The organism is Photobacterium sp. DNB22_13_2 (assembly GCF_052873915.1).
The window spans coordinates 1-57,671 of record NZ_JBNNXU010000013.1 but is presented as its reverse complement, the minus strand read 5'-3'; the positions used below and the strand labels follow the sequence as shown (position 1 = coordinate 57,671).

General features: G+C 50.4%; 47 protein-coding genes, 1 tRNA gene, 1 rRNA gene and 1 riboswitch (1 of these 50 running past the window's edge). Of the genes, 17 read left to right on the top strand and 32 right to left on the bottom strand.

Annotated elements, in window-relative coordinates:
- The 11 genes from ACVA58_RS18050 to mgtE all read left to right on the top strand — a co-directional run.
- Positions 1-675 carry the 3' portion of a KpsF/GutQ family sugar-phosphate isomerase gene (locus ACVA58_RS18050; RefSeq protein ID WP_446511763.1) on the top strand. It extends 297 nt beyond the left edge of the window, so only the last 675 of its 972 coding nucleotides appear in the window; its start codon lies beyond the left edge, outside the window; its stop codon occupies positions 673-675.
- Positions 675-1,226: a 3-deoxy-manno-octulosonate-8-phosphatase KdsC gene (kdsC, locus tag ACVA58_RS18045; protein WP_446511762.1), complete on the top strand. Its 552-nt coding sequence runs from the start codon at positions 675-677 to the stop codon at positions 1,224-1,226. Before ACVA58_RS18050 ends, kdsC begins: the two co-directional genes overlap by 1 nt.
- Positions 1,223-1,780, top strand: a complete 558-nt coding sequence (gene lptC / locus ACVA58_RS18040; protein WP_446511761.1) for an LPS export ABC transporter periplasmic protein LptC — start codon at positions 1,223-1,225, stop codon at positions 1,778-1,780. The genes kdsC and lptC overlap by 4 nt, the downstream gene beginning before the upstream one ends.
- Positions 1,767-2,270 carry a lipopolysaccharide transport periplasmic protein LptA gene (gene lptA, locus ACVA58_RS18035; protein WP_446511760.1) on the top strand — a complete coding sequence of 168 codons (504 nt, stop codon included), beginning with the start codon at positions 1,767-1,769 and terminating at the stop codon, positions 2,268-2,270. Before lptC ends, lptA begins: the two co-directional genes overlap by 14 nt.
- 7 nt (positions 2,271-2,277) lie before the next feature.
- Positions 2,278-3,003 (top strand): LPS export ABC transporter ATP-binding protein, encoded by a 726-nt coding sequence (gene lptB / locus ACVA58_RS18030; protein WP_446511759.1) that lies wholly within the window; start codon positions 2,278-2,280, stop codon positions 3,001-3,003.
- Positions 3,004-3,113: 110 nt separating this feature from the next.
- Complete coding sequence (locus tag ACVA58_RS18025) at positions 3,114-4,604, top strand: RNA polymerase factor sigma-54 (protein WP_446511758.1); 1,491 nt, start codon at positions 3,114-3,116, stop codon at positions 4,602-4,604.
- Positions 4,605-4,630: 26 nt separating this feature from the next.
- A complete protein-coding gene (hpf, locus tag ACVA58_RS18020) occupies positions 4,631-4,918 on the top strand; it encodes a ribosome hibernation promoting factor (protein WP_255040766.1) in 288 nt (95 codons plus the stop codon).
- Between the two features lie 3 nt (positions 4,919-4,921).
- The gene (gene ptsN / locus ACVA58_RS18015; protein ID WP_446511757.1) at positions 4,922-5,371 is read left to right on the top strand and encodes a PTS IIA-like nitrogen regulatory protein PtsN; all 450 of its coding nucleotides are present in this window, start codon (positions 4,922-4,924) and stop codon (positions 5,369-5,371) included.
- A 40-nt stretch (positions 5,372-5,411) separates the two neighbouring features.
- Entirely contained in the window at positions 5,412-6,263 is an 852-nt protein-coding gene (rapZ, locus tag ACVA58_RS18010; protein ID WP_446511756.1) for an RNase adapter RapZ, read from the top strand.
- Positions 6,263-6,538: an HPr family phosphocarrier protein gene (locus ACVA58_RS18005; RefSeq protein WP_446511755.1), complete on the top strand. Its 276-nt coding sequence runs from the start codon at positions 6,263-6,265 to the stop codon at positions 6,536-6,538. The genes rapZ and ACVA58_RS18005 overlap by 1 nt, the downstream gene beginning before the upstream one ends.
- Before the next feature lie 234 nt (positions 6,539-6,772).
- Positions 6,773-8,131: a magnesium transporter gene (mgtE, locus tag ACVA58_RS18000; RefSeq protein WP_446511834.1), complete on the top strand. Its 1,359-nt coding sequence runs from the start codon at positions 6,773-6,775 to the stop codon at positions 8,129-8,131.
- 74 nt (positions 8,132-8,205) lie between these two features.
- Here mgtE and pmbA read toward each other — a convergent pair whose 3' ends face one another.
- Positions 8,206-9,549, bottom strand: coding sequence for a metalloprotease PmbA (pmbA, locus tag ACVA58_RS17995; RefSeq protein ID WP_446511754.1), 1,344 nt, complete (start codon positions 9,547-9,549; stop codon positions 8,206-8,208).
- Between the two features lie 170 nt (positions 9,550-9,719).
- On the opposite strand from pmbA, the gene yjgA reads away from it, so the two are divergent.
- Entirely contained in the window at positions 9,720-10,244 is a 525-nt protein-coding gene (yjgA, locus tag ACVA58_RS17990; protein ID WP_446511753.1) for a ribosome biogenesis factor YjgA, read from the top strand.
- Between the two features lie 63 nt (positions 10,245-10,307).
- Here yjgA and tldD read toward each other — a convergent pair whose 3' ends face one another.
- The 25 genes from tldD to csrD form a co-directional block, all read right to left on the bottom strand.
- Positions 10,308-11,756 carry a metalloprotease TldD gene (gene tldD / locus ACVA58_RS17985; RefSeq protein WP_446511752.1) on the bottom strand — a complete coding sequence of 483 codons (1,449 nt, stop codon included), beginning with the start codon at positions 11,754-11,756 and terminating at the stop codon, positions 10,308-10,310.
- A gap of 43 nt (positions 11,757-11,799) precedes the next feature.
- Positions 11,800-12,624, bottom strand: coding sequence for a carbon-nitrogen hydrolase family protein (locus ACVA58_RS17980; RefSeq protein ID WP_446511751.1), 825 nt, complete (start codon positions 12,622-12,624; stop codon positions 11,800-11,802).
- Positions 12,625-12,690: 66 nt separating this feature from the next.
- Positions 12,691-16,575: a YhdP family protein gene (locus tag ACVA58_RS17975; protein WP_446511750.1), complete on the bottom strand. Its 3,885-nt coding sequence runs from the start codon at positions 16,573-16,575 to the stop codon at positions 12,691-12,693.
- A gap of 14 nt (positions 16,576-16,589) precedes the next feature.
- Positions 16,590-18,059 (bottom strand): ribonuclease G, encoded by a 1,470-nt coding sequence (gene rng / locus ACVA58_RS17970; protein ID WP_446511749.1) that lies wholly within the window; start codon positions 18,057-18,059, stop codon positions 16,590-16,592.
- An 8-nt stretch (positions 18,060-18,067) separates the two neighbouring features.
- Positions 18,068-18,646: a Maf family protein gene (locus tag ACVA58_RS17965; RefSeq protein ID WP_446511748.1), complete on the bottom strand. Its 579-nt coding sequence runs from the start codon at positions 18,644-18,646 to the stop codon at positions 18,068-18,070.
- A 107-nt stretch (positions 18,647-18,753) separates the two neighbouring features.
- Entirely contained in the window at positions 18,754-19,242 is a 489-nt protein-coding gene (gene mreD, locus ACVA58_RS17960; protein WP_428655259.1) for a rod shape-determining protein MreD, read from the bottom strand.
- Entirely contained in the window at positions 19,232-20,092 is an 861-nt protein-coding gene (gene mreC / locus ACVA58_RS17955; RefSeq protein ID WP_428655256.1) for a rod shape-determining protein MreC, read from the bottom strand. Before mreC ends, mreD begins: the two co-directional genes overlap by 11 nt.
- Positions 20,093-20,132: 40 nt before the next feature.
- Positions 20,133-21,176: a rod shape-determining protein gene (locus ACVA58_RS17950; protein ID WP_107350074.1), complete on the bottom strand. Its 1,044-nt coding sequence runs from the start codon at positions 21,174-21,176 to the stop codon at positions 20,133-20,135.
- 115 nt (positions 21,177-21,291) lie between these two features.
- Entirely contained in the window at positions 21,292-25,608 is a 4,317-nt protein-coding gene (locus tag ACVA58_RS17945) for a DUF6701 domain-containing protein (protein ID WP_446511747.1), read from the bottom strand.
- On the bottom strand, positions 25,605-26,042 hold the full coding sequence (locus tag ACVA58_RS17940; RefSeq protein WP_446511746.1) for an MshP protein: 438 nt from the start codon (positions 26,040-26,042) through the stop codon (positions 25,605-25,607). Before ACVA58_RS17940 ends, ACVA58_RS17945 begins: the two co-directional genes overlap by 4 nt.
- Positions 26,032-26,784, bottom strand: coding sequence for a PilW family protein (locus tag ACVA58_RS17935; RefSeq protein ID WP_446511745.1), 753 nt, complete (start codon positions 26,782-26,784; stop codon positions 26,032-26,034). Before ACVA58_RS17935 ends, ACVA58_RS17940 begins: the two co-directional genes overlap by 11 nt.
- Positions 26,784-27,509 (bottom strand): type IV pilus modification PilV family protein, encoded by a 726-nt coding sequence (locus ACVA58_RS17930; RefSeq protein WP_446511744.1) that lies wholly within the window; start codon positions 27,507-27,509, stop codon positions 26,784-26,786. The genes ACVA58_RS17935 and ACVA58_RS17930 overlap by 1 nt, the downstream gene beginning before the upstream one ends.
- The gene (locus tag ACVA58_RS17925; protein ID WP_446511743.1) at positions 27,493-28,026 is read right to left on the bottom strand and encodes a prepilin-type N-terminal cleavage/methylation domain-containing protein; all 534 of its coding nucleotides are present in this window, start codon (positions 28,024-28,026) and stop codon (positions 27,493-27,495) included. The genes ACVA58_RS17930 and ACVA58_RS17925 overlap by 17 nt, the downstream gene beginning before the upstream one ends.
- Before the next feature lie 99 nt (positions 28,027-28,125).
- Complete coding sequence (locus tag ACVA58_RS17920) at positions 28,126-28,650, bottom strand: type II secretion system protein (RefSeq protein WP_446511742.1); 525 nt, start codon at positions 28,648-28,650, stop codon at positions 28,126-28,128.
- An 18-nt stretch (positions 28,651-28,668) separates the two neighbouring features.
- Positions 28,669-29,253: a prepilin-type N-terminal cleavage/methylation domain-containing protein gene (locus ACVA58_RS17915; RefSeq protein WP_446511741.1), complete on the bottom strand. Its 585-nt coding sequence runs from the start codon at positions 29,251-29,253 to the stop codon at positions 28,669-28,671.
- A gap of 39 nt (positions 29,254-29,292) precedes the next feature.
- On the bottom strand, positions 29,293-29,781 hold the full coding sequence (locus ACVA58_RS17910) for a hypothetical protein (RefSeq protein WP_446511740.1): 489 nt from the start codon (positions 29,779-29,781) through the stop codon (positions 29,293-29,295).
- Entirely contained in the window at positions 29,762-30,982 is a 1,221-nt protein-coding gene (locus ACVA58_RS17905) for a type II secretion system F family protein (protein WP_446511739.1), read from the bottom strand. Before ACVA58_RS17905 ends, ACVA58_RS17910 begins: the two co-directional genes overlap by 20 nt.
- Before the next feature lie 19 nt (positions 30,983-31,001).
- The gene (locus ACVA58_RS17900; RefSeq protein WP_446511738.1) at positions 31,002-32,717 is read right to left on the bottom strand and encodes a GspE/PulE family protein; all 1,716 of its coding nucleotides are present in this window, start codon (positions 32,715-32,717) and stop codon (positions 31,002-31,004) included.
- A gap of 2 nt (positions 32,718-32,719) precedes the next feature.
- Entirely contained in the window at positions 32,720-33,892 is a 1,173-nt protein-coding gene (locus ACVA58_RS17895) for a tetratricopeptide repeat protein (protein WP_446511737.1), read from the bottom strand.
- A 3-nt stretch (positions 33,893-33,895) separates the two neighbouring features.
- Positions 33,896-34,738, bottom strand: a complete 843-nt coding sequence (locus tag ACVA58_RS17890) for an ExeA family protein (protein WP_446511736.1) — start codon at positions 34,736-34,738, stop codon at positions 33,896-33,898.
- Between the two features lie 3 nt (positions 34,739-34,741).
- Complete coding sequence (mshL, locus tag ACVA58_RS17885) at positions 34,742-36,412, bottom strand: pilus (MSHA type) biogenesis protein MshL (protein WP_446511735.1); 1,671 nt, start codon at positions 36,410-36,412, stop codon at positions 34,742-34,744.
- Between the two features lie 16 nt (positions 36,413-36,428).
- The gene (locus ACVA58_RS17880; protein WP_446511734.1) at positions 36,429-36,752 is read right to left on the bottom strand and encodes an MSHA biogenesis protein MshK; all 324 of its coding nucleotides are present in this window, start codon (positions 36,750-36,752) and stop codon (positions 36,429-36,431) included.
- Positions 36,745-37,380 carry a type II secretion system protein GspM gene (gspM, locus tag ACVA58_RS17875; RefSeq protein ID WP_446511733.1) on the bottom strand — a complete coding sequence of 212 codons (636 nt, stop codon included), beginning with the start codon at positions 37,378-37,380 and terminating at the stop codon, positions 36,745-36,747. Before gspM ends, ACVA58_RS17880 begins: the two co-directional genes overlap by 8 nt.
- Complete coding sequence (locus ACVA58_RS17870; RefSeq protein WP_446511732.1) at positions 37,377-38,870, bottom strand: PilN domain-containing protein; 1,494 nt, start codon at positions 38,868-38,870, stop codon at positions 37,377-37,379. The genes gspM and ACVA58_RS17870 overlap by 4 nt, the downstream gene beginning before the upstream one ends.
- Positions 38,871-39,050: 180 nt before the next feature.
- Positions 39,051-40,970 carry an RNase E specificity factor CsrD gene (gene csrD, locus ACVA58_RS17865; RefSeq protein WP_446511731.1) on the bottom strand — a complete coding sequence of 640 codons (1,920 nt, stop codon included), beginning with the start codon at positions 40,968-40,970 and terminating at the stop codon, positions 39,051-39,053.
- 253 nt (positions 40,971-41,223) lie between these two features.
- On the opposite strand from csrD, the gene ACVA58_RS17860 reads away from it, so the two are divergent.
- A complete protein-coding gene (locus tag ACVA58_RS17860) occupies positions 41,224-42,111 on the top strand; it encodes a LysR family transcriptional regulator (protein ID WP_446511730.1) in 888 nt (295 codons plus the stop codon).
- 95 nt (positions 42,112-42,206) lie between these two features.
- Here the strand turns inward: ACVA58_RS17860 and ACVA58_RS17855 are convergent, their stop codons facing one another.
- Entirely contained in the window at positions 42,207-42,767 is a 561-nt protein-coding gene (locus tag ACVA58_RS17855; RefSeq protein WP_446511729.1) for a single-stranded DNA-binding protein, read from the bottom strand.
- A 268-nt stretch (positions 42,768-43,035) separates the two neighbouring features.
- On the opposite strand from ACVA58_RS17855, the gene uvrA reads away from it, so the two are divergent.
- The gene (gene uvrA / locus ACVA58_RS17850) at positions 43,036-45,864 is read left to right on the top strand and encodes an excinuclease ABC subunit UvrA (protein WP_446511728.1); all 2,829 of its coding nucleotides are present in this window, start codon (positions 43,036-43,038) and stop codon (positions 45,862-45,864) included.
- 103 nt (positions 45,865-45,967) lie between these two features.
- Positions 45,968-47,713, top strand: a complete 1,746-nt coding sequence (locus tag ACVA58_RS17845) for a PglL family O-oligosaccharyltransferase (protein ID WP_446511727.1) — start codon at positions 45,968-45,970, stop codon at positions 47,711-47,713.
- Between the two features lie 80 nt (positions 47,714-47,793).
- On the opposite strand, the gene ACVA58_RS17840 is transcribed toward ACVA58_RS17845, so the two are convergent.
- On the bottom strand, positions 47,794-48,912 hold the full coding sequence (locus ACVA58_RS17840) for a pyridoxal-phosphate-dependent aminotransferase family protein (RefSeq protein WP_446511726.1): 1,119 nt from the start codon (positions 48,910-48,912) through the stop codon (positions 47,794-47,796).
- 254 nt (positions 48,913-49,166) lie between these two features.
- A riboswitch (Lysine riboswitch) is annotated at positions 49,167-49,353 on the top strand.
- A gap of 108 nt (positions 49,354-49,461) precedes the next feature.
- Between ACVA58_RS17840 and lysC the strand changes: the two genes are divergently transcribed.
- Complete coding sequence (gene lysC / locus ACVA58_RS17835; RefSeq protein WP_446511725.1) at positions 49,462-50,844, top strand: lysine-sensitive aspartokinase 3; 1,383 nt, start codon at positions 49,462-49,464, stop codon at positions 50,842-50,844.
- Positions 50,845-50,940: 96 nt separating this feature from the next.
- On the opposite strand, the gene metH is transcribed toward lysC, so the two are convergent.
- Positions 50,941-54,618 carry a methionine synthase gene (metH, locus tag ACVA58_RS17830; RefSeq protein WP_446511724.1) on the bottom strand — a complete coding sequence of 1,226 codons (3,678 nt, stop codon included), beginning with the start codon at positions 54,616-54,618 and terminating at the stop codon, positions 50,941-50,943.
- A gap of 197 nt (positions 54,619-54,815) precedes the next feature.
- Here metH and ACVA58_RS17825 point away from each other — a divergent pair, with 197 nt between their 5' ends.
- Entirely contained in the window at positions 54,816-56,099 is a 1,284-nt protein-coding gene (locus ACVA58_RS17825) for a cation:proton antiporter (protein WP_446511723.1), read from the top strand.
- Positions 56,100-56,174: 75 nt separating this feature from the next.
- Here ACVA58_RS17825 and metA read toward each other — a convergent pair whose 3' ends face one another.
- The 3 genes from metA to ACVA58_RS17810 all read right to left on the bottom strand — a co-directional run bounded on the left by metA (position 56,175) and on the right by ACVA58_RS17810 (position 57,558).
- Positions 56,175-57,116 carry a homoserine O-succinyltransferase MetA gene (metA, locus tag ACVA58_RS17820; protein WP_446511722.1) on the bottom strand — a complete coding sequence of 314 codons (942 nt, stop codon included), beginning with the start codon at positions 57,114-57,116 and terminating at the stop codon, positions 56,175-56,177.
- A 242-nt stretch (positions 57,117-57,358) separates the two neighbouring features.
- A 5S ribosomal RNA gene (gene rrf / locus ACVA58_RS17815) occupies positions 57,359-57,474 on the bottom strand.
- An 8-nt stretch (positions 57,475-57,482) separates the two neighbouring features.
- Positions 57,483-57,558, bottom strand: a tRNA-Thr gene (locus ACVA58_RS17810).
- Positions 57,559-57,671 lie beyond the last annotated feature (113 nt).

Sequence of the window (57,671 nt, the reverse complement as noted above, 5' to 3'; positions counted from 1 at the left end):
AACTCAGGAGAAGCATCTGAAATCCTGACCCTGCTACCAGTGATCAAACGCTTGGGCATTCCTCTTATCAGCATGACCGGCAAGCCGGAATCAAGCATGGCGAAGCTATCGCAGATCCACTTGCAGATCACCGTCAACAAAGAAGCCTGCCCGCTCAACTTGGCACCGACGTCCAGCACCACAGCAACGTTGGCGATGGGTGATGCCCTAGCCATTGCCTTGATGGAAGCCCGTGGTTTTACGGCTGACGACTTTGCCTTATCCCACCCGGGTGGCGCATTGGGCCGAAAATTACTGCTACGTATCAGCGATATCATGCACACCGGCGAACGCCTACCTGCAGTCAGTGAACAGGCGTTGATCAAAGATGCTTTGCTTGAAGTCTCTCGCAAAGGCTTGGGAATGACAGCTATCATTGATAAAGACCAGCAACTGCTTGGCATCTTTACCGATGGTGATCTTCGTCGTCTGCTGGATAACCGTGTTGATATCCACAACACGGCTATCGGCGAGGTAATGACCCGCAACCCAGCGACAATCCGCGCTGACGTGCTGGCTGCCGAAGGCCTGAAATTGATGGAAGACCGCAAAATAAGTGGCATTCTAGTAACCGATAACGGTGTATTGGTCGGCGCGCTAAACATGCATGATCTATTGAAAGCGGGAGTGATGTAATGCAAATCGAGACCCTATACGGCCCAGTCAGCCAAGCTGTTTTTTCCCATGCCCGCACTATCCAGCTACTGATCTGCGATGTCGACGGTGTCTTTTCTGACGGGCGCATTTATATGGGCAATGACGGAGAAGAGCTGAAGACCTTCCATACCCGTGACGGCTATGGCATTAAATCCTTGATGGGTGCCGGTATTGAGGTGGCCATTATCACTGGCCGCAAATCGGCAATCGTCGAGAACAGGATGTCGGCATTGGGTATCAAGCATGTCTACCAAGGGCAGGACAATAAATTGGCTGCCTACGAAGACATCATTGCCAACCTTGGCATTGCACCGGAACACACCGCCTATATCGGCGATGACCTGATTGATTGGCCCGTCATGGAAAAAATCGGTCTTTCCGTCTGTGTTGCCGACGGCCACCCTCTATTAGCTCAACGTGCAGACTTTGTCACCCGTATCCAAGGTGGATTCGGTGCCGTACGTGAAGTGTGTGATCTGATCCTTGAAGCCCGCGGGGAATTGGACAAACATAAAGGCTTAAGTATATGACCTTACAACGGCTACTCTATGCACTGCTGATTGTCATCTGTGCATGGACAGGCTATTACCTGCTTGAGAAGCACTGGGCAGAGGACATCCAAGTCGCCCCGGATGCAGAGAAGCCGATTTTCACTGGCGAGTCTGTTGTCAATACGTCCTACAATGAATCAGGGCTGCGTAGTTACCAGATTGATGCCGATTACCTCGAACATTTTAGCCAGAGCGGCAATACTGACTTTGTCGAGCCAGTCTTGTGGGTCTATAAAGACGGCAGTGAAACTGAATGGCGGATCAGCTCCAATGAAGCACGGTTAGACAAAAAGCATATCTTGCAAATGACAGGCAATGTTCGTATTTTCAATTTGTTGCCAGACTCAGCCGTTCGCGTCATCCAAACCGACACCCTGCGATTGGATTTAATCAGCAAGGACTTCGACACCCCGGATCATGTCATTATTACCGGTGATGCCTTCCAAAATGAAGGAACAGGCATGAAAGGCAACATGGACCGTAACATCGCCACCTTATTAAATAATGTAAAAGGTAGATATGAAGCGCTATAAATTAATGACCCTGCTCTGCCTGTGCCTGAGCACAACCAGCTGGGCACTGAGTAATGACACCGAGCAGCCTATCTATATCGACTCAGACAACCAAGAGTTGGATATTCAGAAGAATATCGTGACCTTCACCGGCAATGTCATCCTGCGCCAAGGCAGTATCGATATCCGTGCCGACAAAGTAGTTGTCACCCGCCCCGGTGGCCAGGAAGGCAAAGAAACCATAGATGCTTTCGGCAACCCGGCAACCTTTCACCAGCTGATGGATGACGGCAAGCCAATTGATGGCTCAGCCAAGAAAATGCGCTACGAAACCGCCACCGAGTTCCTCAAAATGACAGAGGAAGCGATTCTGATCCAGGAAGGCAGCGAGATTAAAGGTAACGTGATCAGCTACCGCATCGACCAGCAAAAATTGGTGGCCGAAAGCGGTAAGAAACAGCGCGTCACCACGATCCTACAGCCAAACCAGTTGAACAACGACAAGAAGTAACCACGCTATGGCAACCTTAAAAGCACAACACCTAGCCAAAAGCTACAGCGGCCGAAAAGTGGTTTCTGATGTCAGCCTCGAGGTCGAATCAGGCAAGATTGTCGGACTGCTTGGCCCCAACGGTGCAGGCAAGACCACTTCTTTCTACATGATTGTCGGCCTGGTAGCCCGTGACGAAGGTACCATCACCATCGACGATACCGACATAAGCCTACAGCCGATGCATAACCGCTCGCGAATGGGGATTGGCTACCTGCCTCAGGAAGCCTCGATCTTCCGCAAGTTGTCGGTCCACGATAACCTGATGGCCGTACTGCAAACCCGCAAAGAACTGTCAAAACTTGAGCGTCAGGAAAAACTGGAAGAATTGTTGGATGAATTCAACATACAGCACATTCGTAATAGCTTAGGTATGGCACTATCAGGGGGTGAACGGCGCCGGGTGGAAATTGCGCGAGCATTGGCCGCTAACCCGAAATTCATCCTTCTCGATGAGCCTTTTGCTGGCGTTGACCCTATATCTGTGATCGATATCAAGAAAATCATTGAGCATTTACGCGATCGTGGCCTTGGCGTACTGATCACCGATCATAATGTAAGGGAAACCTTGGATGTCTGCGAGCAAGCCTACATTGTTAGCCAAGGGCAACTGATTGCCCACGGTACGCCATCAGAAGTACTCAATGATGAACATGTAAAACGAGTCTATCTGGGCGACCAGTTCCGTCTATAGTTAATTTATAAAGGCTTATTTGAAGCCATGATGGATGCAGAGGGTTCAATTACCATTTTGGGTACTAGGCAGTAAAAACCAGCGATAAATATAAAGGTACATACAATAATATGAAAACCTCGCTCCAGCTTAAAATTGGTCAACAATTGGCAATGACGCCGCAACTGCAACAGGCCATTCGCTTGTTGCAGCTATCAACTCTGGATTTACAGCAGGAAATCCAAGAAGCATTGGATGCAAACCCGTTACTTGAGCTGGAAGAAGGGACCCAAGAATCGACCAACGACGAAAACGACGGTAATTCGACCACTGCCGAAACCACTGATAGTAGCAGCGATGACGGTCTGTCTGAGGTCGCTGATGCTGACTCTTTTGACACCTCCGATGTCATTGAGCAGCAAGAGATGCCAGAAGATCTCCCGGTCGATACCACATGGGACGATGTCTACAGTTCCAGCACCGGCAATACCGGCATCGCCTTCGATGACGACATGCCGGTATACCAAGGCGAAACGACCGAAAGCCTGCAGGACTACCTGATGTGGCAGGTTGAGCTAACCCCATTTAGCGAAACTGACCGCACTATCGCAACCTCCATCATTGATGCCATCGACGAAAAAGGCTACCTCACCTGCTCGGCCGAAGATATTCTCGACAGCCAGGGCGATGATGATGTCGAACTCGATGAAGTGGAAGCCGTCCTCAAGCGTATTCAGCAATTTGACCCGCTTGGCGTGGCCTCCCGCAACCTGCAGGAATGCCTATTGCTTCAACTGGCAACCTTCCAGCCGGATACCCCTTGGCTCACCGAGGCCCGAATGTTGCTAACCGATTACATCGACCTGCTGGCTAACCGTGACTACCGCCAGCTAATGCGTGACACCAAGCTCAAGGAGCCAGAGCTCAAGCAAGTGATGCAGTTGATCCATGGTTTGGAACCACGTCCAGGCAACCGCGTTGTAACCTCAGATACTGAATATGTCGTCCCTGATGTGTCGGTATTCAAAGATCACGGCAAATGGGTGGTCACCATCAACCCAGACAGCGTGCCACGGATCAAAGTCAATGAACAGTATGCAGCTCTGAGCAAAAGTACCCGTAACTCAGCTGACAGCCAGTTTATCCGCACCCATTTGCAAGATGCCAAATGGCTGATCAAAAGCCTAGAAAGCCGCAACGAAACCTTATTGAAAGTCGCCCGCTGCATTGTCGAGCACCAACAGGACTTCTTCGAATATGGCGAGGAAGCCATGAAGCCAATGGTACTCAACGATATCGCACTGGCGGTCGATATGCATGAATCCACCATATCCCGAGTGACGACGCAGAAATACATGCACACGCCGCGTGGGATCTTTGAATTGAAATACTTCTTCTCTAGTCACGTCAGCACCGACAACGGGGGCGAGTGTTCATCCACAGCCATCCGGGCCTTGGTGAAAAAGCTGGTAGCCGCCGAAAATCAGGCCAAACCGCTTAGTGACAGCAAGATAGCGACATTACTGGCGGAACAGGGGATCATGGTAGCAAGACGGACTATTGCTAAATACCGTGAATCGCTGGGTATTCCGCCGTCCAATCAGCGAAAACGTCTGCTCTAACAGACGCCACAAGAAGGAAGATGTCTATGCAAATCAATCTAACTGGCCACCATGTAGAAATTACTCCATCCATGCGTGAGTACGTGGAGACGAAGTTCAATAAGCTAGAGCGGTTTTTCGATAAAATCAATAATGTCCATGTCATCCTGAACGTTGAAAAACTCCAACAAGTTGCTGAAGCAACGCTACACATTAACTCAGGAGAAATCCACGCAAAAGCGGATTCGGAAAATATGTATGCAGCTATTGATGCATTAACTGATAAACTGGTTCGTCAACTTAACAAACACAAAGATAAGCTCAACAGCCACTGAATCATGCAACTGAGTAATGTATTGAGCCTGGACTGCACGAAAAGTGCAGTCCCCTGCTCCAGCAAAAAGCGAGCCTTGGAAATCATCAGCGAAGTTGCTGCCAAGCACCTAGACCAAAACCCCCAGCCGCTGTTCGAGTGTATGCTCAACCGTGAAAAGATGGGCAGTACAGGTATCGGCAACGGTATCGCGATTCCTCATGGCCGGATCAGCAGCAGCGATCAAGCCATTGCCGTGCTCATCCAGTGCCAGGATCCTATCCAATTCGACGCTATCGACAATCAACCTGTGGATCTGCTTTTTGCCTTGCTTGTTCCTGATGAGCAGTGCCAACTGCATCTCAAGACCTTGTCCAGCATGGCTGAAAAGCTGAGTAACAAGCAGGTTTGTAAGCAGCTTCGTACCGCAAAAAGTGACGAAGAGCTTTATCAGATACTCACCTGTGACGCATAATGACTCCCACACTCTCCATGAATGTTAAGGATTGCCAGCCATGATGTTAATGGTCGTGAGCGGACGCTCGGGCTCAGGAAAATCTATCGCCCTGCGGGTGTTGGAAGATCTGGGCTACTACTGTGTTGATAACCTCCCGGTTAACCTTCTTCCTCAGTTCATTGAGACCCAGCAAGGCAACCAGCAAAACATCGCCGTCAGTATTGATGTGCGTAACATGCCGGAAGATCCCGAAGAAATCAGCCATACCTTGGACACCCTCGGTGATGACGTCGATGTCAATGTGATTTACCTTGATGCCGATGACAAGACGCTGGTCAAACGCTACAGCGAAACCCGTCGCCTGCACCCGCTATCTCGCCATAATATGACCCTTGAACAGGCCATTTTGTCGGAAAGCACCCAGCTTTCGAGCCTCAAGGCACGAGCCGATCTGGTGATAGATACCACCACAAAATCGATTCATGACTTAAGTGAAACGGTCCGCGCACGGGTACTTGGCCGCGAATCGCGCGAGCTGATCATGGTATTCGAATCTTTCGGCTTCAAGCACGGCCTACCCAACGACGCCGACTATGTGTTTGATGTCCGCTTTCTACCTAATCCGCACTGGATCCCGGAGCTCAAGCCATTGACCGGCTTGGATCAGGAAGTCAAAGACTACCTCTCTGGCCATGCCGAAGTCAGCCAGCTTATCTACCAGGTGCGAAACTTCATTGAAACTTGGTTACCAATGCTGGAAAAAAACAACCGCAGCTACATCACCGTAGCTATCGGTTGTACCGGAGGCCAGCATCGCTCGGTCTATATTACCCAGCAACTGGCGGAGTATTTCCGTTACGAAGGCCACCAAGTTCAGGTTAGGCACCGAACGCTGGAAAAAAGTAAATAATGACCGTTTTCTCACGTGAACTGTTTATCAAAAACCGCCTGGGCCTCCATGCCCGGGCTGCTATTAAACTGGTTGAGTTGGCACAGAGCTTCGAATCCAGCATCACCATTAGCAATGGCGAAAAGAGTGCCACCGCCGACAGCGTAATGGGACTATTGATGCTCGAGTCGGCCAAGGGGCAGCAGGTACTCGTCTGCGCCGAAGGCGACGATGCAGAACAAGCGATTATCGCGGTCAGCACTTTGATCGAAGCCGGCTTTGACGAAGAAAATTAACCGTATCAAACCTCTGTATGCGCTAACAGCCGGCATACTCTCCGGCTACTCCTTACCAGCCAGTAAACCTTTACTGCAATAATTCATCAATTCCTCTCACATCTGGTGAGACACACCCCGATGATTGCGTTAAAATTCAATTTATTGCGCTGTTATACCATCTAGTCATCCGCCATTTGCAAGACGGGTGTGCTGAGGTATTTCGCATCAGAGTCATTTGGGGTACTGCAAACAATGGCCGATGTCATCGATCAAGATCAAACTCATCAAACGCTGCAAGAAGTCAACCAGGCGCTTGAAAACGGCATGTTTGTCCATGTCCGCCGTATGCTCCAGGATATGGAGCCGGAAGATATAGCCCACCTGCTAGAGGCCTCCCCGCCCAAAGAGCGTCAGGTTCTATGGCAGTTAACCGATCCCGAAGAGCAGGGCGAGATCCTTGACGAGCTATCAGAAGACGTCAAAGACGGCATTGTCGCTCAGATGGCACCAGATAAACTGGCTGCTGTTACCGAAGGGATGGAAACAGATGATGTCGCCTATGTTCTGCGTAGCCTGCCTGACAGCAAGTACCAGGAAGTACTGGCCCAGATGGATGCCACCGACCGACACCGGGTAGAAAAGGCGCTTGCCTACCCGGAAGAAACTGCCGGTGGGATCATGAGCACCGATTTCATTACTATCCGCGGCGATGTCACCGCCGATGTCGTACTTCGCTACCTGCGCATGAAAAGCGAGCTACCGGAAGCGACCGATGCCCTGTATGTTGTCGACCAGAACGAGAAACTGATCGGCCATTTGTCACTTGCCACCCTGATCACCACCCAGCCGGACATCGAAATCCATGATGTGATGGACGACGCCGACGAGGCGATCCCGGTCGATATGGATGATGGTGAAGTCGCCAACCTGTTCGAGCGTCGTAACTGGTTATCAGCCCCGGTTGTTGATACCGACGACCAGCTCGTCGGCCGTATCACCATTGATGATGTGGTCGATATTATCCGTGAAGATGCTGAGCACTCAATGATGAGTATGGCGGGTATGGATGATGACGAAGATACTTTCGCCCCGGTGGTAAAGTCGGCCAAACGACGCAGTATCTGGCTGGGTGTCAACGTACTGGCCGCGCTGGCCGCTGCATCGGTCTCAAACCTGTTCGAAGAAACCCTTGAGCAAATGGCTGCTATTGCCATCTTAATGACTATCGTGCCTTCTATGGGCGGTGTTGCCGGTAACCAAACCGTTGCACTGGTGATCCGCGGCTTGGCCGTCGGCCACATCGGGGAGTCCAACACCCGCTGGCTATTGAGTAAAGAAGCCCGAGTCGGCCTACTCAACGGTATTCTATGGGCTGCGATTATTGGTGGCGTGGTAGTGTTCTGGAAAGGAAACCTGCTACTGGGCGCGATTATCGCTGGCGCGATGCTGACCAACCTACTAGTCGCCGGTGTTGCCGGGGTCTGTATTCCAATTATGCTCAAGAAAATGAACATTGACCCGGCATTGGCTGGCGGAATGGCCCTGACCACCATCACCGATATCATCGGTCTATCCGTCTTCCTCGGCTTGGCAACCCTATTCCTTGTCTAACCCCTTTGCATAAGCCGTTAAGCCCGGATACCGGACAATAAAAAGCGAGAGTGAAATCACTCTCGCTTTTTTAATTACTCACCCGCAATCTTCATGCTATCAAGTAGCATCGAACCGGTTTGGATCTGACTACGGGTTTCGGTATCTGTACCAATTGCCACGATATTTTGCATCATATCTTTAAGGTTACCGGCAATGGTGATTTCACTGACCGGGTATTGGATTTCACCATTTTCAACCCAGAAACCAGCCGCACCGCGGGAATAATCACCGGTCACTATGTTTACGCCCTGGCCCATCAGTTCAGTCACCAGCAAGCCACGATCCATCTTCTTGAGCATCTGCTCGAAGCTCTCACCGGTCGAGTTCACCAACCAGTTGTGGATACCACCAGCATGCCCGGTAGGCTGACGGCCAAGTTTGCGGGCAGCATAGCTAGTCATCAAGTACGATTGCAGACGGCCATCCTGGATGATCTCTAGATCTTTGGTTGCCAAGCCTTCGCTATCAAACGGCGTACTGGCCATACCGCGCAGGATATGAGGGCGCTCGCTGATGTTGAGCCACTCAGGGAAGATCTGCTCACCCAGCTTATCAAGCAGGAAGGTTGATTTACGATACAGGTTAGAACCGCTGATCCCCATCACCAAGTGACCAAACATACCGGTAGCAATATCGGCAGCAAACATCACAGGCGCTTCACGGGTTGACAGTTTCTGTGGGTCAACACGGCCAGCAGTTCGTTCAGCAGCATGGCGGCCAACCGTTTCCGGCGTCCACAGCTCACTCGCATGACGTGCCGTGGTGTAGCTGTAGTCACGCTCCATCTCGCCGTTCTTGCCTTCGGCAATCACACAGCAACTGGTACTATGACGGCTTGAAGCATAGCTAGCCAGCATACCGTGGCTATTACCATAGACGCGGATCCCGTAATGACTGTCATAACTAGCACCGTCACTCTGCTTGATACGAGGATCAAACTCCAGTGCCGCCTGCTCAGCACGTGCCGCAATCTCTGCAGCATGATCTGGCTCAGGCTCATCTGGGTGGAACAAATCCAAATCAGGGATATCTTTAACCATAAGCTCGGCAGGGCCTGGGCCGGCAAACGGGTCTTCTGATGTGTAAAGGGCAATATCCAGCGCAGCCGCAACTGTCTGGGCAATAGCCTTCTCACTCAAATCCGACGTTGAAGCGCTACCTTTACGCTGGCCACGGTAGACCGTGATACCCAGAGCACCATCGCTATTGAACTCAACATTCTCGACTTCGCACATCCGGGTCGATACGCTGATCCCTGTGGTTTTATTAATCGCAACTTCCGCTGCATCGGCTTGTTGGCCGGCAACTTCAAGTGCTTTTGCCACTGCGGCCTCTAATTCCACACGCTGCTGGGCAACCTGTTCTCTCACGTCCATACTTATCGTCTCAAAAATGGCCATTCCGTTCAGGCCCGCTTGGCAGCGTGAAGGATAAGCCAATGAATTTGGTATTACTCTTAGGATAACACTGCATAGGTGGAATTTGCGCCCCAAATCGTGATTAAACTGGTAAAATAAAAACCAAATGCAATCGTCATGAGCCTGTTATGAGCCGTAAAAACCAAAAAGCCCCATGGGAACCGGAAGAAGAAATCATCTGGGTAAGTAAATCCGAGATGAAACGCGACATGGATGCCCTCCAAAAGCTAGGTGAACAGCTGGTTGAGCTTAAACCTAATGCACTAGCCAAAGTGCCTCTTGATGAAGAGCTGCTTGAAGCCGTTAAAGATGCACAGCGCTTTAATAAAGAAGCGCGTCGCCGTCAGCTGCAGCGTATCGGTAAGTTGATGCGCCAAGTGGAAGTTGAGCCTATCCAAGCGGCATTGGACAAGCTGAACAACAAGCACAACCAAGCGACAGCCGAACTAAAGAAGCTTGAGCAAAAGCGCGAAAGGCTAATTGAAAACGGTGATAGCATGATCAATGCCATCATGGTTGATCACCCAGACGCTGATCGCCAGCGCCTGCGCCAGCTTGTTCGCCAAGCCAACAAAGAAAAGGCCCAGAACAAGCCAGCTAAAGCGTACCGCGAAATTTTCCAGTACCTCAAAGAGCTGTACCTAACTGACTAAGCAACCGCTTTGTTGTTTGTTGATGCGCCGATACAAAAAAGCCAGCTTTCGCTGGCTTTTCTTTTACTGGGTTCCGCCCACCGTCATAGACTCTATCTTCAGGGTTGGCTGACCCACCCCAACAGGTACACTCTGGCCGGCTTTGCCACAAACACCGACACCGCGGTCAATATTCAAATCGTTACCAACCATAGAAACCTGCTGCATCGCTTCGATACCACTACCGATTAGGGTCGCACCCTTAATTGGACGGGTGATCTTACCGTTTTCAATCAAGTAGGCTTCCGACGCCGAGAACACAAACTTGCCCGACGTGATATCGACTTGGCCACCACCGAAGTTCGGCGCATAAACGCCTTTCTTAACGCTGGCAATGATCTCTTCCGGTGTATGTTCACCCGGTAACATATAGGTATTGGTCATACGCGGCATTGGTAGATGCGCATAAGACTCACGACGACCATTACCCGTCGGGGCCACACCCATCAAGCGAGCGTTGAGTTTATCTTGCATGTAGCCCTTAAGCTTGCCCCCCTCAACCAGCATATTATACTGGCCCGGCGTTCCCTCATCATCGATATTGAGCGAGCCTCGAAGATCAGTCAGGGTACCATCATCAACTATGGTGCACAGGCTAGATGTCACTTGCTGACCCATCTGCCCCGAGAACATCGACGAACCTTTACGGTTGAAGTCACCTTCCAGACCATGGCCTACCGCTTCATGAAGCAGTACACCCGGCCAACCCGAGCCAAGTACCACCGGCATAGTGCCAGCAGGAGCCTCATCGGCATCGATATTGATCAGCGCCTGGCGGATTGCCTCATCGGCATAGTTCAGGGCAACGGTTTTACCATTGCCTTCATCGGTTTGGAAGTACTCATAGCCATAACGGCCACCGCCACCGGCACTGCCGTGCTCACGCTTGTCGCCTTTCTCAATCAACACACTAACGGAAAGGCGGACCAACGGACGAATATCTGCCGCATAGGTACCGTCCAACGCGGCAACCAACACTTGCTCATACACACCGTTGATACTGACAGAGACCTCTTTGACTAGAGGCTCCTTGGTACGAATATAACGGTCGATTTCCTCAAGCAGGGCAATTTTCTGGTGCTTGTCGAAGCTATCCAGAGGGTTAACCGGTGCATAGATTTCTTGTACCGAGACAGGAGCAAACGCCTTAACCTGACCGTTGCCACCACTACGGGTAATACCACGGGCCGCCTTGGCACTTTGTTGCAAGGCTAGCTGGTTGATTTGATCAGAATAAGCAAAGCCGGTCTTTTCCCCCGACACCGCTCTGACACCAACACCACGGTCAATGTTAAACGAGCCGTCTTTAATAATGCTGTCTTCAAGCACCAAAGACTCATGCCAGCATGACTGGAAGTAAATATCGGCATAATCGACATTGCGTGCCGCTACCAGTCCCAGTACTTGGTTTAGTTCTTCACGTCCCAACCCTGACTGGGCCAGCATTGTGTTTTCTACAGTTTCCAGCGTCATTTAATTTGCTCTTATATTCATTGCCAGCCGGCCCCTCTGCCGGTCAGCCCTCACGTTGTTGAACACTGAATCTTGCGTGTTCAACAAGCGGCATGTTCGTTCGGATCGCCTTACTCAAATCAAGATCGACATCGGCTATCATCACCCCCGTCCCCTGTTGCTGACAGGCAACCACCTGCCCCCAAGGATCAACAATCATCGAGTGACCCCAGGTCTCCCGATGCTCATTATGCTCCCCCCACTGGGCAGCAGCGACTATCCAACATTGGGTTTCAACGGCACGGGCGCGAAGCAATAATTCCCAGTGGGCCTTACCGGTCACTTTGGTAAATGCAGCAGGGACGACAATAATATCCGCCCCTTGCTCACGCAGAGCAGCATAGAGTTGTGGGAACCTAACATCATAACAGATAGATAAACCAATGTTGCCAAACGGCGTGGTGATCACCTTGGTTTCACGCCCTGCACGGAAGGTGTCGGACTCACGATAGCTTTGATGGGCATCGTTAATTTCCACATCAAACATATGTAGCTTGTCGTAATATCCTTGAAGCTGCCCCTGATCATCAAACAGCAAGGCTGTGGAAGTGATGGTACTATCGAGCTGACGAATAGGCATCGAACCAATCAGTACCCAGATCCCTAACTGCTTGGCCAGTGCGGCTACTTCAGCCTGCAGCGGCCCTTCACCGAGATACTCAGCATGGGCTCTGTAATCCTCGCTAGAACCGAACACCAGACAATTTTCCGGTGTCACAACCAGTTTTGCCCCCTGCAACTGCAGGCCTTTGAGTTTCATCTTCAGGTGCTTAAGATTGGTCTGCGGATCAGCCCCTGAAGTCATTTGTACAATACCGAATTTCGCCATCTGCATTCTCCCTTTCCTGCCGCCAGTCGGCCACCTACAAAGATGGCCGCACTGCGGGTATTGTTATTATTTTGCTTCCTTGTCCTTGCCTTCCAGCATTTCAGATACATTATACTCGCCAGTAAAGCGCGACTGCTCTGTGACTACCGGTGAGTCAATCGGCCCTTTCACCATGTAGTTCACTTGGGTAAATACATCCAAAACGGGCGAAAGTGCCGTTGAAATAGCAAAGACATAAATTGCCGTTTGAGGTGCTACCGCAAACGCGGTCAGAACTGGAATTCCGGATGTAAAATCAGGGATAAACCTTACCTTCGCATCCACTGTCTCATTGACAAGATTAGCACTTCCGCGGATAAACATGTCACCCGCAAGAGCCTGCATCTTAATATTGTCCGTCTCGAACCGGCCATTTTCAATGCGGCCGCTACCACGGATGTAGTTAAATGCCAGCCCTTCGTCAAAAATCCCTGAGAAATCAAGCTGCATACGACGGATCAGCGAATCAATACTGAATAGGCCCAGCAAACGACCTGCACCACCAATATCGCTAATAACCCCCTGCCCGGTTTCCGATTTCAGCTCACCGGTCAACGTCTCTCGGTGCATCGACCACGGCGCTCCCTGCCACTGTATTGAGGCATAAGTGCTAAATTTAGCGCCCTGGATCCCACCAGAAATACCAAAACGTCCCATCAGATCTGAACTGTTCTGGCCATCAATATCAAAGGCGATTTGAGTTTCACTGCGGTCACCTTCAAGACTCCAGTGACCATCAAGGTTGAGCGATGTAGCACCGGAATCCACGGTAAAGTTGATCAACTCCAACATATTGCCTTCCCGGCGCAACTTACCGGATACCTCACCAAGACGATAGCCCTGTAGCCAGGCATCACGCAACACCAAGTCAACCTCCGGCATATTGGCCATTATGCTGCGATCAAAATCGGTCGCCGCTGGAATATCACGCTGGGGCTTGTACTTTTCCCTTGTCGGGTTTTCATTAACCTGCGGTAAGTTCAAGTGGAAGGTGTCGATAGCCAAATCGATCGGCTGCCCCTCTGGCCAGCGCGCTTGTCCTTTCGCCTCGCGGCTATCAAACTTAAATTGCCATGTTTTGGCTAGCTTATTCGCCGACAGATCAACCCGATTCCAATCCAGTGAGGCCAGTTTTAACTGGCGAACCTTGGCTGCAATACGGGAGGGGGTGGGAATATCCGGTTTCACCGATGCGCTGCCGGAAACAGATTCAGCTTCAACTTTGTCGTGGACGGCCGAGATCAAGTCAACCCAACGGTCGCCATCAACCTTATCCGCCACAATATCCAAGCCGTGCTCATTGTGCTCTAGCGGGCGCAGAGAGGTAGATCCAACCGCCATCTGGCTGGCATCAATTTTGAGCTTATCACCAGTAAGATTAATCTTGGCTTGGTAGAGCACGTCCGGCAGCGTTGCCTTTCCGACCAATGCCTGTCCGTTGCCTGTAACATCAAGCTTAAACGCATTAGGGCTACCTGATTTCAGTGCCAGCGGGTAAGGTAATGAACTAACAGCATCAGCCAAGGCTGCTTCAATCCCGACCTGATATTCAAAACCGGTATCGTTGAGATCAACCCCAACGCGACCTTGCCAGCGACTTCGCCCCTTCACCTTAGCCAACAACGGGTCCTGAACCTGCTGCTGCAAGGTTTCTATCTGCCAGTCACCATCAAGGGCGACATCGACCCGGTAGCCATCCGCTACGCTGTTGCCGGTAAAGCCCACAGTGAGCGGTTGTGACAACAGGTTAGCCGTGATCTTCTCGGCCGAGACCTTGTCATCATCAAAGTTAATGGTTCCTGCTGCCCCCTCAAGAGTGAGCGGCGGCGCTTCAAGTTGTACTTGGTTATCCGTCAGCTCGGCACTGCCCCAAGCCCTGACATCGGTGCCGTCAAACGGAATATCGAGTTTGAACTGTGAGGTAACCGGCCCACCGACCTGCACTGTCGTCAGCGCTGCTCCCACCGAGTCCACCAGCGGAGTCGCCAACATGTAATCGCGCACCTGCTCGCCTTCAGCAGCCACATTTACGTTAAGTTTCAAGTGACCATCACTGCTTAGTTCAGCGTCACCCGTCACCCGAGAAGCCGTTGCTCCCATGGTTTTGGCATGCGTCGCATCGAGGTACATAAAATCATTTTCAAACAGTAGATCGAGCTGGAGATCGGTCAACTCAGGCCAGGCGGTATCAAAGCTGAAAATACCTTTTCGCAGCGGGACATAGGCCTGGAATACACCATCATGGTTACCATAAGGGAAATCAGAAAGCTCGCCATACCACAGCAGCTGGGCTGACTTAGCCTGACCACCACGGAGAGCCGCCGACAGGTAATCGGTCAAGCTGCGGCCCAGCGCCAAAGTCGGCAGGTAACGCCAGGTTTCACCAGCATTATTCAGGCTTGCTTCACCGTAGAATGACAACCAGGACGGGGCATCCGTCGGGAAATCCAACCTAAATTGCCCATCAACCTTAAGATGTGGGGTGGCAACATCTATCTTATCGCTCCATAAGCGCCAACCGTCATCACCGACCTGCCAGTAGGCAGTCACACCTGCCGCATCAATTTTCAGCGGCGCCTGGAAGACTTCGCCATAGGGTAGCTCATCATCTTGAAGATTAAGCACCGCACGACCGCCGTGGGTATTCCCGGCAACCACGGCATCCAATTTATGGATCCCCGGCAACAGCTCCCATTGCTTCAGCCCCAACTGGTTAACATGGAAAGAAAAATCAGGCGCATTCCCTTCACTTGCCGCAGCCCGAATATCGCGGATCTGTCCCGATGGCTGCAACGTCGACAACACATCGACCAGCGCGCTGTCATCCGGTAAAAAAGTGATAAAAGGCTTCAGGTGTGCCAGAGATACGTTACTGGCTGCGAGTTTCCAATCATTAGGAAGCCAACTTGCCGCGATATCAAAGGCTGGCCATGGCGCTTTATCGGTCTCCAGTACCATCTGGTCGCTGTCGATCCGCCATCCTGTATCGCCATCTTCATTTTCCAGAGGCAGAAGCTTTACCAACCCCTGTTTAACTCTGAACTGGTGTTTATCTTCGCCCAACTGCCAGCGCAGGAAGCTATCATCGAGCTTGACCAGACTCTGTTGCAAGGCACCGTTAGATAAACTCAGCCAAACTTCGGCATTGAGATTGCTGCCGGTGATGTTGGCATCAGTGAGGTGCTGTTTGTTAAGCCACGGCGTTACTGAGAGGTTTCGCGCCTGCAAGTAGATGTCGCCAGACATTTTGGACCACGAGCGCTTGTCGGAAAGATTAGCAATCACTTGCATTTGACTGAAGTGTGTATCAGCGATGCTGACTATCCCTTCCGCCCGGCGTTGGCGGTTATGAGTATCCCACTTCAATTCCTGAATATCGACCGTCAGCTTCTCACCGGCCGGTGACATCAGGGTAATATCTGAATTACGAACAGAAAACTGGCCCAACTGGACAAATAGCAGCTCTTCTAACCGCTCAATGGTAGCCATCTGGCTTCGCTCTGAGTCGGCGGTATTATCGCTGTCGTTACCCGAGAAGCGGGTGAGATCCAAGCTCAACTCATCAATCCGGAGATTTTGAAATATAGGGCGAAGCCTGAACAGCGAGCCCAACATATCGAGCTGCATCGAGACATCACCGACCTTGACCACCGATTCAGGCGCTCCCGGCAGGTTGACCTTGACCCCTTGGAGCACCAATGACGGACCTAGGTTGCGCCAATGGCCTTCAACCAACTCAATGTCGAGATCCATATCAGCTTGCTCGGAGACCCATTGGCGGATCGGCTCACGGTATTCATTGAGCTGAGGAAGATAAAAACGCAGACCGCTGATCGCAACAGCGGCCAGTACTAACACTGTTAGTACCAGCCACATTAATCCACGTGCCAGTCGAACTGGAACTGTTGTCACGCTATTGCCCCGCTTTACATCATCACGACATCAAACTGTTCTTGTATATACAGCGGCTCAGCTTTAACTTTCACCTGCTTACCGATGAAAACTTCTAGCTCGGCAAGCGCATGGTACTCATCACCCGCCAGTACTTCAGCCACAGCCGGAGACACATATACAACAAACCTATCCGCATCGTAGGCACGGTTGACACGAGTAATTTCACGCAGAATTTCATAGCAGACACTTTCGACAGTTTTCACTGTTCCACGCCCTTCACAGGTCGGGCAGGTGTCGCACAGTACATGCTCGATACTCTCGCGAGTCCGCTTACGTGTCATTTCAACCAGGCCCAACTGGGTAAAACCATTAATGTTGGTCTTAACCCTATCGTAGGACAATGCCTGCTCCAACGCCACCAACACCCGGCGACGGTGATCATCGTGAGCCATATCGATAAAGTCGATAATGATGATCCCGCCAAGGTTGCGCAATCGCAACTGGCGAGCAATGGCCTTGGTCGCCTCGATATTGGTATTGAAGATAGTCTCTTCAAGATTGCGGCGGCCAACAAAAGCACCGGTGTTGATATCGACAGTCGTCATCGCCTCGGTTTGATCGATGATCAGATAACCGCCCGACTTCAGCTCGACCTTGCGATCGAGCGAGCGCTGGATTTCATTTTCGGTATCGAACAAATCAAAAATTGGTTGCTCACCGGCATAGTATTCCATCTTTTCGCTCAGCTCAGGCACGAACTCATCGGTAAATTCCTTGAGTTTTTCGAAGCCCAAACGGGAGTCGACCTGAATTCCATCGAGCTCGGTACCAACAAAATCGCGCAAGATGCGCTGTGCCAGTCCCAACTCACCGTATAGCATGGATTTTGGCTTGTATTTCGCACGACGTTCAAGGACTTTACGCCACAGGTGCTTGAGGAAGGCGGCATCTTGCGCCATCTCTTCGTCAGTCGCTCCTTCGGCAGCGGTACGGATAATGAAGCCGCCCAGATCATCGCAGTACTCATTGACCACCGCTTTCAGGCGCTCACGTTCATCTTCACTTTCAATGCGCTGAGATACACCTACGTGGCTTGCCCCTGGCATAAACACCAAGTAGCGGGAGGGTAGCGTTACATCAGTTGTCAGGCGCGCACCTTTGGTACCTAGTGGATCTTTAACCACCTGCACCACCAGATCTTGGCCCTGACGAACCAACTCTGAAATATCGCGCACCTGAAACTGTTGCTTTTCGTTTTCTGCCACACACTCAGTGTGCGGAACAATATCTGACGCATGCAGGAACGCTGCTTTTTCAAGGCCGATATCAACAAAGGCAGCCTGCATCCCCGGTAATACCCGGCTGACACGCCCTTTATAGATATTGCCAACAATCCCGCGCTTGGACTCGCGTTCGATATGGACTTCCTGAAGGCTCCCTGCCTCGATCATGGCGACACGAGTTTCACTCGGGGTCACGTTAATTAGCAGCTCTGTGCTCATGGTTGCCTCTAATTTGATAAACCTAAAAAGTCTTGAACCATGATGTCGGTTTCCACCAAAGGTAACCCCACCACAGCGTAATAACTGCCATCGATACGCTCGACGAACTTGCCGCCGATCCCCTGAATGCCATAGCTTCCTGCTTTGTCCTGCGGCTCACCACTGTGCCAGTAGTCTTCGATTTCTTTTTCTGACAGTGTCTTGAACCACACGTCGGTAACAACCAAGCGTGTTTCTCGGCGCTCATCACTGGCCACGGTCACAGCCGTCATCACCTGATGGCGCTTACCTGACAACAGACGAAGCATCTGCTGAGCGTCGTCAAAGTCCTTGGGTTTTTCCAAGATACGTTCGCCCGAGACCACAATAGTATCAGCCCCCAATACCGGCGCCCTACCATCGACCACCGCAACCCCAGCCAGCGCCTTATCCACCGACAAGCGCTGGACATAATCTGCAGGCGATTCGCCAGCCTGGTGTTGCTCTTCAACATCTACCACGACCCGCTCAAACTGGTAGCCGAGCTGGGTCAGGAGTTCTTTACGGCGCGGAGAGCCCGAGGCCAAATACAATTGCGGTGTCGACATGATATCATTCATTTGGTTTTGTGTGATAAATCAATGTGATCCATTCAAGCACGTTCGATGTGTATCGTTACACCCTAGCATTGAACGGATCCCATTGGGAGACTAATTTAACGAATTGAGAGCTTACGACGCATGCGTCGCAGCAGCAGGAATAACCACGGCCATAACAAGAAGTTAAGTAATACAGCCCATAGTCGTTCCGGGTCAAAGGTGATCACTGAGACCAGATATTCCGCCCAGAACTCAACCAGCTTGCCACCCAGTGTCAATAAGGCTACCAGCATGGCCTGCTGCCATAATGAGAGGTTACGCAGTACCTGGAAGTTAAGTGCAACAATGTAGCACAATACCGCCATCATCAAGCCACGTACCCCTAACGTCGAGCCGAGCATCAAATCCCACAGCAAGCCCAACAGTAATGCCGTCCCGACGTTCACCCGATGCGGTAACGCCAGCACCCAGTAAAAAGCAACCAACACCACCCAAGAGGGACGGAAAGGCTCCAGCTCCCCCGGCCAAGGGGCAGCTTGCAAAATCAGCGCAATTAAAAACGACAGCCAAATCCAAATTCGGCCGTTAGCGCGACTATTCGCCACTATTGAACTCTCCCTCAGTCAAGGTTTCACGCGGGGTTGGCCATACCAACAGCAGATAACGTAGACGATCAAACTGTACGGTTGGCTTTGCCTTTATCTGAGCAAACGGACGTTTGTTATCAAACGAAAACTCAGTCACATTGGCAATCGGATACCCTTCTGGGTAACGGCCACCCAAACCTGAGCTCACCAGCAAGTCACCCACTTCGATGTCGGTACTGCTTGGCACGTGCTCCAGCTGGATCTGATCTATCTGGCCGCTGCCAGAGGCGATAACCCGAATATCATTACGGACCACCTGAACCGGGATCGCATGGGTTGGGTCGATCAGCAATAACACCCGGCTATTGTGGGCCCCCACATACGAGACCTGGCCGACAATCCCCTTCTCATTGATCACCGGTTGGCCTTCGTAAACCCCGTCTACTCGGCCTTTATCGATCATCACCTGATGACTGTACGGATCTGAATCAACCGCCATTACCTCGGCAATCAACTTTTTCTCATCACGGACAAACGGCGATCCCAGCAGCTCACGCAGGCGCTGGTTTTCTTGTTTTAGCTGCTCTAGCAACAATACATCGCTCTGCTGAACCAGCAGATCACGTTGCAAGGCTTTGTTTTCGGCCAGCAAACGCCGGTGCGAGCTGAACTGTCCGGATACACCACCGAGCAAATCACGCGGTAAATTGGCCGCATATTGCAATGGAGAGATAGCCGAATTGAGCAGGTAACGAACGTTGGCAAAGGCGTCAAGACGACTGTCGGCTAGCATAAGGCCAACCGACAGTAAAATGGCTAGAAACAGGCGCAGTTGCAGGGAAGGGCCCCTGCCAAAGATAGGTTTCATGTAACACTATAACCTGTTTGTCGATATGCCCGGGCGGGCATTATTCTTCGCTGAATAGATCGCCACCGTGCATGTCGATCATTTCCAGGGCCTTGCCGCCGCCACGGGCAACACACGTTAGCGGCTCATCTGCCACCACCACTGGAATACCGGTTTCTTCGGTCAGTAGACGGTCAAGGTCACGCAGTAGCGCACCACCACCGGTCAGTACCATACCGCGCTCGGAAATATCCGACGCTAGCTCTGGTGGACACTGCTCGAGTGCAACCATAACTGCAGATACGATACCTGTTAGCGGCTCTTGCAGCGCTTCTAGAATTTCGTTGGAGTTCAAGGTAAAGCTGCGTGGCACACCTTCGGCTAGGTTACGACCGCGAACTTCAATTTCACGCACTTCGTCACCCGGGTAAGCCGAGCCGATTTCGTGCTTGATACGCTCAGCGGTTGCTTCACCGATCAGGCTACCGTAGTTACGGCGTACATAGTTGATAACAGCTTCATCGAAACGGTCACCACCGATACGCACAGACGATGAGTAAACCACACCGTTAAGCGAGATCACGGCAACTTCCGTCGTACCACCACCGATATCGATCACCATCGAACCGGTTGCTTCTGATACTGGCATGCCAGCACCGATCGCCGCCGCCATTGGCTCGTCGATCAAATATACTTCACGGGCACCTGCACCTTGGGCAGATTCACGGATAGCACGGCGTTCAACCTGAGTAGAGCCACAAGGAACCGCAACTAGAACTCGTGGGCTTGGACGCAGCAGGCTGTTGTCATGCACCTGCTTGATAAAATGCTGAAGCATTTTCTCAGTAACATAAAAGTCCGCGATAACACCGTCTTTCATCGGACGGATTGCCGCGATATTGCCCGGAGTACGGCCCAGCATCTGCTTGGCGTCGTGACCGACTGCGGCCACACTCTTGGTTGCTCCGGCACGATCCTGACGGATCGCTACTACTGATGGTTCATCCAGTACGATGCCCTGTCCTTTGACATAAATAAGGGTATTGGCTGTACCCAAGTCAATAGACAGGTCATTAGAAAACATGCCACGAAGTTTTTTAAACATAGTCTTCGGCTAATCCTGCAAGCTCACAAATTCGTTAAATTGCGCTAAATGTATCAAGGGGGGCGGATCGAGACAAGGTAAGCTTTGTCAAACCTGCCACAGATCGGCATTTAATTTAATTGAGCATTGTATTAATGCCCTTTTCGCCGCGGTAGAGCACACGATCGTTACCGCGGTAGGCTCCGAAGGTCACTGTCGAGTGCGGGCTCTCATCACCTTTACCCCGCCAGTCGAACGTCAACCATGGCTGATAATTGCTATGATCGCTAGAAGGTCCTCCTTCACAGCGGATCTCTGGCTCATTATCTATCGCTTTAGGCTTATCGCTAATCACTTTCTGCCAAAAACGTACCTGCTCACGGTAAATCAATCGATTACCTTCGCTATCCTTCACTTCGGTAGGAACCGCAACAAACTCGCCTGAGCGAATCTCTCCAGATTCTACATTTCCTGACCCTTGAGTGTACGAGGTGCTTGTCACGTCAGTGTCAGACTGAGAAAGAATTTGTTTGCATGCTAGCTGGCCATCGAAAACAGCACGGCTGTCTTGCTTGTTAGTCACAAAATCAAAACCATCCCAGTATTCAGCACGTAGAGGTATCGAAAATTCACTATCAAAGCGACCGGAAACATCATCCAGCGCCATGCGGCCATAGCGAATATCAGGGTGGGAGCGCCAGATTTGAATATCTTCTCGCTTGGCACTCTCTTCCAATACAGCATCATCATTGAGGCTCAGATAAGCCCAACCAATCGGATCGCTAGCAGGTAAAAGCTTCAACCCCAAACGGGTATTCATTGTATCAAAGGGACCATCTTGCTGGCTGGTACGAGGCTGGGTACCACGGTGCCCCTGGGTATAATCACGAACAAAAGTAAAATTAGGCTCACTGACTGTAACTTGTGCCGTCTTTTCTTGATCAGCACTTGGAGCCCATGCAGCCCCGCTCCATGACCATACATAAGGGCTCCCTTTACGAGAAGCATACTCAATGCGTTGATCACGTTCGACAACTTCATCGGTTTGGGTACTATCTAACACCACAAATTCTAACCCAGCCTTATATTTTGGCTTGGTAACACCTTTTTCAAACAACCAATAATTCTTTACAGCGCGACCTGCTTTTCCCTGTCCACCATCAGCAAAAGCACCGACAGAGAAATCAAAGGAAAAGGGCTGATCCATATAAGCAAACTCTCTTTGTCGTGACGGATATTGCAAATCATCGCGGATGAGTTTGAGGTACTTAGGATAAAAACGACCAACATCACGATAGCCTGAATTAATATCCATACCAAGGTAGTTGTTTTGTGTATCGGCTGTCAGACGGATACTGCCCACCTCATCCCACTGCAAACTAAATGGCTGGGTCTTTAGCTGGATATTCGTCTTTGCGGAGCCACCAAAAAGCGCCCCCGCAACTGCCTGCTGGTCATTAGGTGTCTGTAACTGGTGGCTCAGCTCCACTAGTGCCGCAGGAGCCTGAGACTTATAGAAGTTTTCAGTGATCAGACGGTTACGACACATTGTGCTGCTATCTATCGCAGGTTGTGCACCCGATTCAGCGACACTGTCGCCTAGCTTCCAAACAACGGGTCTCACAAAGGTATGGAACATTTCACCTGCGGCAGCAAAACCATTCCCACTATTGGCATCACCACTCGCCTGTTCAATATTCGGAGTACCTGACTGGCACAAAGCAAAAGTGTAGGGGCGACTTTGAACCAATGCCGATCCAGTTAATCCCTGCCAGCCTGTTGGCAACTGCTTGCTCTGTGAAGACTCGCCACCGATAGAAGCCAAATCACAGCTGTCTTTGGTACACTTGGGATCAGACAAAGTCAGCGTCATCTCACCGGCATCGTCATATTTGACCGGGATATTACTGGCGACACCATTGCTAAAAGTAAACTGACCTTGAGAGCCTTGCCATGCCGTCTTGTCACTGCCCGCTGTATTTTGCAACATGACTTTATCAGCACGGTTATTGCTCGTTGCAGGCTTGTCGTACTTTGTTTTGATGTCCAGCGTTTTGTTTCCAGAATATTCACTGATAACAGAATCACCGGTGTCACAGGCCATCGCCTTCACTGTTATTTCCGCAGGCCTTCCTGCGACTAACGGCAAGGGGTTAGGAGTGATAACAAAGCCCCCGGGCAAAAACTGGTACAGCCCAACCGGAGAGTTACCACTTAAGTCTTCAATGGTCGCCGTTAACTCTAGTTCACCAAGGTAGTCGCTTTTAAGCCAAATTCTTTTCTGATTATTGTCAAAAGCAATCACAGGCACAGTAAAAGGTACCCCATCTGTAAATCGTGTCCCATTATTACCCCCTTCAAGTTTCGAGGTCGACCAAACCCCAGCAGCCGCTTGTCCGGATTTAGCCGTAATGCTGACTGTGATATCCCCGTCAAAGGTATCTCCCCCGCCATTATCGGGTGCAAGACTAAACAGCACTTCCTGGCTCTCGCACAGCATGTTCTGTTGCGACTCAGGGCTGATGTCCAAAGTGAAGTCTGGCGTGGTGTCAAAACACGAACTTTTACCATTGATTATGGTGCTAGGAGCAAGTGCGCTACTATTCATTTCAAGCCCTGCAGCCGTGACCGCACCGGTAATGGAAGTCACATCACAGCTTGTCTCGGAGGTACAACTTGCAGCCATACTGACAGTATTCTCAGAGTATATTAAACCTGTAATTGAGCTTCCTTGACTCATTAATACATTAGGTTTCTTGATATTATTCTGACTATAATGAGCATAAATCTGAAGAGAATCAGGTTCATTATTAGCAGGCATAATGCTAGAAAATTCAGCAACATTTAAATATTTTGTGTGTACCACAACATTGCCGTGGGTCACAATATTACTGCCCTTACTGATACGCATCTCTTCAAACCAATATGTTCCCGCATACAAGTGCAACGTCACGCCATCATTTAGGTCCAAACGTCTAATACGTTCACCAGCTCCATCACGAAGTACCTCAATGTCATCAGTTGCATTCCCCATATAAAAAAGGGAATATTCATCTAACGTGTTGTCGCCGTTATAAATAGGGGCATTACTATCAGCTTCAACAAAATCTCCGAGATCTAATTCTTTAGCCCACTTGTCTGGCTGAGCATTCGTAGGATAATTACACTCTTGCCCATCACATGCCACGGCTTTACCGTTAGATGTAGTTTTAAACCACAAGTAGTGCTTACCGTTTTCTTGGTATGTCCCCTTGATCAAAGCCTTATGATGAAGCCAAGCCTGATAGTTATTTCGGTCTGTCCAGGTTTGCGCAGGGCCAGGAAATACGTCACATGTATCCTCACTGACCTTACGCTGGAAAGCCATAAAGCCAATATTTTCACTCAGGTGCTTACGCTCAACGCTATTAATGTTTTTTTCATTAAGATCTTCATCATTAACAAAGCTGACTTGATAGCCATTGTCTCCCGATGACTCCAGCCGGCATAAGCGGATCCACCCGCCATTGTTACCTTTACGTGAGTTTTTTGAAGCAATAATAAATGGTTCATTAGAAAAACCGGAAGGAACAGGGACTGTCGCAGCACACTGGCGCAGCGTCGGCTCAGTCACTTGATCAAACTTCTTTAAACCGTTAACTAAGGTATTTAGTGTTGCCCCTGCACCCATCGCAAACTGGAGCCCTTTATAGCTTCCCCGTCCCTCGGCAACGATATACGCTATCTTCTGAGCACTTCCGCCATAGTGATTACCACTCGTCAATTCCGAGCGATCCAAGGCCAAAAAGATCCTATTCAAATTTTGTTGTACAGCAGTCACCACAGGTGTTACCCAGCGCTGCTGAGAGCCAATGTCAGTCTGACCATTCCCTTGCAGGCTAAGCAACACGCCAGGGTTATTGAACGCGGCATTATAATTTACCGGCGTTGAGACATCTTGAAGGTTACTATTATTAACATTTTTCCCTCCCACCAAGTACCGACTGATCTCAACGGTACCCGCTTGTATCCGCCCTTTATCACCAAAATTCAACGTCCCGGGCTCAATGGCAAAATAACGCACTTTGTCCATCGGTACTGTCTCTAGACAGTATTCATGCTTATTATTCGGCGAACACTTCTGTCCAATTGACTTAAGCTCGATCCCACTTCTCATCGGAGCAATATATTGCCGGAACGTAGCACCGGTTTTAGTCACATTGATAAGGCGCAAGGTAGAAGGTGCATCCCGGCCATCCCCCTCTTCGATCGTGGGCATCAAAAACACGAGAGGCTTAGTACTAAATGGCTGATCAAATTTAATTTCACAGCTTTGGGTCGCCGTTCCAGAGCCGATACAATGGGCTATTCCCTGCTCTGATAACTGGTACTCCCCAAAGCGGAATTCCAGCGCGGAGGCCGGTAGAGCTATTGCCAACATCAATAGCCAAAGACAGAGTTTAATGGCTCTCATGGTAATGCAATCTCCAAATCCTTCGCCCACAGTTCTTGGGTACGGGTTGTTGTAAACTGCCCACTGCCGCAAGTTGCCGTGCTTTCTAATTGATACTTATTGGCTGGTTGGCCATTTTCTTGATAGCTGGTTTTGGTGCACTTAACCGTCAATGACTGGCAGGAAAACAAACTGGCATCTAATGATTTATCTTTCGAATAATCGATACAGGCATCAGGGTTTGATGTGATTTGGCCGAGCGGAAATATTTTGCTCAGGACAATTTCGTTGCCGGAATGGGCGGCATACCAAGCGCGGGTCGAGAATACTTCACGGGCCGTGGAGTCCTGCCCAGACCAATCGATGCGGATCATGGCAGCGGCAAAGGCCCCCATCACGGTAATAATAAAGAGTGATACTACTAACGCGCTGCCGCGCTGCCTGCTATAGAACATTGATCACCTGCACTGTGTGCTCGTAGCTGAAGTCCTCACCCGTGCGACTATCTTTAAAAGACAGATTTAGATGAACCATACTGTTGTTTTCCAAGCCTTTGCCATTCACAGCAACATCAAAGCCTGACACCTGTTCTGCTATTACTGCACTGCTGTTACCAGACTTACGCCTCAGTACATTGGCCTCCAAACAGAAAGAGACAGGTTGGCCGTAGGCGTAAGCACGATTTGCCGGGGAGCGGTTATCGAGCGGCGCTGTGACATTCACTATCACCGTACCACTTTCATTAGGCCCTGCTTCAACCCGGCTGATTTTAAAAGGTTGTGCGGCATACTCAGCTGAGTTACCCAAGCCACCCGCGAGAGCCAATTTGTCACTGCTGGTTATTGCCTGCCAATTCTTATCCGTACCGATAGTAGGCACTAACTCAACACTCATTGTTCGAGTATTGCCAAGGGTGAAACCGGCTAAGTGGATTGGGTAAAAGCTTACGCAGTTTCCCGTTGAAGCAAGGCTGTTTGGCGCGGCATGGCGAATTTCACGGGTCATTTTTTCAAGGGCAAAACGAGCCTGGGATTGGACACGATCACGACTGACCGTACTGACATAACCCTCTGCCCCCAACTGAAGATAACTACCAATCGCCAGCGAGATAATACCGAGGATCACCAAAGCGATGACCATCTCCATCAGCGTGAAGCCTTGGCTTTTTCTCACTGAGCATTGCTTCGTAGCCAGCATCAGTAGTTACTCCGGTAGGCAACAAAATCATACTTGCCGTAACGACCGGTATCGACTTCGACCACAATGCGCTTGTGTTGATGGGAAAAAGACCTCTCATCGGGATAATCAGAATTGAAGCTGGCGTCATAACTAACATTCACCGTTACGGTCATATTCTTATAGGTGTTTGTATCAGCCACAGACTCACCAGTGAGGTTTTCTATCGCCCCGCGCCAAGGAAACAGATTGTGGTTATAACGCTCATAACAAAGCGATAAATCACCCCAGCAGCCATGAAAATCGTCGACATCGTTGGCAATGGCAACCACCAGCCCTTTCCCTGCAGGCAACGAGCTGCCCGGCACCACATAGTCGAAGTACTCACTCTCTTTATCTAACGGCCAGACACCTTGCTCATTAGGCTCACTACAGGCGTAAGTGTTCCCCTCAGAGGTTTCGCCACAACGCACCACACTATCGCTAAATGGGTCTGATTTCTCATCGAATTGGCGCGAGAGAATTTCATTGAGAAAGGCATTTCCAATAGCCGCGGCACGAGCTTGGTAATAAGGCGTGGCCGAACGCTCGACCTGCGGAAATAAAAAACTAGTTAGGGTCACCATGGCAATCCCTAAAATCACTATGGTGATGATCCCTTCAATCAGGGTAAAACCACCTTGCTGGCGTTGTGGTTTCTGCATCCGAGAGGTCTTAGACGTTGAAGGGTTAAATCGCGCAGTCATTGATATACCCTTCGCTATTTATACACAAACTTGCCTGTGCACCATTGCGTGAAGTCACCGTCACCTGACAGTTTGATGCGGTGCAGATACGCTTCAATTGCTGATTTTCAATGACTGAAGGGCGACCGAGCATATCGAAATAAATGGCCGCTGGTGCCAGAGGGGTTGTGCCATCAAAAAAGGCGAACTTCACCATGTCATTTTCAAAAGTCAGCTTGCGAGTAGAATCGCTATTACTAGCACAGTGTTCTGAACCAAACTCTGTGGTGCTTATCTGGAGGGCAAGACAGCTATTTGGGTTGGCTGGGGTTACCGGGCTATTCATTCCCACCAACTGAATTTGACGGGCGATAGAAATGGCTTGGTCACGGGCTAATACCGCATCAAACCCACTACGGCCAAACAGGCGCGAAGCAGCAGTCACGCTGATAATGCCAACCAGCACGATAACAATGATGAGTTCAAGAAGTGTAAAGCCAGTGCTTTTTGCGTAGCTTTTTCCGTAATGTCGGGGCATTAATCACCCGGGAGGTTGTTGTTGATAGCTATTTATTCAGGGCAATAATCGAAATTATCCCCCTGAAGAAATAGCGCTCCAAGGAGCGCTATAAAAGAATTAACAACCGGTGTTAATTACTTTAACTTCTGCTTCTGTACTACCTGAAACAGCTTCTGTATATTCAACATAACATTCCGTTGCTTGAATTTGCTCGAATGGAGTATCCCCCGAAGGCAACGAAATTGCAGCTAGGGTATAAGCCGCCTTATATGGAGCAGCATCAGCGTCATAAGCCACACGCCACTCTCCCTTATTATTATCTGATGCTAAATCAAGCTTCAATGAAGCAGTTAAACCATTAGCATCAGCTTGCGGGTAACCGAAGCTAATTTTAATATTGTCGACCACGGCATCAGATACATCTTCATCTCTACCATCTAACTGCTCTTTACCTTCAACAGCAGCCTTACCGTAAACAATACCAGCCGCGCCGTTGATCGCACCTTTCAAGCCTTCCATAGTTGACGCACGAGCATCACCTTGTAAGTTCAAAAAACGAGGCGCCGCTGTTACTGCTAGAATGCCCAAAATTACGATCACAACGACCATTTCAATCAGCGTAAAACCGCCTTGACGTTTCATATACTACTCCTAATGTTTTTATTGAAGACTTACAGATACCTGGCCCAAAGCAGGTTTATATGAGAAAAAGTGCCCAGACGTAGGGTTAATCGTATTACCACTTGAGTCTGAAGAAGCTAGCTGATAGTAACGACACTCAGTATCAACACCTGCACCATCTGTTTTTTCAACAAAGTACTGATAGTCGCCATTAGCTAAGTCAGCTTCTTTTGACGTTACTTGTAGAGGGTTTTGCAGTAGCTCAGTCATTAGCCATTCACAATCATTCACTCGTATTGAAGCCACGTTACGGCGAGCCTCAGAAAGGGGGTATCCCTCACGAGTCAGGAAGTTATTACTATTCGTGATTGTCGATAGATAAAACTCAGTGCCGTCATAATTCACAGCATTTAAGTTATTATTTTGTGGTCGACCATATGCTTCCCACTGCGCACGAGCAGAAAGAACCGCAGTAGCAAAGCTCCCTGCAACACCTTCAATTTGTGCTTTTTTCGCTTCATCCGTGACGTTCAGGAACCGTGGCAAAGCTGCTACCGCAAGCAGGCCAACCACGATAATGACAATCACCAACTCCACCAACGAAAAACCGGCTTGTTTTTTCATCTTTACTCACCCTTTTTTTGTTTTTTTGTCAAATCGACGTCACCACCACTCGGGAAGCGTCAAAAAACTGTTGGTGTGTATTGTCTCATTTTCATAAAATAATGCTAGCCATTTTCCGTCAGTAATTTGGAAATAACACGAATTATAACGCTCTGATATCACATTTCTTTTATCAACAAGACTTATGTAATTAACCGGAGTCTGTCGTGAAGACAATAATTCCCACATTTCTGCGCAATCAACATGCTCATTTTGTATGATTATCGGCCAACCATAACGGGTAAATGAATATTCGATGCCATGTATTTCAGAATGGCTAGGTTTATTTTCTAGCTCCCACTGTTGGCGTATTGTCGATGCACTTCGGCTCATGGCTTGTGCCAATAATTTGACCCTTGTACGTTCGGCCTCTTCATTGACCTTATGCCATTGCACAAGCAACACCCAGATCATCAAGAAAATGACGCCGCCCCAGAGAAACCACCGCACATGACTGGAAAACTTGAGGTTAGCCACCGCGCGCAACATCGAGCAGGCTCCACATTGGCAGGAAGATCCCCAGCGCCAGTACCAGCACCATAATCGCAACAATAAACAGTAAGATAGGCTCGATACGCGCAGTCAGTGTCTTGAGATCGTAATCGACCTCACGATCGTAGAAATCCGACACTTCAAGCAATAGATCATCAACCTGACCGGTCTCTTCACCAACCGCGATCATCTGCAGTACCAAAGGGGTAAACACCCCAGACTGGCGAGCCATTGAGGATATGCTGCTACCGCTCTCAATACCGTTTTTCATCTCTATCAAGCGGTTTTCCAGGTAATTGTTGCCGAGCGATTCTGCCGACATCTGGATTGCCTGATTAAGCGGCACACCAGCACGTATCATTAGTGAGAAAGTTCGGGAAAAACGCGACAGTTGGGCTCGATTGATGATATCGCCCACAATAGGCACTTTTAACCGCAGTTTATCCCACTTCTCGCCACCGGCAGGGGTTTGACGCCACGCCTTAAGGGCAATCCAACTCACCACCACCGCACCGAGCATCAAAGGCCAGTAATGAACAAAGACGTTCGAGGTCGCAATCAATATTCGAGTCGGCAGCGGCAGTTCTACCCCGAAGCGGCTGAACATAGAGGCAAACTGCGGGATCACTTTGATGTTCAAAACTGACATCGCCAAGGTGATGGCGATAAACACGAAAGTCGGGTAGCGCATCGCTGATTTGATCCGGCGGCGGGTTTCCATTTCCTGCTCGAAATACTGTGCTAACTGCAGCAAGGTCTCATCCAGCCGACCGGTATTTTCGCCGACGCTGATCATCGACACGAACAGCTCAGAAAACACCCTTGGGTGGGATTTCATTGACGCTGACAACGACTTACCGTTAGTCAACTCCACGACCACAGCATCCAAGGTTTCGCGCATCAAAGGATGACTGGCACTCTGGCCTAAGCCACGTATCGCACGGAGTAATGGCACGCCGGCTTTAGTTAAGCTGTATAACTGGCGACAGAAGATCACCAGCACCTCAAGCGGGATCCGACTTTTGAACAGGCGATCTAAATCGATCCCTGCCGATTTGGCTTTGCCTTCGCGAATTTCCAGCGGAATAATGCCTTGGCGCATCAGGATGTCTGCTGCGGCATCTTGCGACGCGGCGTCGAGTTGTCCCCGCTTGATGTCACCTTGGGCACTGCGGCCGCGGTAATTAAAAACTGCCATGTTTCTTTCCTGCTAGCCGTTACAACATAAAGCTATTGTGTTCGTCGCCCTCACCGAGCAACAGCACTTCATCCAAGCTGGTGACACCTTGCTGCGCCAGCTCCATGGCTGATTCGATGAGCGGCTTATAGCCCGTTGACTGGCGGGCGATCTGGCTAAACAGCACAGCATCTCCGCCGCGTAGTGCATCCATCATATCCGGGCGCATTTCCAAGAGTTCGAACACACCAATACGGCCACGGTAACCGGTAAAGTTACAGGTCTGGCAGCCACGTCCTTTGCGGAAGGTAGCGTCCCCCAAATGCGGGAACCTTGCCATTAGCCACTGCTGTTTGGCAGGCTCAAGCTCATGTTCAGTCGCGCAATCTTTACAGACTCGCCTTACCAGGCGCTGGGCCAGAACCGCTCGCACTGCACTGGCAACCAGATAACCCGGCGCTTCCATATCTATCATGCGCAAGGCACTGTCGATAGCATCGTTGGTGTGCAAGGTTGAAAGCACCAAGTGGCCAGTTAGGGCTGAACGCAGGCCAATTTCCACGGTTTCCTGATCTCGCATCTCACCAACGAGGATGATATCGGGATCCTGACGTAGGAAGGTACGCAGAATCGACGAGAAGCTCAGACCAACTTTTCTATTAACTTGAACCTGATTGACACGCGGCAAGCGGTATTCCACGGGATCTTCGGCGGTGATCAGCTTTTTGCCCGGCTGGTTGAGCTCGCTCAGTGCGCCATACAAGGTGGTAGTTTTACCCGAGCCGGTCGGGCCGGTGACCAAAATCATCCCGTGCGGCCGGCGTAACTGACGACGCAAGCGCTGCAAGATGTCATCGGGCATGCCGATCTGCTCAAGACTGAGGATCCCTGCCGACTGATTGAGCAAACGCATCACAACCGATTCGCCGTGCTGAACCGGCATGGTCGAAAGACGCACGTCGACCGACTGACCGCGCACCGACAGGTTAAAGCGGCCATCTTGCGGCAAGCGTTTTTCGGAAATATCTAAGCTAGCCATCAGTTTGAGGCGCAGCACCAAGGCCGATGCAACGCCGGATTCTTTAAGCAAGGTTTCGTGCAGTACGCCATCGATACGCTGGCGGATCCGCAGTACATCACTATCGGGTTCGATATGGATATCCGAAGCACCGACCTGAATCGCATCTTCAAACAGCGAGTTGATCAGCTTTACAACAGTGACTTCATCATTGTCGTTATCGTCCAGGCCAAAGGAGTAGTCCGAGTGATGCTGGTGCTCGGCCTGTAACTGCTCGGCAAAAGAAACAATCTCTTGAGTACGACGGTAGTAGCGATCAAAGGCCGTTATTAGCTGACGCTCAGAGGCAATCACCAACTCGATACGATACTGTCCCAGCTGATCGTATACCGCTTCTTGCGCGGCCAGATCCGCCGGATCACTCATGGCAACCCGTACCATTCCATCCTGCTCGCTGAGCACAAGTGCTCGCAATCGGCGGGCATGGACTTCGGCCAGCAAGGCGACCGCATTGGTATCAACCGTCAAACGGTTAAGGTCGACCAGCGGAATATCAAGCTGGCGAGAAAGGAACTGCAGCATCTGCTGCTCGCTCAGAAAGCCCAAACTGATCAGGGTATCACCCAGCTTGCGGCCGGTAGACTGCTGGTTGTCCAACGCCTGATCGAGCATGTCAGGAGAGACAATGCCTTCTTCTATCAGCAGATCGCCAAGGCGTTTACGTAATCGAAGTGCCATTGTTACCCCTTCATACTGGCCAGTACGGCCAGGCGTTGACGAATAAACTTCTGTGTTTCACCGGAGATCTGCCCCATACGCAATGCTTGTTGGTAAGCTTCTTCGGCTTGATCCCGATCTTGCCCACGCTCAAGCGCGACCCCGAGACCCAGCCACCAGCGACCATCATAAGGTTCGGCTTTAACCAGGCTCTGATAACTGCTCAGAGCCAAGTCATTCTGATTAAGCTGCTGGGCCAGTGCCCCTCGCATCGCCAAATAGCCGCTATGGGTGTGGCTTGGTAACTGATTCAGTACATTCAGTGCCGCCTGCTGCTGCGACTCATTGACCAACAGCTTAGCCATGGTCAAACGCAAGTCCGCTTGGTTTGCGTCCAAGGACAACCCTTTTTGCAGTGTCGCTATCGCACGGCGGGTGTCTCCCCGACCGTAATGCAGCGCCGCCAACTTCTGGCGTGCCGTTATCCACTCCGGCTGGTATTTGACGGCCGATTCCAAGTAACCAATCGCCTTACGACTGTCACCTTGCTTGAGGGCTTTTTCCGCTTTGTTGTATTCAATCTGGGCCAATTGACCGGCATCGAGCTCGACCGTTTCGATCATCAGGCTCTCATCGCCGTCCAGCATTTCGACAACCTTGTTATCAGGAGTTTCTTCAACAGGCGGTGTCACCACCGGTGTAACCGGTTTTTCAACGCTCGGCTTGGCAACAACAGGTTTGGGGGCGGTATACGACTTCTTCGCCTGTTGGTTTGGTGCTGCTGGATTTTTCACTGTCTTGGCAGCCGGTTTTTCCACTACTTTCACTGGGGCTTTGTTAACAGGAGCGCTAACGTTTTTATCAACGACTTCTTCTGGTGTTGGTTTGGTATCAACGACCTTAACAATGGGTTGTGTCTCAATCGATGCCGGCGCAGCTTCCACCGGCGCAACCGGATTGACCGCCATCACCACTCCACCAACGGCATTGTCACTAGACCACAACTGCCAGCCACCAATACCTATCACTACACCCAGGCTCAATACGCCAAATGCAGCCCAAGGTTTCAGGTTCGTTTGCTTTATGGGCTTAATCATTGCTGGCTTTATCTCAATGCGTCTTTCACCTGAATCAGAGCCTTGTTGCTGATCCTGTTGGCGGCTTAACGCACTCAGTTTTTTATTCAATTCACTCATCGGTTATTGCCATCCCCACAGTACCGGGTATGTCCATTTGGGCTTACGCGCATCCAAGGTATCGCGGATCGCCACGAGTACCTCACTACGCTCAACCATCAATTTGTTTTCGCTGTATGCGGCGATCAACGCCTTGTGACACAGCTGATTAATTAGTCGCGGAATGCCGCCACTAGCTTGCCAAATCGCCTTGCCCTGCGGTAAGGCAAACAGCTCGTGTTCGACACCGGCGGTTTGTAGGCGGTGCTCGATATAAGCCACCGTTTCAGACAAATTCAAAGGTCTTAATTCACTTCGGAACGTGATCCGCTGGCGGAACTGGCGCAGTTCGTGTCTGGCAAGTTGGTTATCGAGCTCAGGCTGACCCAACAGTACAATGTGCAGCAACTTTTCTTGTTCGGTTTCCAAGTTTCCCAACAAGCGAATCGCTTCCAGGGCACCATCCGACAAAGCTTGGGCTTCATCGATCAATACCACAACGGTTTTACCCGTTGCTTTGCGTGCTAACAGCGCTTGTTGCAACCTGTCGGCCAATAGACTGTTATCACCTTCACTTTCCAATCCCAACTCACGAGACAGCGCGATACGCAACGCTGAACCACTCTCTGCCGGTGTCGGCAAGTAAGCCAGTTCAAAGTGTTCAGGTAGCTGGTTGATCAGCATCCGACACACCAAGGTTTTACCCGTTCCCACTTCTCCGGCAATCTGGATGATCCCCTCGCCCATCCCCAGCGCCGCCAAGGTGGTGTCGATAGCCTCCAAGTGCGGAGGCAAGGCATGGAAAAAGTGTGTATTGGGTGTCAGACCAAAAGGCGCTGACACCATGCCGAAATGCTCGAGGTACATGGTTTAGCCCTCTTCAGGGAACCATTCATTGATCAAGGCGCGCGAGCGCTCTACTTCCTGCTGCCAGGTCTGCTCACCGACAACGGTTGGTTTGAGCAAGATCACCAGTTCGGTTTTGGTCTGAAGCTTGTACACATTACGGAACAGGTGACCCAACATTGGGATATCTCCGAGCAATGGCACTTTAGACACTTGATCGGTAGTCGCTGATTTCATCAGACCACCAATCACTACCACATCTCCAGAGCGGGCGTGGATCACCGAATCTGACTCACGAATAGAGCTCTTGGCCAACGGTAACTGATAGGTACCAAAGGTATCACCCAGAGCAATGTCGCGAACCTCGGTTTCGACATCGATGACTGCTGGGTGAACATGCAGTAAGACACTGCCTTCATCTCCAATTTGTGGGGTGACATCCAATGATATTCCGGAGAAGAACGGGGTTAATTCGATATCCGGCGATGCCGTACCACCATCACTGTTGACCTCACCACCAGACACATCCGTCACGAAATACTGGTCGCTACCCACTTTAATTACCGCTTTCTGATTATTGGCGGCTGTTACCCTCGGGCTAGACAGCACGTTCAAATCGCCTTGGGTGTCAAGGAAGCTCAGTACCGCATCGAAGTTACCGTCTGAGATGGTCACGTTGGTCTGGCCGCCAAGCAATGCGGCAATAGGGTCAGCCCCCGGCAATGTTGGGATATTGCCATCGGTAATGTTACCGCGGCCGAAGATAATTTCTGTACCGCCAATGGTCTTGGTGATATTGCTCCAGTTGATCCCCTGCTGGTAGCCATCACTCAAGGTGACTTCCATAATTTTGGCTTCCAGCACCACTTGTCTCTTGAGGCGTTTTTGCGAGACGCCGAGAAATTCTTTCACTTCTCGCAACTCATTCGGGTAAGCACGAACCGAAATCAAGCTGGCCTGTGGTGAGACAACAACACTACGCCCCTGCCCACTGCCAATCATTGCCTGGATGGCTTTTTCCAACTGGCCCCAGAAATCACTCTCCGACGTGGTCTGAATGGTGGTTCCACCCGTCGTGGTGCTCGAGCTATTGTTACTGCCACTGTTGTTGCTATTGCTGTTGTTGCTGCCAGAGTTACTGCTTGAACTGCCCGAACTACCGGAGTCACTGTTGGTAATTGAACCTGTGGTCAGCGTCGTTAGGGAAATGCCGCGGCGCTTCAACTGAAGGTAGTCTACGGGGATCACTTCGGTACGAAGAGTTGCCGGGAAGACTTGGATAATATTGCCCTTGCGAGTGGTGTTGTAGCCGTAGATGTCAGAAACCACGGACAACACTTCATCAAGCGTGACATCACGTAGGGTCAAGGAGATACGGCCCTGAACCTCAGGGTGGATAACCATATTGAATGGCGTGCCTTTGACCAGGCTACCAAAAAAGGCTTTGGCATCGACATTGCGAGCATTGACCCGAAAGCGCTTTTCAAGCACCGACTGGCTGGCATAATCCATCCCATCGAGACCCGGCATCAAGTCATTGCTGACCGCCGTCGGCAGATCCATCAACGGCCGACTATTGGCTTCGTTGGCGGCCTGATTCAGGGCACCTTTAACTTCCACCGGATCACGGTGTCCCATATTGGTCGAGCATCCTGCCAGGGAAGCCATGACAACGGCTATTATTAATCCACGCATGTTTACCACTTCTTGTTTACTCTGACTTTATGTTATCGGCGAACATTTCCAGCCGCCATTGTCGACCACCTCGCTGCAAGATGACGAAATCATCCGTCACCTGACTGAGGGTATAACCGCTGATCCGTCCGCCGGTCCCGACAGACACGCTGTTAAGAATCGCCCGGCATGCCAGGCCATCCTGATCGCAAAATATCCCCTGCAGCTGAGGCAGGCGCGCCCGTGACGGGCTTGTTTTGACCGCTGGCGCCTGCCAGCCCAATGGCGCAGTAGGATCCTGCGCAGCCTGTGCCAGTGGCATCATCAACCATGCTACTGCCACCATAATTAATCTAACCACCAATAAAGTCCTCGCTAACGCCGAGTGTGTAAACTTCCAGCTTGATATCGGCCCAAGGGTAGTTATCTACTTTGTAATCCAGGCTGCGCCAATAGTACTGAACTGGCAGCGCCTCCAGTTGCTCGAGGTAACTAATCAAATCGAAATAGCGGCCACGCAATGTCAGCCTGACCGGATGGATGTAGTAGCCTTGATCTTCCCCGCCAACCAGCTGGACTGGCGGCAATGATTCAAGCGAGAGTAGCTTGAGCTTGCGCGAATGCTGGAGCACTTTTTCCATCAGTGCCGACATCTGCACCGGGGTAACCAAGCTCGATACGCGGCCATCCAGCTGCGCATCCATCTCGGTATTCTGACGCTCAAGGTTACTGATCTGCTCATCAATGTCAGCATCTGGATCACCCTTGAGCTTGCGCTCCATCACCAAGAGCTGATTCGTATTTGTCATCAAGGCGTTTTTCACAGACTGAAGCTGCCCTTTAGCGGCATCAACGGCTTTGACCTGAGGTTCAATAATGACGATAAAGCCAACAAACAACAGAGCTATCCAACCCGACAAGGCGATCAGCCATTTTTCGCGTTGGGTCAGCAGTTCAAATTTGTCACATAACGTCTGCCACTGGTTCATTGGGCGACTCCTTGCGTAACAGCCTGAGCCGCTGGCTGGCTTCGCTCTGCCAGCAATTTGAAGGTCACAATATTTTGTTTGTTTCGCCCCAAGGACATCAATTTAAAGCGGCGATCAGATAACGATGGGTATTGCTTAAACATCTGTAGCCAAGCAGGAACCGCATCCGGTGTACGCGCCAATCCCTCAAGGTTAAGCTGTGGTCCTTTCACCCGCAGGTGCTGGACCGAAATATCGCCACTGGCTGCGGTCGAGAGCTGCTGCATCATACCGGCATAACCAACTTGCAAGCTGCTGTCATGCAAGGCGATGGCTTCAAGTGCTGCCCGCTTATCGGCAAGGTGCTGTTCCAACCCATTGGCAACATCCACTTTCAGTTGACTTGGCAAATGCTTCGCCAGTGCGGCTTTGGCCCGTTCGACCTCTGCTGTTTTCTGCTGCAGGTGCTGCTGCTCTGAAGCCAACTCCTGCTGCTGTTGGTAACTCTGCCAACTGAACCAGCCAGCCAGTGCAGCCAAAGCAACAGTGATCGCTACCCAACTCATGACAATATTGGGTAAGGTCAGCAGATCAAGTTTCGGCTTGAGGGCATCGCTGTAAAAGTTAATCCCCACATGCTCTGATTCGATGACGGCACAATAAGCAACACGAACAGCATTGCTCGCCAAAGACGGGTGAGAAGGCGTGACAGGCTCAACGTTGACATTGAGGCGTTGGCTCAGGGCTTGGGCCAATTCATTGTCATCATCGTCATCGCAAGATATCAACAGCTGGGTGATCGGAGCATCACGCAGTTGGGCGCTGAGAAAATCAAGCGAGCGCTGCAGCTCCAGAGCCAAGCCATCAAGCAGCAAGCCTTTTTCCAGTGACGGGGCATCATCAGTGGCCAACAACGGCACACTGAAACCACGAAGCTGGCGTTGGAAACAAAGCACCTGATGTTTGAAGGCTGATAATTGCAGGTTGGTTTTACCCCGGCGGTGCAGCACCAACTGGCTACGTTCAAACGCCGTTAACTGACCCCATACCACTTCCTCGGCAGACACTGACATCAACTCGCAACCGACTTCTCGGCAGGCTTTTTCCAGCTGTTCAATCTGTTTTTTCTGGGTCGAGAAGGCTTGTAGACGATCTTTCAGCGGCGCGACAAAACCATCGGCCACCAGCTCCATCGGCGATTCATTGACCAGTTCTTTGACTAAAAACGGCAAGGCTGTCGGGTATTCTTCCCGTGGCAACTCAGGCTTGTCTATCAGCATGCTTTGGTACAAGCCATGGCCAAGGACAAGGCGTACATCAGCCCCTTTGAGCTGGTGTTTATCGATCAGTGACTTAATGGCATTAGGCCAACCAACCAATCCGTTCACCGGCTGCTCATCGGTGATCCACGTTTTATTTTCCTGATACACCAAGGCCACGGTATCGGCGAATAATGCCATTCCCGTAACAGGAGAATGTGTCTTCTTCCTAAATAACTTCTTTACTATCATGTCGGGCTACTTGGTTTTCACAGGCTAATATCAGGAGATATCGAAAGGCATTAACTATTTTGACTACAAGGTGTCAATATTTTGACCATTATAATGATAATTCCCTTAATGAATAGTGATTTTTTGCTCTACTCGGTATTTTTTCCAAACAATTTCCGTGAGTTATTATGTTTGCCAACATCACTTTTCTGCTGAAACTTCAGGCGAAAAGTAGCGACCTTGACCGCCATTTACCCCTAACTGCTTTAATACCTGCCACTCCTGGGCGTTTTCTACCCCTACAGCAATCACCTTGACGTCTGAATCAGCGCAAGCCCCCAACATACTCCTGACAAATAACTGGTTTTCCTGACGCAGGTTTATTTCACGTACCAAGCTACGGTGAAGCTTGACGTAATCAGCCCGAATATCCTTGATATAATGAGTACTGACAATAGTTCGCCCAGCCTGATCGACCACCAGCTTACAGCCGAGTCCCACCAACATCCGGGTCACCGGGCGCATTGCATCAAGGTGTTTGACCAAGCCCCCTTCGGGGATTTCAAACGACAACCGATTAAGTACTGTACGCGGAGTCTGCAACAGCTCATCCCGCAGCCATTTGACAAAGCTCTTCTCCAGTAAGGCTTCAACGCTGAGGTTGACGGAAATTGACTCGGTCACCGGCTCACTCTTGAGCATATGCAATGCCTTAGTCACCACGGATTTATCCATCCGGGCATTGAAACCCACTTGTTCGACAGCGGTAAGAAAACGTGACGCTTTGATCAGCATGCCGTTCTCATCGCGGATACGGGACAGCAGTTCACGGTGAAGCGGGCTGCCATCAACTAACTGTACCGGTTGCTGGTACAGTACCGGGCCGCCACTATTAAATATTGCATCAAGCAAAGTACGCCAACGCACACTGCCACGGGCATCTTCAAACTGTTGATCCTTTTTAAAGGCATACCAACTGTTGGTTCCCTGCAACTGGGCACTGCGCAGGGCCATATCTGCTTCATCCATGATCCGGCCACGGCGCTCACCGCTGGCACAAAAGGTCACACCAATATGGCACCAGTTATCTGGTTCCAGCGGCACTGGCGGTGATAGTCTGTCCAGCGCATTCATCAGCGCATTGCTGAACTGCTTAACCTCTTTCACTGACTGCTGAGACAACAAAATCGCAAACTCAGCATCAAAATAACGTGATAGCACTGTATCCGGGTAACGCTGGATCAGGTTCGACAAGATCCCACCAACATCCTGGACCAACTCATCGGCCTCTGTCTTGCCCTTATCGGCGAGCAGCTCTTCCCAGTCAGTGATCCGGATCAGGATAACCGCCCCGTGGGTTTCCTGATCTTGCAGCATTGATTGCAGCCGACTATCGAACAACACGCGGTTTGCCGCCCCTGTCAGCTGATCAAGGAATGTATGGGTACGGATGAAGGTATCGAATCGGCTTCGTTCCTGGCGGGCATCCTTGAGCTCAGCGATCATTTTATCCAAGGCAAGGCTAGCTGTTGCCGGCCACTCCCTTTCATCGCCCACTTCATTCTCTTCGACCCGCCCGGCCAATATCAGCCGGCCGCGCTGCTCAAGCAGTTCCGAGCCATATAGCTGGCGACGTAGCCAGTCCATACCCCAGACTAACCCCATAATGATGATAGCGATCGCCAGACTTATCGACGACATGGCCCCTATCGAATAGGTAAACTCGGTGTAAGGCGGGATCGACTTCATGGTGACGGTAAAACCGGGGTTATGCTCGAGATCGTAGCGACTTTCATGAAGGATGCTCGGATCAGCTAGAGATTGCAGCCCTTGGAAGGAGTAAACCGCCCCAGCGACGCTGCCTACTTCTAACTCAACCACATTACTGGCCTTGAGCAATTTTGGCAGCCAGCGTGAAATGGCCTGCGAGCCCTGCGGATCAGCCAGTTCCTGGTCGATAACTTCCACAACACCATCAAGGTAATGAGTGAGATAGTCCTGTCCTAACTTGCGAAAACTCACCGCTCCGCCAATAAAAATGACGAAAATTGCACAAATCACAATTAACGTAACAAAGGCAACCAAACGGTTGGTTAAGCGCATCCCTGAAGCTTTTCTCATAAGCAGCCAAAAAAATTCAATGAGTCAAACAGATACCTCGTCAGTTCACATTCCTGAATGACGAAGCAACAGTGGTATATCGCAAGCAAAATACCATTCTATTGATCATACTGTCAGTGCTAAAGTCGACAAATTAACAATTTTGTAAAAACAGGCAGGCATAGAAACAATCTGAACCGAGCATAAACTCATGGTAATGTAGGGAAAATGGCAATTTCGACTCCTCCACCAGCGCTATAGGGTTATTTACGACATGGATTGGATCACCTGCACAAAAAGCTTTGTCACCGTGGTCGACCAGGGCTCCCTCGCTCAGGCCGCTACCAAGCTCAATACTTCCAGTTCAGCCCTGTCCAAGCGGTTAGCTTGGCTGGAAAAGCAGTTGGGTGTGCAGTTACTCAAACGCACTACCCGCAGTCTCACCATGACCGACGCTGGCCGCCTTTTCTACCAACGCAGTGCACGCTTGCTCGATGACTGGCACCAGATGCTGGCAGAGACCACCTCTACCTACGGTGAGGTCAGCGGCGTATTGCGAATTGGTGCGCCGCTAGCCGTCGGCAGCCGTTTGCTGGTGAACTACCTAGCCGAATTTATTGAGGTTTACCCCAACATCCAAGTTGAACTCCATACCAACACCTCGGGTCAGCTGCCAGATCTCAACCTGGATGTGTTTATCAGCAGGGAGTTAACCGACTTCAACTCGTCGAGTTACATTGCGACAAAGCTGTTCAACTATAGCAATGGCTTCTACGCTTCTCCTTCGTATCTGGAAGGCAAGCCACTGATTGAGAGCCCTGAACAATTGGCACAGCACAACTGCCTGATGTACGGCACCCACGGCCATGAACAGGAGCACGTGTTTGAAAACGACATTCGACTGAGGCTCAAGGGGAATTTTACTACCCAGAACCCGGAGGCCCTGGTCGCGGCGGCTGTTGCGGGTATGGGGATCATTCTATCAGGTGAGAACACGGTCAAAAGAGAACTGCTCAAGGGCCTTTTGGTACCGGTATTGCCTGAGCTGAAACAACCCGTCAATTCAGCCTATGCCTATTACCCCAAACTTGACTACAACCATGTCAAAACCAAGTTGTTCATTGATTTTATCAAAGCCAAGTCCAGTCCGGCTCAGCACTAGCCTCAACCCTCAGTCAATATGATGTAGATAATAAAAAGCCCCGCATTAGCGAGGCTTAATATTTTGGGTCAACGACCTATCAACACAGCAAGTGTTTAGAACGGGATATCGTCATCGAAATCCATTGGCGGCTCATTGTACTGAGGCTGTGGTGCAGCCTGCTGTTGAGGTGCCTGTTGCTGTTGTTGCTGCTGAGGGGCAAAGTTCTGCTGAGGGGCAGCTGCTGGCTGTTGAGGTTGACCCCAACCACCTTGTTGCTGCTGTTGGCCACCCATTGGAGCGCCCATACCCTGACCACCGCCCTGACGGCCGCCAAGCATCTGCATAACACCGTTGAAGCCTTGAACCACAACTTCTGTTGTGTAGCGGTCCTGACCACTTTGGTCTTGCCACTTACGCGTCTGCAGTTGGCCTTCGATGTATACCTGAGAGCCCTTACGAAGGTACTCGCCAGCCACTTCAGCAAGCTTGCCGAATAGCGCCACACGGTGCCATTCTGTTTTCTCACGCTGCTCGCCAGTGTTCTTGTCACGCCAGCTTTCAGAAGTGGCAATGGTAATATTTGCTACTGCACCACCACTAGGCATGTAACGGATTTCCGGATCATTACCCAAGTTACCGACGAGGATAACCTTGTTTACGCCACGACTGGCCATAGTTCACTCCGATCTCATAATCAGTGCTGGGAAAAGACCAGCAACCGTTATTGAAAGTTTATACTTAATCGCGCAGTCTATCATGCTTCCCCCCTGATCGAACAGGGGGGAAACAGAGTAAAATGTAGTGAACGCCAGCACGAATAAGCGACACATTATGGTGTTATTATAACCAGCCAACTGTGTTTTTATACAGCTTTTTCTTTCAAGGCCCTGAGCCCTGTGCAATAATGCCGCAGTCATAAATTAGTCAATAAAGCTCATCGATATGGATAACATTGAAGTCAGGGGTGCCCGTACCCATAACCTCAAGAACATTTCCCTCACGCTGCCTCGGGATCAGCTGATTGTTATCACCGGCCTGTCGGGTTCAGGAAAGTCATCGCTGGCTTTCGATACCCTGTACGCCGAAGGGCAACGCCGTTATGTCGAATCCCTCTCGGCCTATGCCCGCCAGTTTCTGTCATTGATGGAAAAACCGGATGTCGACCATATCGAGGGGCTATCCCCTGCGATCTCCATCGAGCAGAAATCTACCTCGCACAACCCACGCTCAACTGTGGGCACCATTACCGAGGTCTATGATTACCTTCGTCTATTCTACGCCCGAGTTGGTGAACCACGTTGCCCAACCCATCATGTTGAACTGGCCGCGCAAACAGTAAGCCAGATGGTCGACAAAGTACTCGAGCTCCCGGAAGGCAGCAAGATGATGCTGTTGGCTCCTATTGTTAAAGAGCGCAAGGGTGAGCACGTTAAAACCCTGGCTAACTTGGCGGCTCAAGGATACATCCGTGCCCGTATCGATGGTGAAGTGTGTGATCTGTCCGATCCACCGACGCTTGAACTTCATAAAAAGCACACAATCGAAGTCGTCGTCGACCGCTTCAAGGTTCGTGACGATCTACAGCAGCGTTTAGCCGAATCATTTGAGACCGCACTGGAATTGTCAGGCGGTACCGTGGTTGTCAGCCCAATGACCAACGGCGAGCATGAAGAGATCATTTTCTCCGCCAACTTTGCCTGTCCCCATTGCGGCTACAGCATGCAAGAGCTTGAGCCCCGCCTGTTCTCGTTCAATAACCCAGCGGGAGCCTGTGGCACCTGTGACGGCTTGGGTTTCCAGCAGTTCTTCGATCCCGCTCGCGTGGTACAAAATGGCGAACTAAGCCTTTCCGGTGGCGCCATTCGCGGCTGGGACAAACGCAACTTCTATTACTTCCAAATGCTCAAGTCACTGGCCGAGCATTATGAATTTGATGTCGAAGCCCCTTATGACAGCCTGCCGAAGAAAGTCCAAAATGTGATTCTAAATGGGTCGGGCAAAACCGAAATCGAATTCAAATACATCAATGACCGCGGTGATATCACGGTAAGACGCCACCCGTTCGAGGGGATCCTCAACAACATGGAGCGCCGCTACCGCGAAACCGAGTCAAACTCGGTCCGTGAGGATCTGATCAAGTTCGTCGCTACCAAGCCATGCAGCAGCTGCAACGGCTCACGCCTGCGCCTCGAGGCCCGTAATGTCTTTATTGCCGATACCACGTTGCCAACCATCAGCGAAATGAGTATCAGTGAGGCAATCGACTTCTTCGACCAATTGGCTCTGACAGGGCAGAAGGCCAAAATTGCCGAGAAGATCCTTAAAGAAATCAATGACAGGCTGAGTTTCTTGGTCAATGTCGGACTTAACTACCTTAACCTGTCGCGCAGCGCCGAAACCTTGTCGGGCGGCGAAGCACAGCGTATTCGCTTGGCCAGCCAAATCGGCGCCGGTTTGGTCGGCGTCATGTACGTGTTGGACGAGCCCTCTATCGGACTCCACCAGCGGGACAACGAACGCTTGCTCAAAACCCTGACCCACCTGCGCGATCTCGGCAATACCGTGATTGTGGTCGAACACGACGAAGATGCTATCCGTACCGCTGATCATGTGATCGATATTGGCCCGGGTGCCGGTGTCCATGGGGGGAATATTATTGCCGAAGGCAAGCTGGCTGATATCGTCAATAACGATAACTCGCTAACTGGCCAATACCTCAGCGGCAAAAAATGTATTGCGGTACCAGAGCAGCGCGTGGTGATGGATCCGGAGCGAACCGTCAAACTTCTCGGTGCCACGGGCAACAACCTGAAGAATGTCGACGTCGAGATCCCTGTCGGCCTGCTGACTTGTATTACCGGGGTATCGGGCTCAGGAAAATCAACCCTGATCAACGATACCTTCTTCCAGATCGCCCACCACCAGCTCAACGGTGCGACGTCTGGCCAAGCTGCACCATATAGAGAAATCCAAGATCTCGAGCACTTTGACAAGGTGATCGATATCGACCAGAGCCCAATTGGCCGTACCCCGCGCTCAAATCCAGCGACCTATACCGGGATCTTCACCCCGATCCGCGAACTGTTTGCCGGCACCCAGGAGTCACGCTCGCGTGGCTATAAACCAGGCCGCTTCAGCTTCAACGTCAAAGGGGGTCGTTGCGAAGCCTGTCAGGGGGATGGCGTGATTAAAGTCGAAATGCACTTCCTGCCTGATGTCTACGTGCCGTGTGATGCCTGCAAGGGCAAACGCTACAACCGTGAAACACTGGAAGTTCGCTACAAAGGCAAGACCATCGACGAGGTACTGGAGCTTACCGTAGAAGATGCCCGTGAATTTTTTGATGCGGTGCCGGCTATTGCCAGAAAGCTACAGACCCTGATTGATGTCGGCCTATCATATATTCGCCTGGGCCAAGCTGCGACCACGCTGTCCGGCGGTGAAGCCCAGCGGGTCAAGCTGGCACGAGAGCTGTCCAAGCGCGATACCGGCAAAACCCTATATATTTTGGACGAGCCAACAACCGGCCTGCATTTCCACGATATCCAGCAGTTACTCAATGTCCTGCACCGCCTACGTGACCACGGTAATACCATTGTGGTGATCGAGCACAACCTCGATGTAGTCAAGACAGCAGACTGGATCATCGATCTCGGACCGGAAGGTGGTAACGGCGGGGGTGAAATTGTTGCAACCGGCACACCTGAACAAGTGGCACAGATCGCAGGATCGCACACTGCCCGCTTCCTCAAGCCTTTGCTGCCAGAGTGAACGCCAGTACAATAGCACTGGCAACCTAACCAACAACGAAAAACCGGGCTTGCAATCAAGCCCGGTTTTGTTTGATTAAGACAGTGAGACCCAGCGAATCACCATGACAGTGTTATATGTAAAAGGCACCAACCTTGCCGAAAAAGGGATCAGCAAGCCAATGATAAAGCCCTTCTTGGTGTCTCTCGGGATCCTGTTCCTGCTGGCAATGCATTACTTCCAGCACAACCCTGGCGGCTCAGGACTCGAGCTTTCATACAATGCCATGAGCTGGATCCCGTTCAGCTTCGCCATTGCTTTCGGTTTGCTGGAGATTTGCCGCCAGCGGGTATGGCGCTATTCAAAGCTAACCCTTGCCCTCACCCTTTGCTGTGTCTTGCTCACGCTGCCAGTCTTCTACCCCAATTCTGACATCGGACAGAGCTTGCCAAGATTACTTGGCTTATGGGCGGGTTTACTGTTTTTTATCGGCCTGCAGCAGTTCTCTTTCAACCACAAGCAGCGCCAGCGCATGTTGTGGTTTGTGCTTGCCGCAGTCTGGATTCAAGCGATATTCGGCTGGGTGCAATTTATGCTGCTGGAAACAGGCAACCCCATCGGCTACGACACCGTCGCCAACCGGCCTTACGGTATCTTCCAGCAACCCAATGTCATGGCCAGTTTCTTGGCTACAGGTCTCGTTTTATCTGGTTATCTGTTGGCACGTATTCCGATGTACCGAGGGAAATGGAGCTGGCAGCAATGTTTCTTGCTACTGACCCCAGTGATTACCCTCCCCCTACTTATCGTACTGAGCTCCCGCACCGGTTGGCTCGGAGCGGTAGTCGGCATACTACTGCTGATCCCATACCTGCGCCGCTTTGCCGCCAAGGCACAATGGCGGATGTGGTTACTGATGATTGTGCTGGGGCTCAGCCTGTCATGGCACATCAATAGTACATCTGGTTGGTCTCCGCAGGAAAACCGTCTGAGCTTGGTCAGTGCTCGAGCGATGCATATCCCTCAAGCGGCCAATATGTTCTTAAACCAGCCTCTGAGCGGATACGGATACGGTACGTTTGAAGTCAGCTATATTACCCAAGCCGCCAGATGGCACCATGAAAACCCGGAAAATCCGGCCGGTATGGCTGCCCTCACCCACCCGCATAACGAATTGGTCTTCTGGGCAGCCGAAGGCGGTATTATTCCTTTGCTCGCATTACTGGCAGCGGCAGGGGCAGTACTGCTTAAAATAAAGAAAGCACGGGAAGGTACCCAGCTGGCCTTAATCGGCTTATTTTTCCCAATCGTTCTGCACTCCCAGCTGGAGTACCCATTCTATCACTCGCTGGTCCACTGGGTGATTTTCATCATTATGATTTACTGGGTCGACAACCTGACAGCCAAGTACTACAAGAAAAAAATGGCGTATATCCTGTCGATCCGGGCGCTGGTTTTGACGGTACCTCTGATCACTACCGGGTTTATGGCTACCACTCTGTATTCTGGCACCCAACTAACTCAGTACGAAACAACCCACCCGGCCAATATTGACTACCTACTTAGGGTCAATAACCCTTGGGCATGGCAAAATCGATTCGAGTGGGATTTGCATATCACCCAGCTTCAGTTGGGTATCACCAGTAATAATCCCGTTCTGATCAATGAGTTTATCGACTGGGCTGTGCAGAAGGCCAAGCAATGGCCACGTATCGCGCTATACCAGAACCTGATTGCCGCCTACAACCAACTCGGTAAGCAAGAGCAAGCCGCCCAAATTCTGGATGAAGCCCAATACCTATATCCGGGACATGCGTTTTTAACGGAAACGGACTTGCCCGCTAAGGTAGGAGAAAGTGAAACGCCATGATCCCTATCGGGTGACACCAAAACGAAAAAAGAGCTACCAATGGTAGCTCTTTTTGCTAATTAAACCGTAGCAGCTTAGATTCACTTCAACGTGGTTTCCAGTGCCCGTAGGCACAATGCTACGTTTTCACTGCGAGCGGCATAGCCCATTAAGCCAATACGCCACGCTTTGCCAGCAAGCGCACCAAGGCCAGCTCCAATTTCCAAGTTATAGCGTTCCAGCAAGGTCTTCCTTACCTCTGCATCATCAATGCCATCAGGAATGTATACCGCATTGAGTTGTGGCAAGCGATGGGCTTCGTCAACCACAAACTTAACCCCTAATTGCTCTAGGCCTTCACGCAATTCCAGGTGGGCATCTTTATGGCGCTGCCAGGCATTTTCCAAGCCTTCACTTTGCAATAAGACCAAAGCTTCATGCAGTGCATACAGGCTATTAACTGGTGCGGTATGGTGATAGCTTCGTTTACCTTCACCACTCCAGTAACCCAGTACCAAGCTCTGATCCAAAAACCAGCTTTGGACCGGTGCCTGGCGGCTCTGGATTTTAGCGACCGCTTTTTCAGAAAACGTCAGTGGTGACAAGCCCGGAACACAAGACAGGCACTTCTGGCTACCGGAATACACCGCATCGAGTTGCCATTCATCCACCAGCAAGGGCACGCCACCGAGCGATGTCACGGCATCGACAATCGTCAGGCAGTCATGCTCGCGAGCCAACTTGGCAATCGCCTGTGCATCGCTCAGCGCGCCAGTTGAGGTCTCGGCATGAACAAAGGCCACTATTTTGGCATCTGGGTGGCTATCGAGCGTTTGAGCAACCAAGGCAGGGTCTACCGGCTCTCCCCAGTTGTTATCGACCATGACAGCAACCCCACCGCAGCGCTCGACATTCTCACGCATCCGATCACCAAAGACGCCATTGCGGCAGACAATCACCTTGTCACCCGGCTCAACCAAATTGACAAAGCAGGCTTCCATACCGGCACTACCTGGCGCAGAAACCGCTATGGTAAAGGTATTTTGAGTCTGGAAAGCATATTGCAGTAGTTGCTTGAGCTCATCCATCATTCCGATAAATAATGGGTCGAGGTGACCAATGGTTGGACGGCTCAGAGCTTGTAGCACCTGCGGGTAAATATCCGATGGGCCGGGTCCCATAAGGGTACGCTGTGGTGGATAGAAACTACCTATTGTCATTTTTATTTTCCTCCCTGGCGGTAAGCGTGGCATTTAACTCGTTATTGTAAGGTACTGATTGACTATATCAGTATTAGGCTAATTATGCTTATACCAAATCACACCCCCTTGTAGCACACCACTCCCCGTGAATTTTGTGACAATTTTTTGCAATTTTTATGCATATTTTATTTCTATACAATTGACAACCGACTAGGAAATCCGGTTCAATATAGATCGTTTTTTGTTCATCCTGAGAAAAGGTTTTCTCAGGTGAAGACAGAAGAGGAGCGTTACCCAGGTATCTAGATTGCGGGGCCCCACCCCGAAGCAGTCTTGAGAGGGGGAGTAACGCCGAGATACGACATGACAGGGGGCATGGAGTATCGGCTACGAAGGTTGAATCCTTCTGGCTGTCATCTATTCACCATGGTAATGAATAGATGGGGAGCTTCTGGTTGTGTACCGGTTTACATCTTACCTTTTTGCTCTCCTGACTTTTTTGTCGGGACTACCATCCCGAGCCCCCTGTGAATTGCGTTTTGACTTTTTATTACTGGGAGACTCGTTGTGAGCTTTGTCGAAAATAACTTTACTGTTCCTCCACCGATAACCGTAGCGAAATTTGGCGGTACTAGCGTAGCCGATCATGCCGCCATGAGCCGAAGTGCCACGATCATCAAGGATAACCCTGCAGCCAAAGTAGTGTTGATCAGTGCCTGTTCCGGTGTCACCAACCTGTTAGTTGAACTTGCAAATGGAATTGCCGATAACGAGCAGCGCTCCCAACGGCTACAGCAGTTAAAATCGATACACCAAAACATTATCGACAAATTGGCCAACCCTGAAGCCGTTGCTGACCACATAGAACAATTAATCAATACCGTGGCAAGTCTCGCACAGCAGGCCGCCGATACCCCTTCGACCAAATTGACCGATCACTTGGTTGCCCATGGCGAGTTGTTGTCGACCCACCTGTTTAGCCAAATTCTCAACGAAATGGGGGCTCCAGCCCAGCGTTTCGATATTCGCTCTGTGATGCGTACCGACAGCCAATACGGCAAAGCTATTCCGCACATCGAAACTATCCGCGAACTTGCAGATTCGCAGCTGCAGCCACTGCTAGCTGGCGATACCATTATCGTTTCCCAAGGCTTCATCGGCTCAAGCCGCGAAGGCGAAACCACCACATTAGGCCGTGGTGGCAGCGATTACAGTGCTGCTTTGGTTGCCGAGGCTATCAGTGCGGAAACCCTAGAGATATGGACCGATGTACCGGGCATGTACTCTACTGACCCGCGTATCACTGCCAATGCCAAACCGATCAGTGAGATTAGCTTTAGCGAAGCATCTGAAATGGCCAATTTTGGAGCGAAGATCCTCCATCCATCGACCTTGCTACCAGCGGTCCGCCAGCAGATCCCTGTCTTCATCGGTTCATCCAAAGCCCCTGAACAAGGTGGCACCTGGATCCGTCAGCAAGTCAGCGAGCCACCAAAATTCAGAGCTCTGGCATTGCGCTGCAATCAGACCATGGTCACCCTGACCAGCCTAAACATGTTCCATGCTTACGGATTTCTATCTGAAGTTTTCCGTATTTTGGCCGAACACAAAATCTCAGTCGACTTGATCACGACCTCGGAAGTCAGTGTTTCATTAACTCTGGATCAAACCGATACCGGTGGTGGTGCACCAAGCCTGCCAGCCGCTGCGATGGAGCAACTGAGTAAGCTGTGTAGTGTGGAAGTCGAGCAAGATCTTTGCTTAGTCGCATTGATCGGTAACGAGCTAGGCGAAGCACCAGGGGCTGCAACCCAAGTGTTTAGCCGACTGGAGCAATACAGTCCACGCATGATCTGTTTTGGCGCCAGCACCCACAACCTGTGTTTCCTGGTCAAAACCGAAGAGTCGCGCGAAGTAGTCAAGGTATTGCATCACGGCCTGTTCGAATAATCGATATCGGAATAGAAGATAAGAAAAAGGCGCCCAGTGAGCGCCTTTTTTGTCTTTGGTGACCCGCTCAGAACGAGGCGAGGCTATTAACTAGAACTAGTTATTCAAGTTCGGGCCCAGCCATTTTTCGGCCTCGATAAGATCCCAGCCTTTACGATCAGCATAGCTGTCACGTTGATCATTCTGGATCTGGGCGATCGCAAAGTAGCGTGAATCGGGGTGGGAGAAATACCAACCCGATACCGACGCTCCTGGCCACATGGCGTAGCTGGTTGTCAGTGACATATCGATCGTCTCTTCGACCTTCAATAACTCCCACAAGCTACCCTTTTCGGTATGCTCCGGACAGGCCGGATAACCCGGAGCCGGTCGGATTCCCTGGTATTTCTCACGGATCAGATCATCATTGGACAAATCCTCATCCTGCGAATATCCCCAAATATCCTTACGCACCTGCTCATGCAGATATTCGGCAAAAGCTTCAGCCAAGCGATCGGCAACCGCCTGGATCATAATCGCGTTATAGTCATCACCTGCCGCTTTATAAGCATCGGCCAACTCACGCTCACCAATCCCACCCGTTACTGCAAAGGCGCCAATCCAATCCGCTTTACCGCTCTCTTTCGGTGCAATGTAATCAGACAGGCAGTAATTAAAGCCTTTCGGCTTCTCAGTCTGCTGGCGCAGGTTATGCAGTACCTTGGCAACCTTAGTGCGAGATTCGTCGGTATACACTTCGATATCATCGCCCACACTATTGGCCGGGAACATCGCACACATACCGCGGGCTTCCATCAAGCCTTCCTGTTCAACACGATCGAGTAAGTCATTGGCATCTTCAAACAGACGACGAGCTTCCTCACCCACTTCCTCATGATCAAATATGGCCGGGTATTTCCCCATCAACGACCAGGTCATAAAGAACGGTGTCCAATCGATATATTGACGCAGGATAGCGACATCAAAGTTTTCAAAAACCTGGACACCCGGTTTAAGAGGTGCCGGAGGCGTGTAGCTATCCCAATCAATCGCCACGCGATTTGCGCGCGCCACTTCTAGGGAAACAGGCTTGGTCTTGGGCCGCTTGCGGCTATGCTGATCACGCACCCTGACATAGTCAGCATCCAGTTTCTCGACAAAGGCCGGGCGCCGCTCATCAGATAACAGGGAGGTACAGACCCCAACAGCACGAGACGCGTTGTTCACGTAGACCACCGGATGACTGTAATTCTGTTCAATCTTCACCGCCGTATGGGCTTTTGACGTTGTCGCCCCACCGATCAGCAGTGGCAAATCAAACCCTTGTCGCTCCATTTCCTTGGCAACATGCACCATCTCATCCAGCGACGGTGTGATCAGCCCTGATAGGCCAATAATATCGACATTTTCTTCCTTGGCAACCTTGAGGATCTTCTCGCAAGGCACCATCACACCCAGATCGATGATCTCGTAGTTGTTACACTGAAGTACCACGCCAACGATGTTCTTTCCGATATCATGAACATCGCCTTTTACCGTTGCCAACAAAATCTTACCGTTGGAGGTACCCACTTGTTTCTCGGCATTAATATAAGGTTCAAGGTGGGCAACGGCCTGCTTCATTACACGGGCAGATTTCACCACCTGCGGCAGGAACATTTTGCCTTCACCAAACAAGTCACCAACGACGTTCATGCCATCCATCAGCGGCCCTTCAATGACCTCCAATGGCTTAGATGCCTTCACCCTGGCTTCTTCGGTGTCTTCGACAATAAATTCGGTGATCCCTTTTACCAAAGCATGTTCAAGCCGCTTTTCTACCGGCCAGCTACGCCATTCAAGTAGCGAGGCATCTTCTTCTTTACCGACACCTTTATTGGCATATTCGGCGGCAATATCCAACAAGCGCTCTGTCGAATCATCGCGTCGGTTAAGGACGACATCTTCTACAGCCTCACGTAATTTTTCCGGAACATTGTCATAGACCTCAAGTTGGCCTGCGTTGACGATCCCCATATCCATGCCGTGCTTGAAACAGTGATACAAGAAAACCGCATGGATGGCTTCACGTACGTAGTTATTGCCACGGAACGAGAAGGAAACGTTAGATACGCCACCAGAAATCATCGCGTGGGGTAAATCACGTTTGATATCGGCAACCGCTTCAATGAAGTCCACCGCATAGTTATTATGCTCATCGATACCAGTAGCAACGGCAAAGATGTTTGGATCAAAGATGATATCTTCCGGCGGAAAACCAACCTCATCCACCAATACTCGGTAGGCGTTGGTACAAATCTCAATCTTACGCTCACGGGTATCCGCCTGACCGACTTCATCGAACGCCATCACGATAACCGCCGCACCATAGCGACGGATCAATTTAGCCTGCTCAATGAACTTCTCTTTGCCTTCTTTAAGCGAAATGGAGTTAACAATCCCTTTGCCCTGAATGCATTTAAGGCCAGCTTCAATGACTTCCCACTTGGAGGAGTCAACCATGATAGGTACTTTGGATATTTCAGGTTCAGAAGCACAAAGATTCAGAAAGCGCACCATGCACGCTTCTGCATCCAACATCCCTTCATCCATGTTGATATCGATGATCTGGGCGCCGTTTTCGACCTGCTGACGAGCGACATCCAATGCCTCATCATACAACTCTTCTTTGATCAGGCGTTTGAATCTTGCAGACCCCGTAACATTAGTTCGCTCACCAACATTAACAAACAAGGTATCTTTCTCTATGAGCAAGGGTTCAAGGCCTGATAACCGACAGCCAATCGGCAATTCAGGTAATGCGCGAGGACTCACCTTTGCAACAGCTTCTGCCATCTGGCGGATATGTTCAGGTGTGGTACCACAACATCCCCCAACCAAGTTGAGGAAGCCACTTTGGGCCCACTCTTGAATATGCTCAGCCATCTCTTCTGGAGAGAGGTCATACTCACCAAAGGCGTTAGGTAGGCCGGCATTAGGGTGGGCTGACACGGCGCATTCAGAAATGCGAGACAACTCCTCGACATATTGGCGGAGTTCATCAGGGCCGAGCGCACAGTTCAAACCAAACGAGATAGGTTTGACATGACGTAATGAGTTATAGAAGGCTTCCGTAGTCTGACCAGACAGAGTTCGTCCTGACGCATCCGTGATGGTGCCAGAAATCATCACTGGCAGCGTGCAACCATCTTCATCGAAAACGGTATCCACAGCGAATGCACAGGCTTTAGCATTGAGGGTATCGAAAATAGTTTCGATAAGGATGATATCGGCTCCACCTTTGATTAATGCACGAGTTGACTCGGCATAGGCCTCAACAAGCAGATCAAAGGTAACATTTCGAAAACCGGGATCGTTCACATCCGGTGAGATTGAACAAGTACGGTTGGTCGGGCCAAGCACACCAGCAACAAAGCGCGGCTTATCCGGTGTTTTTGCCGTCCACTCATCAGCCACTTGGCGGGCGAGTTTGGCAGCCTCGAGATTGATTTCGGCACTCAGGCTTTCCATCTCATAATCGGCCATCGCGATAGTCGTTGAATTGAAGGTATTCGTTTCAAGGATATCAGCCCCGGCCTCAAGATAGGCAGCATGAATATCTTTGATCAGTTGCGGTTGTGTCAGTACCAGTAAGTCGTTATTGCCCTTGAGATCCATATGCCAATCGGCAAAACGCTCACCACGATAATCTTGCTCTTCCAGCTTATAGTCCTGGATCATGGTGCCCATGCCACCATCGATGATCAGGATCTGCTCTGCCAAGCGCTTATTTAATAAATCCTTGCCCGTCAACACCGCTTTACTTCCTTATCTAATGTTACAGCTAGTTCACATCCTACCATAGCAACAATGGAAATCTAGACGTCTAAAGGGCTTTTCATTGATTAAATTTTAACTCATTGAAAGAAATTAATGATAGCTATCGAGCAGTGATAGATTTATATTTTGACACAATTTTCAGCTTTACTTTAATTCACCATCGAGGTCATGGGATGTCAGTTTACAGCACCCTCTGTTTCCTAGCAGCAGCAGCTATGCTTATCGCTTTTATAAACAGTAAAATAGGAAAAATGCAGACCACTATCGCCATTACCGCCGGGGCATTGATGCTATCGTTAGGCATTATTATTGCCGGGCATAATGGTTGGTTCCATCTTGAAGACATTGCAGCAAGCCAACTTGGCGAGATCAATTTTGAAAATTTCTTACTCAAAGGGATTTTGGGATTTTTGCTCTTTGCTGGCGGCCTGGGGATCAAACTGCCTCACCTTGAAGATCAAAAGTGGGAAATCACCACACTGGCACTGGCCGCGACCTTGTTCTCGACCTTTTTTATCGGCTTTGCCTTATGGGGGATTTGCCAGGCTATCGGCATCCAGCTAGATCTTATCTATTGCCTCATCTTCGGCTCTCTGATCTCTCCTACTGACCCGATTGCTGTACTCGCTATTGTAAAAAAACTCGATGCACCAAAACGCATTTCTACCCAAATTGAGGGCGAATCTTTATTCAATGACGGCTTTGGCCTTGTCATTTTCGTTACTCTATTTACCATCGCTTTTGGTAACGAAGCCCCTACCGTACTTGGCGTCGGCCAATTGTTCCTACAGGAAGCCATTGGCGGTATCGCCTACGGCTTTGCTCTTGGTCTGATCTTCCATTACCTCATCAGTTCGACCAATGACCACTCAATGGAACTGTTGCTGACCCTTGGCATACCAACGGCAGGCTATGTGTTTGCTGATGTCATCCATGTGTCTGGTCCGCTGGCAATGGTGGTATCAGGAATTATGATTGGTAACTGGACCCGCTATATCGGTTTCTCCAAAGAGAGTGAAGATCACCTCGACCACTTCTGGGAGTTGGTCGATGAGTTCCTCAATGGGGTACTGTTCCTATTGATTGGTATGAGTATGCTGCAGTTCAGTTTCCACCAAGAAGACTGGGTACTGATGGTGATTGCCGTTCCATTGGTCCTCTTGAGCCGTTTCCTCAGCGTCAAGCTCTCTTATATCGGTTTCCAGCGATACCGCGACTACAACCCTATGTCGGTTAAAATCCTGACTTGGGGTGGCTTACGAGGCGGCTTGGCCCTTGCTATGGCCATGGCAATCCCCGCCGGGGTGATGGTGATCCCGGATAAGAATATCGATGTCCGGGAAATTATGCTGGTCATGACCTATTCGGTGGTGGTGTTCTCGATTCTGATCCAAGGCTCAACAATCACCTCCTTGATCCACAAGGCCAAGCACTGGGAAGCTGAAAACAACACCTAATGTGTTCTCAGTTGGGATAGTTACTATATAAAGAAGACCTGCAGATGCAGGTCTTTTTCTATCTCACCAAAAAGACTATTCACCCTTGGTGAAGTTCGCTTCAGAAAACTTATCCAAATCATAAGGTGTTTGCTGGTAAACACAATAATTCAGCCAGTTAGAAAACAACAAATGACCATGGCTACGCCAACTACCGATTGGTGGGTTTTCCGGATTGTTATCAGGGTAATAATTAACAGGTACCTGTGGCTCCATACCTTCACCAACATCCCGCGTATACTCATTGTGCAAAGTATCGACATCATATTCAGGATGACCGGTTACAAAGACATTTCGCTTGTCTTTGGTTGCCGCCAGGTATACACCAGCCTGATCTGAGGTGGCTAGAATATCAAGATTGGTATGTTCAGCCAAATACTCTGGTGAGAAGTCTGCATAGCGAGAATGCGGCGCAAGGAAAGAGTCATCAAAACCACGCAAGATCGGATTATGACAATCATGGGTTCGATGCCAATACACCCCGGACAACTTTTCCTTACGTGTACGTTTAGGCAAGTCGTAAAGTAGCTTCAGCCCTGCCTGAGCCGCCCAACACACGAACAAGGTCGAGGTGACATGCTCCTTAGCCCAATTCATGATTGTCTGGATCTCTTCCCAGTAAAGCACATCTTCGAACTGAACCAAGCCCAGTGGCGCTCCCGTAACAATCAGACCATCAAAATTACGATCCTTGACCATCTCAAACTGTCGATAAAAGGTATCGAGATGCTCTGTAGGCGTATTCTTGGTCGGCCGATTATCAATGCGAAGCAGTTCAACATCTACCTGTAGCGGGCTATTGGACAGCAGACGAAGAAACTGAGTTTCTGTTTCGATCTTCTTCGGCATCAAGTTCAGCAGCAGCACCTTCAAGGGACGAATTTCCTGACTTGACGCACGGGCCTCCGACATCACGAAGATATTCTCACCTCGCAAGATATCGGTAGCAGGTAGTTTGTCAGGGATCTTAATCGGCATCGGTGCTTCTCCTTAAACATTTTCTCGTCTTTACCACCTATTAAAAGGATGTTTAGACGTCCAGATTTCTAAATAAAACTATAAGAGATCCGTCGCGGGTGCAAGTAAAAGAAGATTAAAAGAATCTAAGCAAAGAACTACGAGTATGAAGAAAACTCATAAAAACATGGGGGTTGGTGATGGCACTTTTTATACTGCCAGAAATGAAAAAACCCAGCCGTTAGGCTGGGTTTAGAAGAAGTGTTCAGCAATGACCTACTCTCACATGGGGAGACCCCACACTACCATCGGCGCTACAACGTTTCACTACTGAGTTCGGCATGGGATCAGGTGGGACCATTGTGCTATTGTCGCTGAACAAAATCGTGGTGCTAGTACCCAGATTCGAACTGGGGACCTCACCCTTACCAAGGGTGCGCTCTACCAACTGAGCTATACCAGCACTCAATTCTGTATCGAAATCCGCCATTTGCGAATTTCTAAATTGGGAGCCTGGCGATGTCCTACTCTCACATGGGGAGACCCCACACTACCATCGGCGCTATTACGTTTCAC

Bases quoted from the DNA above. Each gene is read 5' to 3' on its own strand.
- mreC (WP_428655256.1), bottom strand. From the start codon at position 20,092: ATGAAACCTATCTTTGGCAGGGGCCCTTCCCTGCAACTGCGCCTGTTT.
- lptC (WP_446511761.1), top strand. From the start codon at position 1,223: ATGACCTTACAACGGCTACTCTATGCACTGCTGATTGTCATCTGTGCA.
- ACVA58_RS17920 (WP_446511742.1), bottom strand. From the start codon at position 28,650: ATGAAACGTCAAGGCGGTTTTACGCTGATTGAAATGGTCGTTGTGATC.
- ACVA58_RS17845 (WP_446511727.1), top strand. From the start codon at position 45,968: ATGACAGTGTTATATGTAAAAGGCACCAACCTTGCCGAAAAAGGGATC.
- ACVA58_RS17925 (WP_446511743.1), bottom strand. From the start codon at position 28,026: ATGCCCCGACATTACGGAAAAAGCTACGCAAAAAGCACTGGCTTTACA.
- tldD (WP_446511752.1), bottom strand. From the start codon at position 11,756: ATGACGCTGGAAACTGTAGAAAACACAATGCTGGCCCAGTCAGGGTTG.
- ACVA58_RS17940 (WP_446511746.1), bottom strand. From the start codon at position 26,042: ATGTTCTATAGCAGGCAGCGCGGCAGCGCGTTAGTAGTATCACTCTTT.
- lptA (WP_446511760.1), top strand. From the start codon at position 1,767: ATGAAGCGCTATAAATTAATGACCCTGCTCTGCCTGTGCCTGAGCACA.
- ACVA58_RS17965 (WP_446511748.1), bottom strand. From the start codon at position 18,646: ATGTCGACACCGCAATTGTATTTGGCCTCGGGCTCTCCGCGCCGTAAA.
- ACVA58_RS17935 (WP_446511745.1), bottom strand. From the start codon at position 26,784: ATGCTGGCTACGAAGCAATGCTCAGTGAGAAAAAGCCAAGGCTTCACG.
- ACVA58_RS17905 (WP_446511739.1), bottom strand. From the start codon at position 30,982: ATGGCAGTTTTTAATTACCGCGGCCGCAGTGCCCAAGGTGACATCAAG.
- metA (WP_446511722.1), bottom strand. From the start codon at position 57,116: ATGCCGATTAAGATCCCTGACAAACTACCTGCTACCGATATCTTGCGA.
- ptsN (WP_446511757.1), top strand. From the start codon at position 4,922: ATGCAACTGAGTAATGTATTGAGCCTGGACTGCACGAAAAGTGCAGTC.
- ACVA58_RS17855 (WP_446511729.1), bottom strand. From the start codon at position 42,767: ATGGCCAGTCGTGGCGTAAACAAGGTTATCCTCGTCGGTAACTTGGGT.
- pmbA (WP_446511754.1), bottom strand. From the start codon at position 9,549: ATGGACGTGAGAGAACAGGTTGCCCAGCAGCGTGTGGAATTAGAGGCC.
- rapZ (WP_446511756.1), top strand. From the start codon at position 5,412: ATGATGTTAATGGTCGTGAGCGGACGCTCGGGCTCAGGAAAATCTATC.
- ACVA58_RS17870 (WP_446511732.1), bottom strand. From the start codon at position 38,870: ATGATAGTAAAGAAGTTATTTAGGAAGAAGACACATTCTCCTGTTACG.
- gspM (WP_446511733.1), bottom strand. From the start codon at position 37,380: ATGAACCAGTGGCAGACGTTATGTGACAAATTTGAACTGCTGACCCAA.
- ACVA58_RS17900 (WP_446511738.1), bottom strand. From the start codon at position 32,717: ATGGCACTTCGATTACGTAAACGCCTTGGCGATCTGCTGATAGAAGAA.
- lptB (WP_446511759.1), top strand. From the start codon at position 2,278: ATGGCAACCTTAAAAGCACAACACCTAGCCAAAAGCTACAGCGGCCGA.
- ACVA58_RS17910 (WP_446511740.1), bottom strand. From the start codon at position 29,781: ATGTTGCGCGCGGTGGCTAACCTCAAGTTTTCCAGTCATGTGCGGTGG.
- ACVA58_RS18005 (WP_446511755.1), top strand. From the start codon at position 6,263: ATGACCGTTTTCTCACGTGAACTGTTTATCAAAAACCGCCTGGGCCTC.
- rng (WP_446511749.1), bottom strand. From the start codon at position 18,059: ATGAGCACAGAGCTGCTAATTAACGTGACCCCGAGTGAAACTCGTGTC.
- ACVA58_RS17860 (WP_446511730.1), top strand. From the start codon at position 41,224: ATGGATTGGATCACCTGCACAAAAAGCTTTGTCACCGTGGTCGACCAG.
- ACVA58_RS17915 (WP_446511741.1), bottom strand. From the start codon at position 29,253: ATGAAAAAACAAGCCGGTTTTTCGTTGGTGGAGTTGGTGATTGTCATT.
- yjgA (WP_446511753.1), top strand. From the start codon at position 9,720: ATGAGCCGTAAAAACCAAAAAGCCCCATGGGAACCGGAAGAAGAAATC.
- ACVA58_RS17825 (WP_446511723.1), top strand. From the start codon at position 54,816: ATGTCAGTTTACAGCACCCTCTGTTTCCTAGCAGCAGCAGCTATGCTT.
- csrD (WP_446511731.1), bottom strand. From the start codon at position 40,970: ATGAGAAAAGCTTCAGGGATGCGCTTAACCAACCGTTTGGTTGCCTTT.
- ACVA58_RS17980 (WP_446511751.1), bottom strand. From the start codon at position 12,624: ATGGCGAAATTCGGTATTGTACAAATGACTTCAGGGGCTGATCCGCAG.
- hpf (WP_255040766.1), top strand. From the start codon at position 4,631: ATGCAAATCAATCTAACTGGCCACCATGTAGAAATTACTCCATCCATG.
- uvrA (WP_446511728.1), top strand. From the start codon at position 43,036: ATGGATAACATTGAAGTCAGGGGTGCCCGTACCCATAACCTCAAGAAC.
- ACVA58_RS17930 (WP_446511744.1), bottom strand. From the start codon at position 27,509: ATGACTGCGCGATTTAACCCTTCAACGTCTAAGACCTCTCGGATGCAG.
- ACVA58_RS17945 (WP_446511747.1), bottom strand. From the start codon at position 25,608: ATGAGAGCCATTAAACTCTGTCTTTGGCTATTGATGTTGGCAATAGCT.
- kdsC (WP_446511762.1), top strand. From the start codon at position 675: ATGCAAATCGAGACCCTATACGGCCCAGTCAGCCAAGCTGTTTTTTCC.
- ACVA58_RS18025 (WP_446511758.1), top strand. From the start codon at position 3,114: ATGAAAACCTCGCTCCAGCTTAAAATTGGTCAACAATTGGCAATGACG.
- ACVA58_RS17840 (WP_446511726.1), bottom strand. From the start codon at position 48,912: ATGACAATAGGTAGTTTCTATCCACCACAGCGTACCCTTATGGGACCC.
- ACVA58_RS17895 (WP_446511737.1), bottom strand. From the start codon at position 33,892: ATGAGTGAATTGAATAAAAAACTGAGTGCGTTAAGCCGCCAACAGGAT.
- ACVA58_RS17890 (WP_446511736.1), bottom strand. From the start codon at position 34,738: ATGTACCTCGAGCATTTCGGCATGGTGTCAGCGCCTTTTGGTCTGACA.
- mgtE (WP_446511834.1), top strand. From the start codon at position 6,773: ATGGCCGATGTCATCGATCAAGATCAAACTCATCAAACGCTGCAAGAA.
- ACVA58_RS17950 (WP_107350074.1), bottom strand. From the start codon at position 21,176: ATGTTTAAAAAACTTCGTGGCATGTTTTCTAATGACCTGTCTATTGAC.
- mshL (WP_446511735.1), bottom strand. From the start codon at position 36,412: ATGCGTGGATTAATAATAGCCGTTGTCATGGCTTCCCTGGCAGGATGC.